The sequence below is a fragment of the Streptomyces sp. NPDC102437 genome (genome assembly GCF_044765565.1).
GTDB lineage: Bacteria > Actinomycetota > Actinomycetes > Streptomycetales > Streptomycetaceae > Streptomyces.
Genome location: NZ_JBIWKI010000011.1, coordinates 1 through 56,162, shown reverse-complemented (window position 1 = coordinate 56,162; position 56,162 = coordinate 1). Strand labels below are relative to the sequence as shown.

The 56,162-nt window shown below is 71.7% G+C and carries 53 protein-coding genes and 1 pseudogene (1 of these 54 running past the window's edge); 26 read left to right on the top strand and 28 right to left on the bottom strand.

Going from position 1 to position 56,162, the window contains the following annotated elements; all coding sequences use genetic code 11:
* Positions 1-425, bottom strand: the 5' portion of a protein-coding gene (locus tag ACIRJP_RS16150) for an MFS transporter (protein ID WP_404173593.1). The gene continues 796 nt to the left of window position 1, outside the view; the window shows 425 of its 1,221 coding nt (coding positions 1-425); its start codon is at positions 423-425; its stop codon lies beyond the left edge, outside the window.
* A 143-nt stretch (positions 426-568) separates the two neighbouring features.
* Here ACIRJP_RS16150 and ACIRJP_RS16145 point away from each other — a divergent pair, with 143 nt between their 5' ends.
* Entirely contained in the window at positions 569-1,072 is a 504-nt protein-coding gene (locus tag ACIRJP_RS16145) for a nucleoside deaminase (protein WP_404173590.1), read from the top strand.
* Between the two features lie 82 nt (positions 1,073-1,154).
* Here the strand turns inward: ACIRJP_RS16145 and ACIRJP_RS16140 are convergent, their stop codons facing one another.
* Positions 1,155-1,559: a DUF5997 family protein gene (locus ACIRJP_RS16140; RefSeq protein WP_404173587.1), complete on the bottom strand. Its 405-nt coding sequence runs from the start codon at positions 1,557-1,559 to the stop codon at positions 1,155-1,157.
* A 58-nt stretch (positions 1,560-1,617) separates the two neighbouring features.
* On the opposite strand from ACIRJP_RS16140, the gene ACIRJP_RS16135 reads away from it, so the two are divergent.
* Positions 1,618-2,421 (top strand): LysR family substrate-binding domain-containing protein, encoded by an 804-nt coding sequence (locus tag ACIRJP_RS16135; protein ID WP_404173584.1) that lies wholly within the window; start codon positions 1,618-1,620, stop codon positions 2,419-2,421.
* Between the two features lie 57 nt (positions 2,422-2,478).
* Here ACIRJP_RS16135 and ACIRJP_RS16130 read toward each other — a convergent pair whose 3' ends face one another.
* Entirely contained in the window at positions 2,479-3,807 is a 1,329-nt protein-coding gene (locus ACIRJP_RS16130) for a geranylgeranyl reductase family protein (RefSeq protein WP_404173581.1), read from the bottom strand.
* 222 nt (positions 3,808-4,029) lie between these two features.
* Here ACIRJP_RS16130 and ACIRJP_RS16125 point away from each other — a divergent pair, with 222 nt between their 5' ends.
* Complete coding sequence (locus ACIRJP_RS16125; protein WP_404173578.1) at positions 4,030-4,158, top strand: hypothetical protein; 129 nt, start codon at positions 4,030-4,032, stop codon at positions 4,156-4,158.
* A 17-nt stretch (positions 4,159-4,175) separates the two neighbouring features.
* Here the strand turns inward: ACIRJP_RS16125 and ACIRJP_RS16120 are convergent, their stop codons facing one another.
* From ACIRJP_RS16120 to ACIRJP_RS16105, 4 genes are all read right to left on the bottom strand, one after another.
* Positions 4,176-4,811, bottom strand: coding sequence for a response regulator (locus ACIRJP_RS16120; protein ID WP_383723775.1), 636 nt, complete (start codon positions 4,809-4,811; stop codon positions 4,176-4,178).
* Complete coding sequence (locus tag ACIRJP_RS16115) at positions 4,811-5,974, bottom strand: sensor histidine kinase (RefSeq protein WP_404174052.1); 1,164 nt, start codon at positions 5,972-5,974, stop codon at positions 4,811-4,813. Before ACIRJP_RS16115 ends, ACIRJP_RS16120 begins: the two co-directional genes overlap by 1 nt.
* A 146-nt stretch (positions 5,975-6,120) precedes the next feature.
* Positions 6,121-6,783 (bottom strand): DedA family protein, encoded by a 663-nt coding sequence (locus ACIRJP_RS16110; RefSeq protein ID WP_404173575.1) that lies wholly within the window; start codon positions 6,781-6,783, stop codon positions 6,121-6,123.
* A gap of 204 nt (positions 6,784-6,987) precedes the next feature.
* A complete protein-coding gene (locus ACIRJP_RS16105; protein WP_404173572.1) occupies positions 6,988-7,944 on the bottom strand; it encodes a DUF3048 domain-containing protein in 957 nt (318 codons plus the stop codon).
* 614 nt (positions 7,945-8,558) lie between these two features.
* Here ACIRJP_RS16105 and ACIRJP_RS16100 point away from each other — a divergent pair.
* The gene (locus ACIRJP_RS16100; protein WP_404173569.1) at positions 8,559-10,004 is read left to right on the top strand and encodes a helix-turn-helix domain-containing protein; all 1,446 of its coding nucleotides are present in this window, start codon (positions 8,559-8,561) and stop codon (positions 10,002-10,004) included.
* 61 nt (positions 10,005-10,065) lie between these two features.
* Here ACIRJP_RS16100 and ACIRJP_RS16095 read toward each other — a convergent pair whose 3' ends face one another.
* From ACIRJP_RS16095 to ACIRJP_RS16080, 4 genes are all read right to left on the bottom strand, one after another.
* Positions 10,066-13,548, bottom strand: coding sequence for a M28 family peptidase (locus tag ACIRJP_RS16095; RefSeq protein WP_404174049.1), 3,483 nt, complete (start codon positions 13,546-13,548; stop codon positions 10,066-10,068).
* 268 nt (positions 13,549-13,816) lie between these two features.
* A complete protein-coding gene (locus ACIRJP_RS16090) occupies positions 13,817-14,356 on the bottom strand; it encodes a hypothetical protein (RefSeq protein ID WP_404173566.1) in 540 nt (179 codons plus the stop codon).
* A 129-nt stretch (positions 14,357-14,485) separates the two neighbouring features.
* Positions 14,486-15,727 (bottom strand): protein kinase, encoded by a 1,242-nt coding sequence (locus ACIRJP_RS16085; protein ID WP_404173563.1) that lies wholly within the window; start codon positions 15,725-15,727, stop codon positions 14,486-14,488.
* A 233-nt stretch (positions 15,728-15,960) separates the two neighbouring features.
* On the bottom strand, positions 15,961-16,446 hold the full coding sequence (locus tag ACIRJP_RS16080) for an Lrp/AsnC family transcriptional regulator (RefSeq protein ID WP_404173560.1): 486 nt from the start codon (positions 16,444-16,446) through the stop codon (positions 15,961-15,963).
* A 225-nt stretch (positions 16,447-16,671) separates the two neighbouring features.
* Here ACIRJP_RS16080 and ACIRJP_RS16075 point away from each other — a divergent pair, with 225 nt between their 5' ends.
* From ACIRJP_RS16075 to ACIRJP_RS16045, 7 genes are all read left to right on the top strand, one after another.
* Positions 16,672-17,649, top strand: a complete 978-nt coding sequence (locus ACIRJP_RS16075; RefSeq protein WP_404173557.1) for an alpha/beta hydrolase — start codon at positions 16,672-16,674, stop codon at positions 17,647-17,649.
* On the top strand, positions 17,642-18,808 hold the full coding sequence (locus ACIRJP_RS16070) for an acyltransferase family protein (protein WP_404173554.1): 1,167 nt from the start codon (positions 17,642-17,644) through the stop codon (positions 18,806-18,808). The genes ACIRJP_RS16075 and ACIRJP_RS16070 overlap by 8 nt, the downstream gene beginning before the upstream one ends.
* Positions 18,809-18,833: 25 nt before the next feature.
* Positions 18,834-20,195, top strand: coding sequence for a sensor histidine kinase (locus ACIRJP_RS16065; RefSeq protein ID WP_404174046.1), 1,362 nt, complete (start codon positions 18,834-18,836; stop codon positions 20,193-20,195).
* Entirely contained in the window at positions 20,192-20,863 is a 672-nt protein-coding gene (locus ACIRJP_RS16060) for a response regulator transcription factor (RefSeq protein WP_360929309.1), read from the top strand. The genes ACIRJP_RS16065 and ACIRJP_RS16060 overlap by 4 nt, the downstream gene beginning before the upstream one ends.
* Before the next feature lie 255 nt (positions 20,864-21,118).
* Positions 21,119-22,273, top strand: coding sequence for a glycosyltransferase family 4 protein (locus ACIRJP_RS16055; RefSeq protein WP_404173551.1), 1,155 nt, complete (start codon positions 21,119-21,121; stop codon positions 22,271-22,273).
* Between the two features lie 238 nt (positions 22,274-22,511).
* Entirely contained in the window at positions 22,512-24,017 is a 1,506-nt protein-coding gene (locus ACIRJP_RS16050) for an FUSC family protein (RefSeq protein ID WP_404173548.1), read from the top strand.
* 150 nt (positions 24,018-24,167) lie between these two features.
* A complete protein-coding gene (locus tag ACIRJP_RS16045) occupies positions 24,168-25,253 on the top strand; it encodes a lactonase family protein (protein WP_404173545.1) in 1,086 nt (361 codons plus the stop codon).
* Between the two features lie 98 nt (positions 25,254-25,351).
* On the opposite strand, the gene ACIRJP_RS16040 is transcribed toward ACIRJP_RS16045, so the two are convergent.
* Positions 25,352-26,275, bottom strand: a complete 924-nt coding sequence (locus ACIRJP_RS16040; RefSeq protein WP_404173542.1) for a sirohydrochlorin chelatase — start codon at positions 26,273-26,275, stop codon at positions 25,352-25,354.
* 119 nt (positions 26,276-26,394) lie between these two features.
* Positions 26,395-27,471 (bottom strand): N-acetylglucosamine kinase, encoded by a 1,077-nt coding sequence (locus ACIRJP_RS16035; RefSeq protein ID WP_404173539.1) that lies wholly within the window; start codon positions 27,469-27,471, stop codon positions 26,395-26,397.
* Positions 27,472-27,613: 142 nt separating this feature from the next.
* On the opposite strand from ACIRJP_RS16035, the gene ACIRJP_RS16030 reads away from it, so the two are divergent.
* Positions 27,614-28,291 (top strand): uracil-DNA glycosylase, encoded by a 678-nt coding sequence (locus ACIRJP_RS16030; protein ID WP_404173536.1) that lies wholly within the window; start codon positions 27,614-27,616, stop codon positions 28,289-28,291.
* 84 nt (positions 28,292-28,375) lie between these two features.
* Here the strand turns inward: ACIRJP_RS16030 and ACIRJP_RS16025 are convergent, their stop codons facing one another.
* Both ACIRJP_RS16025 and ACIRJP_RS16020 read right to left on the bottom strand, forming a co-directional pair.
* Entirely contained in the window at positions 28,376-31,231 is a 2,856-nt protein-coding gene (locus ACIRJP_RS16025; protein ID WP_404173533.1) for a hypothetical protein, read from the bottom strand.
* Between the two features lie 195 nt (positions 31,232-31,426).
* A complete protein-coding gene (locus ACIRJP_RS16020; RefSeq protein WP_404173530.1) occupies positions 31,427-32,515 on the bottom strand; it encodes a WD40/YVTN/BNR-like repeat-containing protein in 1,089 nt (362 codons plus the stop codon).
* Between the two features lie 217 nt (positions 32,516-32,732).
* Here ACIRJP_RS16020 and ACIRJP_RS16015 point away from each other — a divergent pair, with 217 nt between their 5' ends.
* On the top strand, positions 32,733-33,449 hold the full coding sequence (locus ACIRJP_RS16015; RefSeq protein ID WP_404173527.1) for a cupin domain-containing protein: 717 nt from the start codon (positions 32,733-32,735) through the stop codon (positions 33,447-33,449).
* Here the strand turns inward: ACIRJP_RS16015 and ACIRJP_RS16010 are convergent.
* The gene (locus ACIRJP_RS16010; protein ID WP_404173524.1) at positions 33,437-33,973 is read right to left on the bottom strand and encodes a GNAT family N-acetyltransferase; all 537 of its coding nucleotides are present in this window, start codon (positions 33,971-33,973) and stop codon (positions 33,437-33,439) included. The two genes, ACIRJP_RS16015 and ACIRJP_RS16010, sit on opposite strands and share 13 nt — an antisense overlap.
* Before the next feature lie 186 nt (positions 33,974-34,159).
* On the opposite strand from ACIRJP_RS16010, the gene ACIRJP_RS16005 reads away from it, so the two are divergent.
* The 3 genes from ACIRJP_RS16005 (at position 34,160) to ACIRJP_RS15995 (ending at position 36,330) form a co-directional block, all read left to right on the top strand.
* Positions 34,160-34,549 carry a hypothetical protein gene (locus ACIRJP_RS16005; protein WP_404173521.1) on the top strand — a complete coding sequence of 130 codons (390 nt, stop codon included), beginning with the start codon at positions 34,160-34,162 and terminating at the stop codon, positions 34,547-34,549.
* A gap of 72 nt (positions 34,550-34,621) precedes the next feature.
* A complete protein-coding gene (locus ACIRJP_RS16000) occupies positions 34,622-35,719 on the top strand; it encodes an NADH:flavin oxidoreductase/NADH oxidase (RefSeq protein WP_404173518.1) in 1,098 nt (365 codons plus the stop codon).
* Between the two features lie 230 nt (positions 35,720-35,949).
* Complete coding sequence (locus ACIRJP_RS15995; protein WP_404173515.1) at positions 35,950-36,330, top strand: ArsR/SmtB family transcription factor; 381 nt, start codon at positions 35,950-35,952, stop codon at positions 36,328-36,330.
* A gap of 52 nt (positions 36,331-36,382) precedes the next feature.
* Here the strand turns inward: ACIRJP_RS15995 and ACIRJP_RS15990 are convergent, their stop codons facing one another.
* The gene (locus ACIRJP_RS15990) at positions 36,383-37,789 is read right to left on the bottom strand and encodes an FAD-dependent oxidoreductase (RefSeq protein ID WP_404173512.1); all 1,407 of its coding nucleotides are present in this window, start codon (positions 37,787-37,789) and stop codon (positions 36,383-36,385) included.
* A 77-nt stretch (positions 37,790-37,866) separates the two neighbouring features.
* Positions 37,867-38,514, bottom strand: coding sequence for a DUF305 domain-containing protein (locus ACIRJP_RS15985; protein WP_404173509.1), 648 nt, complete (start codon positions 38,512-38,514; stop codon positions 37,867-37,869).
* A 198-nt stretch (positions 38,515-38,712) separates the two neighbouring features.
* Here ACIRJP_RS15985 and ACIRJP_RS15980 point away from each other — a divergent pair, with 198 nt between their 5' ends.
* Entirely contained in the window at positions 38,713-40,203 is a 1,491-nt protein-coding gene (locus tag ACIRJP_RS15980) for an LVIVD repeat-containing protein (RefSeq protein ID WP_404173506.1), read from the top strand.
* 404 nt (positions 40,204-40,607) lie between these two features.
* On the opposite strand, the gene ACIRJP_RS15975 is transcribed toward ACIRJP_RS15980, so the two are convergent.
* The 7 genes from ACIRJP_RS15975 to ACIRJP_RS15945 all read right to left on the bottom strand — a co-directional run bounded on the left by ACIRJP_RS15975 (position 40,608) and on the right by ACIRJP_RS15945 (position 46,285).
* Complete coding sequence (locus tag ACIRJP_RS15975) at positions 40,608-40,784, bottom strand: hypothetical protein (protein WP_404173503.1); 177 nt, start codon at positions 40,782-40,784, stop codon at positions 40,608-40,610.
* Positions 40,785-40,853: 69 nt separating this feature from the next.
* Positions 40,854-41,555, bottom strand: a complete 702-nt coding sequence (locus ACIRJP_RS15970; RefSeq protein ID WP_404173500.1) for an HAD family hydrolase — start codon at positions 41,553-41,555, stop codon at positions 40,854-40,856.
* Between the two features lie 89 nt (positions 41,556-41,644).
* Positions 41,645-42,343, bottom strand: coding sequence for a phosphatase PAP2 family protein (locus ACIRJP_RS15965; protein ID WP_404173497.1), 699 nt, complete (start codon positions 42,341-42,343; stop codon positions 41,645-41,647).
* Positions 42,344-42,376: 33 nt separating this feature from the next.
* A complete protein-coding gene (locus tag ACIRJP_RS15960) occupies positions 42,377-43,312 on the bottom strand; it encodes a M56 family metallopeptidase (protein ID WP_404173494.1) in 936 nt (311 codons plus the stop codon).
* Positions 43,313-43,397: 85 nt separating this feature from the next.
* Positions 43,398-43,985, bottom strand: a complete 588-nt coding sequence (locus ACIRJP_RS15955; protein WP_404173491.1) for a DUF5134 domain-containing protein — start codon at positions 43,983-43,985, stop codon at positions 43,398-43,400.
* Positions 43,986-44,147: 162 nt separating this feature from the next.
* On the bottom strand, positions 44,148-44,972 hold the full coding sequence (locus ACIRJP_RS15950; RefSeq protein ID WP_404173488.1) for a phosphoenolpyruvate hydrolase family protein: 825 nt from the start codon (positions 44,970-44,972) through the stop codon (positions 44,148-44,150).
* A 59-nt stretch (positions 44,973-45,031) separates the two neighbouring features.
* Complete coding sequence (locus tag ACIRJP_RS15945) at positions 45,032-46,285, bottom strand: Tm-1-like ATP-binding domain-containing protein (RefSeq protein ID WP_404173485.1); 1,254 nt, start codon at positions 46,283-46,285, stop codon at positions 45,032-45,034.
* A gap of 127 nt (positions 46,286-46,412) precedes the next feature.
* Here ACIRJP_RS15945 and ACIRJP_RS15940 point away from each other — a divergent pair, with 127 nt between their 5' ends.
* On the top strand, positions 46,413-47,825 hold the full coding sequence (locus ACIRJP_RS15940; protein ID WP_404173482.1) for a PLP-dependent aminotransferase family protein: 1,413 nt from the start codon (positions 46,413-46,415) through the stop codon (positions 47,823-47,825).
* 16 nt (positions 47,826-47,841) lie between these two features.
* Here ACIRJP_RS15940 and ACIRJP_RS15935 read toward each other — a convergent pair whose 3' ends face one another.
* Positions 47,842-48,228, bottom strand: a complete 387-nt coding sequence (locus tag ACIRJP_RS15935; RefSeq protein ID WP_404173479.1) for a VOC family protein — start codon at positions 48,226-48,228, stop codon at positions 47,842-47,844.
* Between the two features lie 77 nt (positions 48,229-48,305).
* On the opposite strand from ACIRJP_RS15935, the gene ACIRJP_RS15930 reads away from it, so the two are divergent.
* A complete protein-coding gene (locus ACIRJP_RS15930; protein ID WP_404173476.1) occupies positions 48,306-48,857 on the top strand; it encodes a GNAT family N-acetyltransferase in 552 nt (183 codons plus the stop codon).
* Between the two features lie 12 nt (positions 48,858-48,869).
* Here the strand turns inward: ACIRJP_RS15930 and ACIRJP_RS15925 are convergent, their stop codons facing one another.
* Entirely contained in the window at positions 48,870-49,520 is a 651-nt protein-coding gene (locus ACIRJP_RS15925; RefSeq protein WP_404173473.1) for a glycerophosphodiester phosphodiesterase, read from the bottom strand.
* Between the two features lie 318 nt (positions 49,521-49,838).
* Between ACIRJP_RS15925 and ACIRJP_RS15920 the strand changes: the two genes are divergently transcribed.
* The 4 genes from ACIRJP_RS15920 to ACIRJP_RS15905 all read left to right on the top strand — a co-directional run bounded on the left by ACIRJP_RS15920 (position 49,839) and on the right by ACIRJP_RS15905 (position 53,777).
* Positions 49,839-51,236: a DUF6421 family protein gene (locus ACIRJP_RS15920; RefSeq protein WP_404173470.1), complete on the top strand. Its 1,398-nt coding sequence runs from the start codon at positions 49,839-49,841 to the stop codon at positions 51,234-51,236.
* A 26-nt stretch (positions 51,237-51,262) separates the two neighbouring features.
* Positions 51,263-52,030 (top strand): SDR family NAD(P)-dependent oxidoreductase, encoded by a 768-nt coding sequence (locus tag ACIRJP_RS15915; RefSeq protein ID WP_404173467.1) that lies wholly within the window; start codon positions 51,263-51,265, stop codon positions 52,028-52,030.
* Positions 52,009-53,088 carry a low specificity L-threonine aldolase gene (locus ACIRJP_RS15910; RefSeq protein WP_266735054.1) on the top strand — a complete coding sequence of 360 codons (1,080 nt, stop codon included), beginning with the start codon at positions 52,009-52,011 and terminating at the stop codon, positions 53,086-53,088. Before ACIRJP_RS15915 ends, ACIRJP_RS15910 begins: the two co-directional genes overlap by 22 nt.
* Before the next feature lie 86 nt (positions 53,089-53,174).
* Positions 53,175-53,777 carry a transglutaminase domain-containing protein gene (locus ACIRJP_RS15905; protein WP_404173464.1) on the top strand — a complete coding sequence of 201 codons (603 nt, stop codon included), beginning with the start codon at positions 53,175-53,177 and terminating at the stop codon, positions 53,775-53,777.
* Positions 53,778-53,907: 130 nt separating this feature from the next.
* Here ACIRJP_RS15905 and ACIRJP_RS15900 read toward each other — a convergent pair whose 3' ends face one another.
* Positions 53,908-54,630, bottom strand: coding sequence for a lysophospholipid acyltransferase family protein (locus ACIRJP_RS15900; protein ID WP_351253534.1), 723 nt, complete (start codon positions 54,628-54,630; stop codon positions 53,908-53,910).
* A 218-nt stretch (positions 54,631-54,848) separates the two neighbouring features.
* Here ACIRJP_RS15900 and ACIRJP_RS15895 point away from each other — a divergent pair, with 218 nt between their 5' ends.
* From ACIRJP_RS15895 to ACIRJP_RS15885, 3 genes and pseudogenes are all read left to right on the top strand, one after another.
* The gene (locus ACIRJP_RS15895; protein ID WP_404173461.1) at positions 54,849-55,175 is read left to right on the top strand and encodes a TlpA family protein disulfide reductase; all 327 of its coding nucleotides are present in this window, start codon (positions 54,849-54,851) and stop codon (positions 55,173-55,175) included.
* 196 nt (positions 55,176-55,371) lie between these two features.
* Positions 55,372-55,878, top strand: coding sequence for a flavin reductase family protein (locus tag ACIRJP_RS15890; RefSeq protein WP_388663727.1), 507 nt, complete (start codon positions 55,372-55,374; stop codon positions 55,876-55,878).
* 203 nt (positions 55,879-56,081) lie between these two features.
* Positions 56,082-56,162, top strand: a pseudogene (locus ACIRJP_RS15885) (electron transfer flavoprotein subunit beta); the annotation flags it as partial.

Sequence of the window (56,162 nt, the reverse complement as noted above, 5' to 3'; positions counted from 1 at the left end):
TGCCCGCGCCGCGTGGGCTCGACGAGTTCGGCGACGGCACCGGCGCCGCAGACCGTGAGCACCCCGAACCCGAGTCCGCGCACCGCGGCGAGCGCGAGCACCACGCCGAGCTGCGCGGTCAGCAGGTTCAGGAGCGCGGGAACGCCGAGCAGGACCATCCCGCAGACCAGGGTGGTGCGCCAGCCGACGCGGCGTATCGCCGTCGGGACCAGGGTCTGGGCGAGCACGGTGCAGAGCATCAGGACCGCGTTGACCGAACCGGCGCCGGCGGCATCGGCCCCGCCGTGCACGGCCCAGAGCGGCGCGGTGGGCAGCAGCACCGCGAACCCCGAGAATCCCGTCGCCGTCATGAGCAGCAGCGCGGGCATGCCCGGTGCGTTCCAGACCGTTTCCCGGGTGGCGCTTTCCGCCGGAGCGTTCCTCACTGGCTCGTGCCTCCGTGGCGCCGTCGACGGACCGGCTGCCGCGGCCGGGCCGGCGTGCGAAGGAGGGCGCCAACAGGGCCGCCCACGTGACGTAAATGGTATACCGAATACCGCTCGACTGTTAGCCTGGTGCCCTGAGCACAGTGAACGATCCGCGGTCTGTCACAGCGGAGGACCGCGAGTTCCTCCGTCGTTGCGTCGATCTCGCGCGTGAGGCCCTCACGGCCGGTGACGAGCCGTTCGGCTCGCTCCTCGTGGACGAGCACGGCACAGTTCGGTTCGAGGACCGCAACCGGGTCCGGGGCGGCGACGCGACCCGCCACCCGGAGTTCGAGATCGCGCGCTGGGCGGCCGAGAACCTGTCGCCGCAGGAGCGGAGCGCCAGCGTCGTCTACACGTCCGGCGAGCACTGCCCGATGTGCAGCGCGGCCCACACCTGGGTCGGCCTCGGCCGCATCGTGTACGCGTCGGGCTGCGACCAACTCGTGGAGTGGCGCCGGAGTTGGGGCTTTGACGCGGGGCCGGTCGCGGCCCTTCCCATCAACGCCGTCGCGCCGGGCATCCCGGTGGCGGGCCCCGATCCGTCGCTCGCCGACGAGCTCCGTCGCCCTGCCGCCCGGATGCTGGGCGTGGCCACCGACGGCTGAGGGTCTTCCCGGGTTCTCCCGCCTGCCCCTTCCCGGGGCAGGCGGCTTCGCCCGGGGCGGGGCCGCTCAGGGCTACCGGCCCTCAGGAACGCTGGTCGTCGGACCGGTCCGCGCGGGCCGCGTTCTTCTCCTTGATCCGCACCGCCTCCTTGCGGACCTCCGCCTGGGTGGCGCGTTCCTGCTGGAGCCAGTCGGGGGCTTGCTGCTTCAGCGCTTCGATCTGCTCCGTCGTGAGAGCTTCGGTGATTCCGCCACGGGCGAGACCCGAGATCGAGACACCCAGCTTCGCGGCGACCACCGGCCGGGGGTGCGGGCCGTTGCGTCGCAGCTCCTGCAGCCACTCGGGCGGATCGGCCTGCAGTGCGTTCAGCTCGGTGCGCGAGACGACACCCTCCTGGAACGCGGTGGGGGTGGCCTCTAGGTACACACCCAGCTTCTTTGCCGCGGTCGCGGGCTTCATCGTCTGGGCGGTCTTGTGCGACGTCATACGGACAAGGGTATCGAGCATGTGCGCTACCTCTGACCAGGGCCGGTAACCTGGCGGAGTGACAAGCTCGGAAGAAACCCCTTCGTTCCGGCTCGCGTATGTCCCGGGGGTGACACCCGGAAAGTGGGTGCGGATCTGGAACGAGCGGCTGCCCGACGTCCCGCTGACCCTCGTGGGGGTGTCGGCCGCCGAGGCGTCCGACGCGCTGCGGGGGCGTGAGGCCGACGTCGGCCTCGTACGGCTGCCGATCGACCGGACGGCTCTCAGCGCCATCCCCCTCTATACCGAGACGACCGTGGTCGTGGTCCCGAAGGACCATGTCATGGCGACCGTCGACGAGGTCTCGGCCGCGGAGCTGGCCGACGACATCGTGCTGCACCCCCTCGACGACACCCTCGACTGGGAGGACCGCCCCGGGCGGCCCGCCAACGAGCGTCCCGCCACCACGGCGGACGCCGTCGAGCTGGTGGCCGCGGGTGTGGGGCTGCTCGTCGTACCGCAGTCGCTCGCCCGCCTCCACCACCGCAAGGACCTCACGTACCGGCCGGTGACCGACGCACCCGAATCGCGCGTCGCGCTGTCGTGGCTGGAGGACGAGACCACCGATCTGGTGGAGGAGTTCATCGGGATCGTCCGAGGTCGGACCGTCAACAGCACACGGGGCCGCCCCAAGCCGCAGGCCCAGGCGAAGGCGAAGGCGAAGGCGAAGGACAAGCGCACCGACAAGGGCGGCGCCGGGCGGAAGCCCGCGGCAGGCAAGTCGGGTGCCAGGACGGTCGGGAAATCGGGCGGCAAGACCACGCGGAGCGGCTCCGCCGCCCCCAAGGCCGCCAAACGCGGCAAACCCCGTCGCCGCCCCTGAGGCGTGGACGCACGTGCGGCGCACCGGGGCCTCCCGGTGCGCCGCACGGTCCGGCTCTCAGCGCCTGCGCCGCACCTTCGGTTCCGGTACGAGGCGCACGACGCCGTTGAGCAGATGGTCGACCAGGTCGTGCGAGGGCTTGTCGGTGAGGTTGGTGAGCAGCCGCGCCAGGGTGTTGAGCAGGAACGGCGACCCCATGACGTAACGGTTGAGGACCGGCTGGAATCCGGAGCGGCTGAAGATCAGATCGGCGGCCGTGTTGCCCAGGCGGTAGTAGCGCCCCCAGCGGCGGTTCATCTCGACCGGGTAGCCGTGCAGCACCTGCTCGCGCCTGGGTCCCCGGGGCATCGCGAGGGCCAGTGTGGCGGTCTCGGCGGCGACCTCACCGGCTTCCATGGCCTGGCCGATCCCCTCGCCGTTCCAGGGGCTGATCATGCCTCCGGAGTCGCCGACGAGCAGGAGCCCGCGGGTGTAGAGGGGATGGCGGTTGAAGCCCAGCGGAAGGGCGGCGCTGCGGACGGGGCCCTCCGCGTTCTCCTCGTGCAGCCCCCATGCCTCGGGGGTACGGGCCAGCCACTCGTCCAGTGTGGCGCGCAGGTCCGCCTTTCCGTGCCGGCGGTGCGGCAGCGCGCCGAGGCCGACGTTGACGCGGCCGTCGCCCATCGGGAAGATCCAGCCGTACCCGGGCAGGTAGTGATCGCTCCCGGGGAACCGGAGGTCGGCCCACAGCTCCAGGTACTCCTCCGCGGAGCGCTCGGGGCTGCGGTAGTAGCGGCGGGCGGCCGTCGCGATCTGCCGGTTCCTGTCCCGCTGGAGCCCCATGGCGAGGGCGAGGCGGGCGGAGGCGCCGTCGGCGGCGATCACGACCTGCGCGTGGAAGGCCAGGGGCTCCTTCTCCTCGGTGACGGCGGTGACACCGGTGATGCGCCCCGCCCGGTCGGTCAGCGGCTCGGTGACCTTCACACCGCTGCGCAGCCGTGCTCCGGCGGCGACGGCGTGCCGGGCGAGGATGTCGTCGAAGTCGTGCCGGCTGCGTGAGAGACCGAAGTCCGGATAGCGGCCGAGCGCGGGCCAGTCGATGTGGACCTGATGCTCCCCGGCCACCCAGCGCATCCCGCGCGAACGGGTCCACCCCGGAGCCTTGATGTCGACGCCCATCCTGATGAGCTGATGCACCGCACGCGGCGTCAGACCGTCCCCGCACACCTTCTCCCGGGGGAAACGGGACTTCTCCAGCAGCAGGACATCGACGCCCGCTCTGGCGAGGTGGAAGGCGGCAGCGGATCCCGCGGGCCCCGCTCCCACCACGATCACCTGGGCTTCCTCGTCCGAGCCGTGGTCGGACCGGGCGTCCGACCCGGACCGGTCTGGCGTCGTTTCCCGCATCGGGAACCCCTTCCTGAAGCCGGTGCCGTACCGGGGACGGCAGCCGTCCGCTTCATCATCGATCAAGGACGGCCGGTGTGTGACCCGGTCCGGAAATCCAGCACATTCCGCTGAGAACCTCAAGATGCGAAGTGTCTGAAACCATGACAAATCGGCCAGGGCGGCTCCATCCCGCTGTGCAACGTCTTCACCAACACCTATCCGCGCGTCGAGATCGTCCTGATGGGCGTGGAGGAACCGCAGTGCCTCATCCACGCCCCCAACGGGAGCGTCGACCCCACCGAGATCCAGCACATGGCCCATGTCGAGGCCCTCTTCCTGAGCCGGTACGCCGCCGCGCGGCGCAACTGAGCGGCCGGAGGGCCCCGCTACGACTCCAGATAGCGCAGGACCGCCAGCACCCGTCTGCTGTAGCCGGTGGCGCGCGGCAGACCGAGCTTCTCGAAGACCGAGTTGAGGTTCTTCTCGACCGAACTCAGCGAAATGTGCAGCTGCTGCGCGATGGCCGCGTTGCTGCGGCCCTGTGCCAGCTCCTGCAGAACGGTGCGCTCCCGGGGCGTCAGCCCGGCCAACGGGTCGACGTGTGTGGTCCGCACCACCAACTGCCGTACGACCTCCGCGTCGATGGACGCCCCGCCCGCGTGGATCCGTTCCAGCGACTCCAGGAACTCGTCGACCTGCGCGACCCGGTCCTTGAGCAGATAGCCGACCCGCTCGGCGTTCTGGGACAGCAGCCGCACCGCGTAGTTGCGCTCCACGTGCTGGGAGAGCACCAGCACACCGACCAGGGGCCACCGCTCACGGATCTCCAGCGCGGCCCGCAGCCCCTCGTCGGTGTGGGTCGGCGGCATCCGGATGTCGACGACGACGAGGTCCGGCGGGTCCGCCTCGACCGCCCGGACGAGGGAGTCACCGTCCCCCACCGAGGCGAGGACCTCGTGCCCCTCCTCCGCCAGCAGCAGGGCCAGGCCCTCCCGCAGCAGGGTCGAGTCCTCGGCGAGCATTACGCGCACGGCAACTCCGCGGTGATCGTGGTGGGGCCCCCGCAGGGGCTGTCGATGTGCAGCCGGCCGTCCAGCGCGTCCACCCGGCTGCGCAGCCCGGACAGCCCGCCGCCCAGCGGATCCGCGCCGCCGCTGCCGTTGTCCTGGACCGACACCGAGACCCGGTCCCCATCGCCCCGTACGCTCACCCGGATGCGGGTCGCCCGCGCGTGCTTGGCCGCGTTGGTCACCGCCTCGCAGACCACGAAGTAGGCGGCGGTCTCCACCGGCGGGGGCAACGGCAGCGGCAGCGAGAACTCCATGTGCAGAGGAATGCCGCAGCGTTGGGCCACCCCGCCGAGAGCCTCTTCGAGCCCCAGGTCGTCGAGGGCCGAAGGGTAGACCCGCCAGGCCACTTCGCGCAGTTCCGTGAGGACCTCCTGGGAGGCCTGGTGGGCCTGCTGGAGCAGCAACTCCGCCTGTTCGGGGCGTCGGTTGCGGCGGGCCCGGCCCAGCAGCATGGCCAGTGCGACGAGCCGCTGCTGCACACCGTCGTGCAGATCGCGCTCGATCCGCCTGCGTTCCGCGTCGACCGCCCGGAGCACCCCGGCCCGGCTGGCGGCCAGTTCGGAGATGCGCCGCTCCAGCAACTCCCGCTCCGAGGGCCCGAAATGATCGCGCGCCAACCGGGAGTCGAGCGCGTTCAGCGAGAAGATCCCCTGCAGATCCAGGAAGAGCAGCACCCCGCCGAGGAGCGCCTGGGCCGCCAGCCCCTGCCAGTCGGCGGGGTCGCGGACCACCCCCGCGGCCAGCAACCCGGCCAGCACGGCCCCGTAGCCCAGCAGTGCAAGCACCCCGGCGAACAGCGTCCCCGCGCCGGTGCGGGCGGCCAGATAGCGAAGAACATCCCGGTCGGAGGCGTGGTGTGCGGGGAACACGTCGCCGAAGAAGACACTGCGGCGGATCCGTTCCAGCCCGGTGAGCCCACGCGCCCCGGCACTCAGCAGGGCCAGCGCACGCGGTCGGGTACGGGGCCACAGCACGAACGGCAGCGACAACCCGCCCGGCACGGCGAAGTACAGCAGCCCGAACAGGGCGGTGCAGCAGCCGAGCAGAGCACCCGAGGCCCTGCGGGGCCAGGGGTACGCGTGAGCCACCGGCGCGCCCACCCCGTCGTGCCGCAGACCGGACAGCTCCGGCAGCCGGCCGGTCGTACCGTCCGCGAAGTCCCCCTGCACGGTTGCCGAGGCTAGCCGTACGGAGGGAACACGGCAAGATCCTTCCGGTCGGGCCGGAGCCACCGACGGCGTACGGGACCGCGGCGCCGGGCTCATGAGACCCGGCGGTGCTGTGCCCGGCCACCGGACCGCAGGCGTACGGTCACGTACCCGGCGACGGCCACCAGGACCAGGACGAGAACGGCCTTGGACAGGACCCCGACGTAGGTCTCCACCAGATCCCAGCGGTCGCCGAGCCAGTAACCGGCCATCACGAGCACCGAGTTCCACACCAGGCTGCCCACGGCGGTCAGAGTCACGAAGAGCGGCAGCGGCATCCGCTCCACACCGGCCGGCACGGAGATGAGACTACGGAAGACCGGCACCAAGCGGCCCAGCAGGACGGCCTTGGTGCCGTGCCTGGCGAACCACTGCTCCGTACGCTCCAGATCGGAACCCCGCACCAGCGGAAGCCTCGCCCAGACCGCGTGCACGCGGTCGCGGCCGAAGAGCATCCCGATCCAGTACAGAGCGACCGCACCCACCACCGAACCCAGTGTGGTCCAAAAGAGTGCGGAGGCCGGAGTGATGACACCCTGCCCCGCCGCGAACCCGGTCAGCGGGAGAATGACCTCGCTGGGCAGCGGCGGAAAGAGATTCTCCAGGGCGATGGCAAGTCCGGCCCCCGGGCCTCCCATGGTGTCGACGAGACCGGCCGCCCAGCCGGCGACACCCCCCGCGGGTTCCTTGGCGAGACCGAGAATGACGAGATCCATGAACTGACTCCTGGCCGTTGTGATGAGGCGCGCGAAGTCCGCCGCGCCCCACCGGCAACGCTAGGAACCGGCGACCGGCGCCGGTACGAGGAAATCCACCCGGCTGGATGCTGTACTCCGCACCCGCCACCCTGCGGTTTTCCGTAACCCCGGCGCCGCGCCGACGGGTTGGCCGACCGGAAGTGCCGACGCTCCGGGCGGCCGTCATTTCTGTGCGAAGACGATCCAGACCTGGCCCCGTGCGAACGTCATGCGCTCGCCGTCCCGGGTGGTGAAGGCGGTCGTGGAACCGGCCGCCGGACGCGACCAACGGACGTCGTACTCCTTGCCGTCACGCAGCACCACGGCGGAGCCGGAGCCCACGGTCTCGGTGTACGGGGACGTGCTGCCCCACCGGTCCTGATACAGCGAGGGGCGCACGGTCACGTACTGCACCACCACATCGGCGGCGCCGAGCCCGGAGCCTTCCGACGTACGGGCAGGGGCGCCGTCCATCGAAACGAGCCACTGGCGCTGTTCGGCCGACCAGGTGAACGTGAAGCGCGCCGCCGGGTAGCGCACCGTGCGATCGGCGACCGGACTGCCACCCGGTGGGGCCGCGGCGAAGCGCAGCCCGATGTCCTCGGCCGCGTTCACGCCGGTGGTGGCGTGTGGGGTCCGGCCGGGGCGCAGATAGAGGTTGTGCGGCGCAGCGCGGTCGCTGCCGCGGAAGTACGCGTCCGGGGCCTTCTCGGGAGGCAGCGGATCCAGCGGGGCCGCCGCGATGACCGGGAGGAGCTTGGTCTGGGCCCCGGAGAAGGCGAGCGTGGGCCGGTCGAACTGGCGGAGCAGCTCCAGATCCGTCTCCCGGGCGCTGCGCACCGGGCCGACCACGGGCGGCAGCCGGGAGGAGTAGGCGGCGAGTATGCGGCTGAGACCGGCCTCGACCTGCTCCACATAGACGATGTCCGCCTTGTCGAGCCCGGTCTGCGGGCGGGCGGGGCCGACGTTGTCGATCTTCACGGCGAGTACGTGGGCGCGTGATCCGGCGGGCGTGGGCGGCTGGGGGCTGCCCGATGACGAATTCGTTCCCCCGCCCTGGCAGCCCGCCAGGGCGGCGGTGAGCAGTGCCAGCGCTAGCGCTGATGCCGCGCCCGGCCTCCGCGTCCTGAACAAGTGCATGGCGGCCGCCCTTCCGAGTCGGCCGACGCGACGCCTCCGGCCGCGACCGCGCACCGCGACGGCTCTCTGCCCATCATCACGCAGAAGGGCGCCTCAGGGGTTCCCACGGGGCAGGGCGGACGGCGCCCTCGGCCGGCTCACGGCGAGGCGTCGGGCCCCGTGCTCAGTACGGCAACGGGCGGCCCGAGGGGGTCCTCAGATCGAGGGGCGGCGGACGGGACGGCAGCTGCGGTCGTCGGACGATCCTGATGCGGCCCATTGCCACCACCCCCAGTCGGTCTCCCGTCATATGCCCGGCGCGTGAGTCGTTCATGCGGCCCCCGCGTGAATCTTCCGGTCACGGGGTCCGAACAGTTCCCAGCACTGGTGGACGCGCCCTGTCCCGGCACCCACGGGGACGGTTCGGGCCGGGGCTGCCCGGAACCGCCCGGCGGGCCGAGCCCGGGTGGCCGGAAGGACCCTCCTGACCGGCCTTCCGGGCAAGGGAGTTGCGCGGCGGCGCCGTCTTCCCGCCGCACCGGGGACAGCGCACCCACGCGCTCGCTATCCTTCCCCGCTATGAGCCATGAGCATGGCACGGGTGGCGCATCCGGCGGGGCTCCGCGGAGTTCCGGGTGACCGAGGGCATGGGCCCCGCACCGGATGCCCGGAGCGCGGAGGCATGGCGGGCCTTCGGCACCCGGCTGCGCCAGTGGCGCAGGCGCGCCGGGCTCACCCAGGCCCAGGTGGGGGCCCGCGTCGGATACGACCACACCGCCATCAGCAAACTGGAGCACGGCACCCGCAGGACACCGCTGCCGCTGGCCCGCAGGCTGGACGAACTGATGACGGCGGGCGGTGCCCTGCTCGCCGCCTGCGAGGCGGCCGAGGCCGAGGGAGCGGGCGGTACGGGCGAGGAGGGCGCGGCGGCGCGCCCCGCACCGGCCCCCGCACGGCAGGGGCCGCTGCCGGGGGAGCCCGCGGGAGGCGCCCTGCTCGCGATGCTGCCACCGGACACCGCCCTGCCCGCCAGGCTGCCCAGCTACGGGCTGATGTGCCCGGTGCACGGCCGGGACGGCTGCACCGTCCCGGTGCTCGCCGACGTCGTCGCCCTGCACTCGGCCTTCTGCTCCCTCGGCCCGGCCGCCGCGTCGCGCCCGGCGCTGGACATCGACACGGTGCACGCCCTGACGGCGCTGCTCGCCGTCTGCCTGCGGGCCGACGAGGAGCGCGCCTGGTCCGGAGCGGCCGTCGTCGTCGAGCGCACACTGCACGCGATGCTCCGCTGGATGGCCCTGCCTTCCGCGCCCTACCAACGTCAACTCGCCCCGCTGGCAGCGGAGTACGCGCAGTCCGCCGGCTGTCTGCGGCTGCAGTGGGGCCGCAACGCGACCGCGATGGCCTGGCTCGACCGCTCGCTGGTCTGGGCCCAGCGGGCCGGTCACGTCGGGACGGAGGTGGCCGCGCTCAGCGACATGAGCACACTGGCCCGGCTGGAGGGCGACGGCCCCTCCGCCCTCGCCTACGGAGGCGCGATCCGGCAGGTCGCCGCCGGCCGGTACTGGGCGGGCGCCATGAGCGATCTGTACCTGGCGCGCGGCCACGCGGTACGGGGCGACGCCCGCCAGACCCTTGGTCACATCGACCGTGCCTGGTCGCAGCTGGACCGGGTCGGCGAGCAGGACGAGACGGAGGCGCCCTGGCTGTCCGTCGCCTCGGTGCGCCTGCGGGTGGAGTCCGGCGCCGCCGGGGCGCTTCGGGACCTGGCGGCGGCGACCGGGGACCGCCGGCTGGCCCTGCGCGCGGTGGGCGCGGCCCGCACCGCGCTCGGTCTGCTCCCGCCGGGGATGCACTCGGCGCGGATGCTGTTCCTGGTCCGGATGGCGGACGCGCATGCCTGTGCCCAGGACCCGCAGGCGGCGATCGCCATCGCCGGACCGGTCCTGGACACCACCGAGGTCACCGCCTCGACACTGCTCGGACAGGAACTGCGCGGTCTGCACAGCCGGTTGGCGGCCCGGCACGACAACCGCCCGGAGACCGACGACTTCACCCGCAGGCTGGCGGCCGTCGTCCGCTGACACGCCGGGGGCGGGGCGTGTGTGCGCACGCCCCGCCCCCGATGCCGCTCCGGCAATAGGGTCAGCCGGCGTTCAGCGTCACGTCGTCGACGACGAAGCTGGTCTGCAGATAGGCGTCCTCCTTGCTGGTGAATCCGAGCGTGACCGTCTGGCCGGCGAACTCGCCGACGTCGAAGGTCTTCTGGGCGTAGGAGCCCGTGGCGTCCACGTTGGAGTACGTCGCGAGCGTCTTGGTCCCCAGCTTCACGGTGAACGTGTCGTACGCGGTCGGGTCACCCGCCGACTCGTCCGTGTCGGTGCTCAGATAGAAGGACAGCTTGTACGTCGAGCAGCCCGCCGGGACTGTCAGCGACTGCGAGACCGTGTCCGAGTGGGTGGATCCCCAGCCACCGAGCCAGGCCGTGTACGAGCCCGAGTGGGCCGGCTCCTCCGACGTCCGGTTGTTGATCACACCGTCCGTCTGGGTCCACGGGGTGACGCCGTCCTCGAAGCCGCCGTTGGCGACGACCTGCCGGGCCTGGCAGGCGGAGCCGCCACCGACGACGAGCGAGTACGTGGTGGTGTGGGTGGCCGTGCCGGTGCCGGTCACCGTGAGGGTGTACGTGCCCGCCGCGGCCTGGGCCCCGGCCGAGACGGTCATCGTCGATGAGGAGCCCGACTGCACGGACGCCGGGGCGAACGAGACGGTGACGCCGCTCGGCGCGCCGGAGGCCGTCAGTTTCACGGTCTGGGCGGAGCCGGCGGTCGTCGCGGTGGACACGGCGGCGGTGACCGAGCCGCCCGGCTGGACATTGCCGGAGACCGGCTTCACCGAGACGGAGAAGTCGTCGGCGGGCGCGGTGGTGCCGACGGATGTCTTCCAGATGGTGTAGGCGACCCCGTCGGCGCTGCGGTCGAGCGCCGTCGCGTTGATGTTGGCCGTGGTGTCGCAGGACGAGTGGTAGCAGGAGTCGTAGGAACGGCCCGCCGTGCCGCCCCACTTGGCGGCCTGCGTAGACGTCTTGGTGTCGCTGGCGCCGGTCGCGTAGCCCGACGTGGGGATGCCGCCCTGCTGGAAGGAGTAGTCGTCGGACCGGCCCTGGCCCTCGACGTTCTCCTCCGGTGCGAGGTTCAGCGAGTCCCAGTACTCCTTCATCGGCGCCGAGGCGGCCGAGTTGACGTTGTTGATGAAGTAGCCGCCGTTGGTCGAGGCCACCATGTCGAAGTTGTAGTACGCCTTGATGGCGCCGCGCTCGGCGGAGCTGAGCTGGCCGACGTAGTACTCGGAGCCCTGCAAACCCTGCTCCTCGCCGTTCCACCAGGCGAAGCGGACGTGCTTCGTCATGGCCGGGTTGCGCTGGGCCAGCGTGAGGGCGTTCTCCAGCAGGGTGGCGGAGCCCGAACCGTTGTCGTTGATGCCGGGGCCGGCCGAGACGCCGTCCAGGTGCGCACCGAACATGATCGTCTGGTCGGACGGCCCGCCCGGCCAGTCGGCGATCAGGTTGTTGCCGCGGTAGGTGCAGCTGGTGCAGGTCTGCTCGCTGACGGTGTAGCCGGCCGCCTGCAGCTTGCTCTTCACATAGGCGAGGGAGGCCGTGTAACCGGCGCTGCCGGCCCGGCGGTTGCCGCCGTTCTGGGTGGCGATGGTGTTCAGCTGGGTGAGGTGCGCCTGCACGTTGGCGACGCTGATGTCCGGTGCGCTGCCGCCCGGATTGCCGCCTCCGTTGTCGACGGTCAGGTTGTACTGGGCGGTGTGGCTCTGGGTGCCGTCACCCTTCACCGTGAAGGTGTACGTGCCTGGCGCGGCGTTGGAGGATGCCGACACGGTCATCGTCGAGTTCGCGCCGGCCTGCACCGACGAGGGGCTGAAGGTCGCGGTGACACCGCTCGGCAGACCGCTCGCGGTCAGAGCGACCGTCTGCGCGCTGCCGGAGCTGACCGTGGTCCGCACCGTGGCCGTCACCGAACTGCCCGGCTTCACCGAGCCCGCCCCCGGGTCCAGGGACATCGTGAAGTCGTTGTTGCCGCTGGGCGTACAGGTCGGGTCGCCGCTCTGCGCGGGCACGCTGATGGCGTCCCAGGCGGCCTTGGTCCGGCCGAAGAGCACACAGCTCTGGTCGAGGTTCTTCGCCGCGGTCAAAGTGGCCGTGCGGTAGCGCTTGTAGGTCATCCCGCTGGTCTTCAGCAGCATGCCGCCGTAGAAGACCTTGCCGGCGCTCTGGATGCCGACACCGGTGACCGACGAGCTGTTGCAGGTGGGGCTGGACGGCTTCCCGCCGCCCGGGTTCGAGCCCTCGGCCAGCAGGTAGAACCAGTGGTTGAGCGGACCGGCCGCGGCGTGCTCCTCGGTGTTGGGTATCGAGGAGCTGTAGCAGTTCGGGTCGCCGATCTGCCCCGGGTTGTACATGATCCGGATCGGCCCGTCGCCGACCAGGTCGATCTTCTCGCCGACGGTGTAGTCGGGGTTGTCGTACGGAGCCGGCTCATTGGTGTACGCCTCGGTCAGGGCGCCCATGATGTCGCCGGTGGCCTCACCGAGACCGGACTCGTTGTTGGCGCCACCGGGCGTGAACTGGTCGATGCCGTGGCCGAACTCATGGCCCACCACGTCCATCGCGCCGATCCACTGATTGGCGTTGTTGTGGCCGATGGAGACCGAGGAGCCGTCCCAGTAGGCGTTGACGTCGTTCAGCCCGACCTCGACCGGCCAGCTGCCTCCGTTGCCGTTGTGCCCGTTGCGGCCCAGCCAGTCCTTGAGCATGTTCCACTCGTGCTGCGCCGCCCACATGACGTCGACGCAGCCGGTCTCCTTGCTGGAGGCGTTGCCGGTGCCCCAGGAGTCGCTCGACTTGGTGAAGACACTGCCCGTGCTGTAGTCGGCGCAGCTCAGGCCGGGCCGGTTGGGGTCGCGCAGCGAGTAGCTGCCGCCCGAGGCGGTGGTGTCGATGGCAAGCGGCGACGGTCCGTTCCACTGGCTGTTGCCGGTGCCCGCCTTGACGTCGTCGTAGCTGTCGATGACCTTGCCGGTGCCCGCGTCGACGAAGACATGCAGCCGGCTTGGGGCCTTGGCGGTGCGTCCGGTGAGCACCGTCTCCCAGGCCAGCCGGGAGGACTTGTCCGTGGCACGGACCACGAGCCGGTGCGGTTCCACCCGCTTCACCGTGCGGAGCTTCTTGCGGGCGGTGGTCTCGGCAGCCTCGGCGGAAACGGTCGGCGTGGTCGGCACGTTGATCCGCCGGGACACGGCTGACTGGGTGCCGCGTACCCGGCCCTCGGAGTCGGCCACCACGACGGCGTCGCCGCCGACGACGGGCAGGCCGCGGTAGGTGCGCTGGTAGGCGACGGAGTACATGCCCTTGACCCACGGGGTCACCATCTGGCGCTCGTACCGCTCCTCGGGCCCCTTGGCCAGGGTGTCGAGACCACTGGCTGCCGCCCGGTCGGCCGCCGACACGGCGGCCGAGAGCGCGGAGGGGGCTGGCGGGGCCGGGTCGGCGGACGCCGGCTGCCCGCCGGTGACGACCAGCGTTGCGGCGAGGACGGCCAGAATCGTCCCGGCCGTCATCGGTCTGAGTTTCATCGAGGCTCCTTGACTTGAGGGGGGCCTCGACCACGGGCAGCCGCGTACGTCGACGTACCTGCCCGGGCCGTCGCCGGGCGCCCGCGTCCGTGGTGTCCGTGATCGAGCGACCGAACACTCACACGTCGTCATGCACTCGTCAACGAACTGCGAAGGGTGCGGGGAGACTTGGCAAGTTTGGTCAAGCCGCGCTGGTGGGATCGCACAACGGTTCCGGCACGCAGGGCGGTTGCTCCGGTCCGGCGCGCAGCGGTCAGTCCAGACCGGAGACCGTGAACACCGCTCGCGCGTGCCTGCGGTCGATACGGTCGGCCAACTGCCGCAGTGCAGTGACCCCGCACCGCAGCGTCCCGCGCTCCACGCAGCCGCGGACGTCCTCGTCCAGCCGGTGCCACAGCGCCGGGTTCGCGAGGAACACCTCCGGGTCGACCTCCACCCGGCAGCCGTCGGCGTCCCGGAGCACCAGGCGCTGGGCGACGCCGTCCGACCAACGCGCCGAAACCAGCCGGTCGGTGCGTACGGTCCGCTCGTGGAACAGGCGCCTGGAAGAGAGCCACCCGGCACCCGCGCGGACCCGCGGGGGCACCAGGACCGCCCACAGCAGCCCGGAGAGGCCCGTCCACAACAGGGCGCGCGGCCAGGTGAGATCGCGGGCCGCCGCGTCGACGGCCAGGAGCAGACCGAGGAGCGCGACGGCGCAGTGGACCGCGAAGCGCAGGTCCGCGGCCCAGCCGTGGTCGTGGGCGGTCATGCCGGGAGGAGACGGCCGCCGCAGGCCGATGTGGCGTCGCATGGCAGCGACGCTACGGGGCCGGCCGGCCCGGCGGACTCGCGTTGACGCACCGCTGATGTCGGGGCGCGGGGCCCTGACGGTTGCTTGACGCGGCGGCCGCGGAGCGCCGGCGGACACCCGGCGACGGAGTCAGTCCTGCTCGTCGCCCTCGTCGCCCTCGTCGTCCCCGGCCGGATCCTGCGGTGCGGACGAGGGTGCGGACGAATCGGGCCCGGTGGTCGCGGTCGAGCCGGTGTCAGGGGTGTCGGCCGTGCCGGAATCCGGGGAGAACAGCACCATCCCCACATACACGGCCGCGATGAAGGCGACCGTGCCGGCGATGGCACTGGCCACCCTGGGCCGGCGCCTGATCGCCTCCCGGGTGCCCGTGCTCCGACGGACGGGCGCGGTCCGGTCCGCCGGGCGCCGTCTGCGGCCACCGGACTGCGGCAGCCGGTACGTCGCCGAACCGTCGCCCTGCTGGGCGGAGCCGGCTGTCGGGGTGGAGCCGAACGCGGGAGCCGCCGGCATGTGCGGCCGGCCGGTCCCGGCCGGCGAGGCGGCGGGGATGTGCGGGACACCGCGCGGCGCGGGGGGAGGGGCCGGCGCGTACATCGGCAGCGGCTCCGGCTGTCCCCGCCAGGCATCGCTCTGGAACCACTCGGCGACCTGCTGGGCGCTGGGCCGGTCCTCCGGCTGCTTCGCGAGCAGCCCCAGCAGATAGGAGTCGAAGGCCGGGGACAGCTCGACACCCCGCTGTCTGAGCGGTACGGGCGCGGTATCGACATGCTGATAGAGCGTGGCGGTCGCCGTGTCCGAGCGGAACGGCGGATCTCCCAGCAGGAGTTGGTAGATCACGCAGCCGAGGGAGTACATGTCGGATGCCGCACCGGCCGTACGGCCCAGGGCGCGCTCCGGGGCGAGATAGAGGCTGGTGCCGACGATCTGTCCCGTGGTGGTCAGCGCGGCGGACGGGTCGTCGACGAACTGGGCGATGCCGAAGTCGCCGATCTTGACGGACCCTTCGGCGTCCAGCATGAGGTTCCCGGGCTTGATGTCGCGGTGCACGATGCCCTGGCGGTGGGCGGCGGCGAGCCCCGCGGCGGCCTGCCCGGCGATCCGGGCGACCTGTTCGGCACCGAGCCGCTCCTCGGCATTGAGGAGATCGCCCAGGCTCCTGCCCTCGACGAGCTCCATCACGAGGTAGAAGCGGTCCTCCCAGGCTCCGAAGTCGAACACCGCCACCAGATGAGGGTGGCTCAGCCGGGCCGCGGTCTGCGCCTCCAGCCGGAACCGGGCGGTGGCCGACTCGTCGGCGTGGTCGCCGAGGAGCAACTTCACGGCGACGGCTCTGCCGAGGACTTCGTCCGAGGCACGCCACACCTCCCCCATGCCGCCACGGCCGATGGGGGAAACCAACCGGTACCGACCAGCTACCAGCACTGTGCACCAATCTCGAATTGTGGGCCGCTTCTGCTGCCACGGCGACGACCCGACGGGGTCGGGACGAGGTGGGGGGCGCGCGGCAAGATCAGGATATCGGGCCGCCGGACCCGGCGTTCCAGCGGAGCGGCCCCGTCCGCGGCTCCAGCACCGAAACCGGTGTCCGCCCCGCGCCCCGGTGATCAGTTCCGGCCGCCGCCCGCCGTACGGCCGACCGATTCGACCAGCGGCAGCAGCCGGTGCGGCACCCGTTCCCGCAACGCCACCTCGGTACGTGTCCTGACCACCCCTGGCAACTGGATCAGCCGCTGGATCACGTCCTCCAGGTGTCCGTTGTCCCGGGCCACCACCCGCGCCAGCAGATCCCCGCCGCCCGTCGTCGAGAACGCCTCGACGATCTCCGGCACCGCGGCGAGTGCCTCGCCGACCTCGTCGAGGTGCCCCTGGGTGACTTCGAGATGGACGAAGGCCAGCACCGGGTGGCCAAGGGCGGCGGGGGAGAGGACCGGTCCGGTGCCGGTGATCACGCCGTCCCGCTCCAGCCGGTCGAGACGGGCCTGGAGAGTGCCCCGGGCGATGGAGAGGATGCGCGCGTACTCACGGACGCTGGTACGGGGCTGCTCGATGAGCAGCCGAAGGATACGGGTGTCGAGAGCATCCACCGCCATGGTCCGCCGGCCTCCACCTGGTATGACGATCAGGGCTGCGACTGTACCAATGGCACAGCCGGGCCTTGCCGGAGCGCCCCGGTCCGCAGCCGGCCGCCCGTCATACCCGTAGTCCCTGAGAGCTACGCAAGAGGTTCACACCCCGGTGGGACGCCGACTACGGGCCCCTGTTCATAGCTTCTGTACCCGAGCACACAGTCGCCAGGTACGGGAGGAACAACCGCCATGCCGTCCCATCCGAGCAGGTCCCGCCTGCGCCGCGGCCTGCTCGCCGCACTGGTGGCCGCCTCGGTGGCCCTGCCGCTCTCGGGCGCGGCGGGCCCGACGGCCGTACCGGCACCCGCCCCGGCCGTCCTCGCCCCACTGACCAGCGCCGCACCCGAGGCCCTCGCCGGGCGGTACGGCGCGACGCGGGCCGACATCGGGGCGGCCGAGCGGGCGGCGGCCCGCCACGGCGACCGTAAACGGGCCGCCGCGCTGCACGAGATGGCCGATCCCGCCCGCCGCTTCCTCGCCTTCGACGGCCGGGACGGCGGCCGCTCCGTCGAGGTGTTCGGCGATCTGTCCCACGCGGAACGCATCGCCGTGCTGGTCCCCGGCGCGGGCATCGGCATCGACCACTACTGGCGGCTGCGCAACGGTGCGCGTGCCCTGCGCGAGGAGCTGGGCGGGCGCTCGGCAGTGGTCGCCTGGCTCGGGTACCGGACGCCGGCGACGGTGAGCCCGGCCTCGCTCACCTCGGAACGTGCCATCGAGGCCGCACCCGAACTGGTGCGATTCATTCAGGAGTTGACGCATCTGAAGCCCGCGGCCCGGACCACCCTGCTCTGTCACTCCTACGCTTCCGTCGTCTGCGCGCGGGCCGCGCACCGACTGCGGGTCGCCGGCATCGTCCTGTACGGCAGTCCGGGTACCGGCTTCCCTAACGCCGCCACCCTGCACACCACGGCCATCGTCTGGGCCGGCCGCAGCAGCGGCGACTGGATCGCCGACGTGCCGCACACCGAGCTCCGACTGCCCTTCGGGGACATCGGATTCGGTACGGACCCGGTCGCGCCCGGGTTCGGTGCCGAGACCTTCGAGGCGGGCTCCAGCGGCCACAGCGACTACCTGAAGGCCGGCTCCGTACCGCTGAGGAACATCGCCCGGATCGTGGCCGGAGCGGCCGGATCCGCAGACCCCACGGGAGAGCGCCATGCGTGACTTCGCACGGCGGATCGAGTCCGCCACCCCCGCCGACCGCGACCGGGCGGTCGACGCCCTGCGCGCCATCGCCATCCTCGGCGTGGTCCTCGGCCACTGGCTGGTGACCGCACTGGTCGTCGACAGCGGCACCGTGCACGGAGCGAGCCCGCTGCGGTACCTGCCCGGACTCACCCCGGTCTCCTGGCTGTTCCAGACCCTCGCGGTCTTCTTCCTGGTCGGCGGACTGGTCGGTGCGAGAAGCCATGCCGCCGCCCGCGCCCGGGGCGAGAGCTACGGCCGGTGGCTCCGTGCGCGGCTGAGCCGGCTGCTGCGTCCGATGGCCGTGGTGCCGGTCGTATGGTCCGTGGCGGCGTGCGCGATGCTCTTCGCCGGGGTGGACCAGGACACCGTGCGCGCACTGTGCAAGCTGGTGTGGTCCCCGCTCTGGTTCATCGCGGTCTTCGCGGCGCTGACGGCGATGACCCCGCTGGTGGCGAGGCTCCATCCGCTGTGGCCGTTCGCCGTCGTACTGGTCGTCGACCTCTACCGCTTCGGCCTGGACGCGCCCGGCGGATTCGCCTCGGTCAACGTGGCGGCCGGCTGGCTCGTGCCGTACTGCCTGGGCGCGGCCTGGGCCCGCGGCGAACTGTGCGGTCGCCGCACCGGCTGGACGCTGCTGCTCGGCGGAGCCGCGGCGACCGCGGCTCTGGTCCTGTGGGCCGGATACCCCGCGGCCATGGTCGGGGTCCCCGGCGTGGCCGTCTCCAACCTCGCCCCGCCGACCCTCGCCGTGGTCACCTTCGGCCTCGCGCAGTGCGGGGCGGCGCTGCTGCTGCTCGGCCCGCTGCGCCGGGCGCTGCGACGCCCCGTGCTCTGGGCGGTGGTGGCGACGGTGAACCTCTCGGCGATGACGGTGTTTCTGTGGCACCAGACGGCGATGATCGCGGTCACCGCGACCGGCCTGTGGGCGGGCGGAACGATGCCGGGTCTGCACACCCTGCCCGACGGACCGGGCTGGGTAATCGCCCGGCTGGCCTGGCTGCCGGCGTTCGCCGCGGCGCTGCTGATCTGCTGGCTGGCGTTCCGCGGATACGAACGGCCGCGGCCGACGCGGACGAAGAACCTGGTCGTCCGCGAAGGGCGCCCCGCCGGATCGATGGCGGCACGACGTGTCTAAGGTGCGAACTGTGAACCAGGGGGACATGGTGAAGCGTTCGGCGCGGGTGTTGCGGGCACTGCCCCGTACCCTGCGCGAGGACCTTGCGACCACGGCGGTCGACCCGAACGGGCAGCCGGGGAAACCGCGTTGGCTGGAGTGGCGGCCGGTGATCATGGTGCCGCTGGTGATGATCGCGGTGGGGGTGCTCATCGCGGGCAGCAACCAGTACGCCTTCGACTTCGGGATGGGCGTTCAGCTCGGTGTCCTGCTCGCCGGGGTCCAGTCTGCGGCGATCGTCGTCGCCCTGTACCGTCCGCTCCAGGCATGGTGGGCATCGATGCTCGCCATGGTGCTGGTCACCCCGTTCGCCGCGAACGTCGGCTTCGGGACGCGGATACCGTGGGACGGAGCGTTCCCCTGGAGCGGGGCCGGGATCGCGATGCAGGCAGGGGTGCTGTTCCTGCTCGCGCTGCGGCTGCGCCCCCGGATCGCCGCCGAGACCCTGACGATCACCGTGCTGGCGGGGCTGCTCTGCGGAGCGAGGACCCCTTGGCGCAACGCCAACGACATCCGCATCGCCATCGGCGTCCTCGTCATCACAGTGGTGCTGGGCATCGCGCTGCGCAGCCTCGCGGTGGCCCGTACCCGGCTGGTCGAACAGGAGGAGCTCACCGCCGAGGAGCGCGCCAGACGGACCCTGCTGGAGGAGCGCAATCGCATCGCACGCGAGCTGCACGACGTGGTCGCCCACCACATGTCGGTCATCTCCATCCAGGCACAGGTCGTCCCGCACCTGGTCGAGAACCCGTCCGACGAGCTGCGGGAGAACGTAGAGGGCATCCGCAGGAACGCGGTCGACGCGCTCACCGAACTGCGCCGGGTCCTCGGCGTACTGCGCTCCGAGGACCCCCTGCCGCAGGCCGCGCGGCACGCCCCCCAGCCCACGCTGGAACGGCTGGACGAACTGATCGGCAACGCGCGCAAAGCCGGGGTCGAGATCGCCGCCGAGACCACCGGGGAGCCGCGTCCGCTGTCGCCGGGTGTCGAGCTGTCGGCGTTCCGCATCGTGCAGGAGGCGCTCAGCAACGCGATGCGGCACGCACCGGGGGCCCGGGTGCGGGTGGAGATCCGCCACCGGAGCTCCGGGGTCACGGTGCGCATCACCAACACCGCGCCGGTCCGCCCCGCCCCGCCGACCACGGGCGCGGGCCACGGCCTGCTCGGCATGCGCGAGCGCGCCGCGATGCTGGGCGGAGAACTCGCCACCGGCTCCACCCCCGACGGCGGCTACGAGGTCACTGCGATACTGCCCGCCCGGCCCGTCGCAGGGCCCATCGACCGCACCGATCCCGCAGACCCCGCAGACCCCGTAGATCCCACCGACCCTGCCGAGGACACCCGATGACGGCCATCCGCGTACTGATCGCCGACGACCAGATGATGGTCCGGCAGGGTTTCACGGTGCTGTTGAACGCCGAACCCGGCATCGAGGTCGTCGGCCAGGCGGTGGACGGAGCGGACGCCGTGGAGAAGGTGGCCGAACTGGCCCCGGACGTCGTCCTGATGGATATCCGCATGCCCCGGCTCGGCGGCATCGAGGCGACCCGCATCATCACCGGGGCCGACGGCGCCACCGTCAAGGTCCTCGTCCTGACCACCTTCGATCTCGACGAGTACGTCTACGAGGCGCTGCGCGCGGGCGCGTCCGGGTTCCTCCTGAAGGACGCGTCGGCCGACGAACTGGCCCATGCGGTAAGGGTGGTGGCGGAGGGCGAGGCCCTGCTCGCCCCGAACATCACCAAGCGGCTGATCGCCGAGTTCGCCCGGGTGAGCGCCGGTCCACGAGCCCCGCTCAGGGATCGCACCGGCGAACTGACGGAGCGTGAGACCGAGGTCCTGGCCCTGATCGCACAGGGCCTTTCCAACACCGAGATCGCCGCACGCCTCGTGGTCGCCGAACAGACCGTGAAATCCCATGTGGGCCGGATCCTTTCCAAGCTGGGTCTGCGCGACCGCACCCAGGCGGCGGTCCACGCCTACGAAACGGGCCTGGTACGCCCGTCCGGCTACTAGCCGCTTCCACAACACGACCCGCTTACCACCTGCACAACACAACGCAACGCACCCGGCGCGGCGTCCGTGCCCGTCGCTCGCTCCGGCATGCCCGGAGAACGGCGGGAACGCCACGAGACAGGGGCTTACGACCCGGGACCACCGAGCGGCCGAGGGCTGCCCGGCGAGTCGTCACGCCCCGCGAACCACGGCATCGAGCCGTTTCCGCGCACGGTCCGACCGATTCCGTATCCGACCGGAGGAACCGAAAAGTCCATGGGTACCACCCTCGTCATCACCAACGACTTCCCGCCGCGGCAGGGCGGCATCGAGACCTTCGTGCACGCGATGGCCACCCGGGTGCCGGACGACGACGTGGTCGTCTACACCTCGCACGAGCCCGGGGACACCGCCTATGACGCGAGCCTCCCGTTCCCCGTCGTGCGGGATTCCAGCCGCACCCTGCTGCCGACCGGCCGGGTCAGCCGCAGGGCCGTCGAGATCGCAAGGGCCCACGGCTGCGACCGGGTCTGGTTCGGCGCCGCCGCCCCGCTGGCCCTGATGGCGCCGGCCCTGCGGCGCGGCGGCGTACGGCGCATGGTGGCGACCACCCACGGCCACGAGATCTGGTGGGCGAGGACACCGGGTGCGCGCGCTCTGATGCGCCGGATAGGCGACGGCGTCGACGTGGTCACGTATCTGGGCCAGTACACCCGCGCCCGGATCGAGCCCGCGCTCGGCCCTCGGGCCCGCATGAGCCGGCTGGTTCCCGGGGTCGACGCCGGGGTGTACCGGCCCCGCGCCGGTGCCGGACCCGACCCGCGTACCGAACTCGCCCTGCACGGCAGGCGCGTCATCCTCTGTGTGGCCAGGCTCGTTCCCCGCAAGGGTCAGGACACGCTCATCCGGGCCCTGCCGCTGATCCGGAGCAAGGTGCCCGACGCCGAGCTGGTGGTGGTCGGCCGGGGGCCCGACGAGGCCCGGCTGCGCAAACTGGCGGCGCGGTACGGCGGGGGAGCGGTCCACTTCGCGGGCGGCGTCGCGCACACCGACACCCCGCCGTACTACGCCGCGGCGGACGTCTTCGCGATGCCGTGCCGTACCCGGCGGGCCGGTCTGGAGGCGGAGGGGCTCGGCATCGTGTTCCTGGAGGCGGCGGCGAGCGGTCTGCCGGTGGTCGTCGGCGATTCGGGCGGCGCTCCGGACACCGTTCTCGACGGCAGGACCGGCCGGGTCGTGGACGGCACCGACCCCGCGGCCGTCGCCGAGGCGCTGACCGGGATACTCCTGGACCCGGACCGGGAGACGATGGGCGCGGCGGGTCGTGAATGGGTCAGGGAGTCCTGGTCGTGGGACGCATCGGCCCGCCACCTGACGGACCTCCTCACGCCCGTCGAGGAGATGACGGCGCCCCTGCCGGGCGAGGAGTAGAGAGCCGCGCGGGGGCGGTGCGGTCAATCGGCCGGGGTTCGGCACGCCGCCGGTCCGTTGGCTTACTGATGGTGTACCGCCCCTGGCGATTGATGTGCCAATGGCTCAGTGGAACCCGCTCGGGTTGAGCCATGGGCCGCAGGGATGTTGTGATGTACCCGTCGATGGCGCTGCGGATCTCCGCGGCGCCTTTTTCATGCCGGTGTGCAGGGCCGGTGCACGGAAGCAGGAGCGTTTGGTGCTGAAGAGGATGTTCGTCGCCCCGGACCCGGGCCGGCAGCGGCTGCGCAGCAGCGTCCGGGCCGTCCTCGGCATCGGGCTCGCCGTCGCGGTGTGCGGTCTGGCCGGTCACTCCCTGGTCGCGGCCGTCACCGGCGGCCTCGCCGCGCTGCTGGCCCTGTTCACGGTGCTGGACACCACGGTGCGGGCGCAGGCGATCACCACCGCCCTGCTGCCGGTCGCAGGCTTCCCCGTGCTCGCCCTCGCCGCGGGACTGCACGACCACCCGGTGGCCCGCGACGTGGCGTTCCTCGCGGTCATCGGCACGGGTGTGTACGCCCGGCGATGGGGGCCGCGCGGCCACTCGCTCGGAGTGTTCGCATTCATGGCCTTCTTCACCACGCAGTTCCTCCACACCCTGCCCGGACAGCTGCCCGAGCTGTACTCCGCGGTCGCCCTCTCCCTGCTCGTCTCGTCGGCCGTCCGCTTCGTGTTCTGGTGCTACGAGCGGCGGCAGCCGGTCCCCTTCGTGCCCGCCCCGGTGACCGGCACCGGACTGGGCCGGGCGACCACCCGCCAGGCGGTCCAGGCGACCGCGGGCGCGGCCTTCGCGCTGATGGCGGGGCTCGTCCTCTCCGAGCAGCGCTGGTACTGGGCGGTGGGCGCCACCTGGTGGGTCTTCGTGAACACTGCCTCGCGGGGCGAGACGCTCGTGCGTGGCTTCCGCAGGATCCTGGGCACACTGGTCGGCGTACCCATCGGCCTGGCGGTCGTCGTCCCGCTGCACGGAGCGCCCGGGCCCACCGCGCTCGTCGTCGCGGCCGGTGTCTTCGGGATCTTCTACACCGCCGCGGTCTCCTACACCTGGATGGTGCTCTCGGTGACGGTGATGGCCGGTGCGCTCTACGGACTCCTGGGCGTGCTGGACCCCGCCCTGCTCGTGCTGCGCCTGACGGAGACCGGCGCGGGCGCGCTCGGCGCGATGCTCGCGGTGCTGATGGTGCTGCCGGTCACCACGCACGCCACCACCGACGCCTGGATCCAGCGGGCCCTGCGCTGTGTGCACGCCTGCACCGCGGAGGCCGCCGCACGGCTCTCGGGATCCCCGACCGCCGATCCCGCGCCCCGGATCGCCGAGCTGGAGGCGCTGCTCGGCCGGGTACGGATGTCCCTGGCCCCGCTGGTCCACCCGCTCAGCCCGCTGCGCGCCCGCAAGGCCCGCGCACGTCAGGTGCTCGCCCTGCTGGACGCCTGCGCACGTGAGGTGCGCGGACTGGCCTCCGTCGCGGCGGACCCGGAGGCATCCCACGACGCCCGCCTCGCCGCCGCCTGCTGGCGGGTCGAGGCATCCGTGGAGGCCCTGACCGCCCCGGATCCGCAGCACCGGGCCGGCGTACCGGGCGTCCCGCCGCACGCGGCCGCGGCCGGGCCCGCGCTCGTCCATCTGCACGGCCTGGAGCGGGCACTGGCCGAACTCGCCGCACCACTGCACAGCGACCCGCGCGCGCCGCTGATCGGCGTGTGACCGGTGTGCGGAACGGCTTCGGACGCGTCCCTCCGGGCGGCCCGGGCAGCCGAGGCGCTGGTCTGGACCTGATGGCTGACTGCTACCGTCGCCCGGGAGGATCACGACGGCACGGGCCGCCGTGGTCGGTCGGCTGAGAGGGGCAGTGCGGTGACTGACAGTGCGGCGGGCAGCGGCGACGGCGCGGTGCGGGCGTTCATCGGGTCGTTCACCTCGGCGGGCGGACGGGGAATCACCGTCGCCGCCGTGGACCGGGAGACCGGGGCGCTGACCGTCCTCGGCGCCACGGATGCGGTCCCCGACCCCTCCTACCTCGCCCTGGGCCATGGGCCGGGGCCGGGCGGCGGCGCCCTCTACGCGGTCAGCGAGACCGAGCCCGGTGCGGCAGCCGCTCTGGACATCACCGGAGATGTACCGAAGCCGATCGGTGCGCTCCGCCCGGTGGACGGCGACGCACCGACCCATCTCGCGCTCGCGGGCGGTCATCTGCTCACCGCCAACTACGGCTCCGGCAGCGTGAGCGTCCTGCCCGTGACGCCGGACGGATCCCTCAGCCCGGCCACTGCCGTCTTCCAGCACGAGGGCAGTGGCCCCGACGCCGACCGGCAGCGCGGCCCGCACGCCCACCAGGTGCTGCCCGACCCCTCGGGCAACTGGGTGCTCGGCGTGGACCTCGGGACCGACTCCATACGGATCTGCGCGCTCGACATGACGACCGGGTCGCTGCGGCTGCACGGCGAGACGGCCCTGCGGCCGGGCACCGGACCGCGCCACCTGGCCTTCCACCCCGCCGGCGGTCACGCCTACGTCCTGAACGAACTCGAACCGACCGTCACCGCATGCCGGTGGAACGCGGTCGCGGGCGTCCTGGAGCCGGTGGGGGAGACCTCCGTGCTGCCCGCGCCGTCGGCGGAGGGCGGCGAACCGGCGACGTACCCCTCCGAGTTGGTCGTCTCGCACGACGGACGGTTCCTCTGGACCGCCAACCGGGGCCACGACAGCATCTCGGTCCTGGCGCTCGACGCGACCGGCGAGCAGCCGACCCTGGTCGCGACCGTGGACTGCGGCGGGCACTGGCCGCGCGACCTCGCACTCGACCCCACCGGCCGCCGGCTGTACGCGGCCAACGAGCGGTCCGGCGACGTCAGCTGGTTCGACATCGACCCGGAGACCGGCATCCCGCGTCGCGCCGGCTCACTGGCAGCCCCCGCCGCGTCCTGCGTGATCTTCGCCTGACCCGCGCCGCGCACAGCATGAACGCCGGACGGGCCCGGTTCTCCGGGCCCGTCCGGCGTTCATGCACCGACCGGCTGCCGGGCGCACCCGGCACGGGGTCAGTGCGCCTGGGCACCCTGCGGCGCGACGGGCGTGATGCCGAGCGTCGTCATGTACATCGAAAGCACGAGCTTGCCGATCGCCGGGTACGCGCCGAGCGGCTCGGCCGTCGCGCAGTCCGCCTCCTTCGCGGCGGCGTCCAGCAGCCCCTCGGCCACCTCCGGGCCCACCAGGTACGGGGCCAGCGCCAGCTGCGCCGAGCCGGAGCTCGTGAGCTGCTCGGCGATCGACGCGACCGAACCCTCGACGTCGAGCGCCGCCGCCATCACCGGAACCGCGAGCCGGGCGGCCAGCAGCATGCCGGTGATCCCGGCGGCCTGCACGGCCTCGTCGCCACCCACGGTGGCCAGCACGATGCCGTCTGCGGCGGTGGCGACCGTGAAGAGCCTGGCACGGTCGGCACGGGCCAGACCGGCCTCGGAGAGCCGCACGTGCAGCGCCTCGGCGAGCAGCGGGTGCGGGCCGAGCACATCGGTCAGCTCGACCTGCGTACCGCTGTCCATCACGGCCTGTCGTATCCGTCGGATCAGGGCGCTGTCCGGCCCCGCGAGCAGCGGTACGACGACCGCGGACGGCCCCTCGGGCGCGGCGACCTCACGGCCTGCGGCCTGCGCCTGCTCGTAGCGCGCGACACGCTCGGCGGCGCAGTGGGTGAGTACGGCGGAGAGCGTCGGGTACTCGTCGTCGTCGCCGTCGAGGTAGCCGATCCGGGCGTTGAGGCCGGGCAGCTCGGAACGGGCGATGCTGATCACCTCCTCGGCCAGGCTGCGCGTGGCCGAGGAGGGGGTACCGGGGACGGCGAGAACGAGCGCCGCAGCGCCCTCGGGTGCGACCACGGGCTCCGGGCGGCGGTGCCGTCCGGACTGGCGAGGTCGCGGCATTCGTACAGGCAGGCCGGAAGCGGGCCCAGTGGGGGTGCTCATGGCGCCGCATGCTACTGGTTTTGGGTGCGGCTCTGTTCGGGGAGGGTCCGGACAGGCGTTATCTGTCCCCTTTTATCCGATGGGCGGCTTACTGGTTGACTGTCCTGCTCTGTCGCCACCTATTCGGGCTTGTGCCCCGGCCCCTCACCAGGCACCCACAGGAGCGTCGGGTGGCGGGGCAGCCGCAGATTCCCGGTCGCCAACGCCTGGGCGATGGACAGCGCGCCGGTCAGTGGATCACCCGAACCGGGGACCGCCCGTGCCTGCGGAAGCTGTCGGGTCAGCTCCTCGCGCAGCGGTACGAGCAGCGGATCGCCCATCCGGAACAAGCCGCCCGTCAGCGCCACTTCGCACGGTTCGCCGTCGGCCCCCGCCTCCGGGCACACCGCCGCGGCCGCCTCCGCGACATGCGCCGCGGCCTCGCGCAGAATGCCCGCGGCGACCGGATCGTGCCTGGCGCAAGCGGCGACCTCGGGCGCGAAGGAGGCCAGCACGGCAGGCCGGTCGGTACGTGGATAGAGCAGCCCGGGAAGCTCCGGGGCCGGCCCGAACACCGCCTCCAGCCTGGACAGCAGAGCGGCGGATCCGCCGCGCCGGCCGTCATGAGCACGCATGGCCGCGTCGAGCCCGGCCCGGCCGATCCAAGCCCCGCCGCCGCTGTCGCCCAGCAGATGCCCCCAGCCGTCGGCCCGGCGCCAGCTCGTCAGGTCCGTGCCCAGCGCGATCATGCCCGTGCCGGCCGCTACGACCGCCCCCGGGCGCTGGCCGACCGCCCCCGCGTACGCGGTCACGGCATCGGCGGCCAGTGCCAGCCGCCGCACCCCGAGCGCGCCCTCCAGCGCCGAGGGCAGCTCCGCGCGCAACTGCCCGCCGAGCGTCGCCATGCCGGCGGCACCGATCGCCACCGCCTCGATCCCGGCGGCGTCCTCGCCGCCGCGCCGCTCCAGCAGCCGGCGGGCGGCGGGCAGCAGTTGTTCCAGCAGATGGGCGGCGTCGATTCCGGCCGCTCCGGTGCGCACCGGAGCGGCGCAGGCCGTCGTCGCCAAGGGGGCGGACAGGCCGACGGCGCCCAGGGCCACGCGCAGTCCCGAACCGCCCGAGTCCACGCCGAGCACGTACGGACCCGGTGCGCACTTCGCCTCGCCCGGACTCACACCGGTGCCGGTGCTTTCCGGCGATCGCCGCGGTGAGCTCATGGGCCGACTCCAGGAGAGGAAGACGAATGACGGCGGCAGCCTATCCCCCGTACCGCGAGAACGGGCCGGGGAGTGCGAGTTCGGAGGCCAGGACCGGCTTCGGGCCGGGAGCGGAGCGTTTACGCCGGTAGAGTGACGTTCCGTGGCACCACGACCGTTGAATGAAGTAGTCGAGCCCGGCTGGGCCGAGGCACTCGCCCCTGTGGCCGGACGCATCGCCGCGATGGGCGATTTCCTGCGTGCGGAGGTGGCGGCGGGACGCACCTATCTGCCCGCCGGAGCGAACGTTCTGCGCGCGTTCCAGCAGCCCTTCGACGAGGTACGCGTCCTGATCGTCGGTCAGGACCCCTACCCGACACCCGGGATGGCGGTGGGTCTGAGCTTCTCCGTGGCCCCCGAAGTTCCCCAGGTGCCCGGCAGCCTGGAGAACATCTTCCGGGAGATGCACACGGACCTGGGACTTCCGCGCCCGTCGAACGGCGACCTGACGCCCTGGACGCGACAGGGCGTACTGCTGCTGAACAGGGCACTCACCACGGCGCCCCGCAAACCGGGCGCGCACCGCGGCAAGGGCTGGGAGGAAGTGACCGAACAGGCCATCCGGGCCCTGGCCGCACGCGGCAAGCCTCTGGTGTCCGTGCTGTGGGGGCGCGACGCCCGCAACCTGCGGCCGTTCCTCGACGGCTACCCGGCGATCGAGTCCGCGCACCCCTCGCCCATGTCGGCGGACCGCGGCTTCTTCGGCTCGCGCCCGTTCAGCCGCACCAATGAACTCCTGCTGCGCCAGGGGGCCCAGGCCGTCGACTGGCAACTGCCGTAGGCCCTGTCGGCCCCGGAGCGGTACCGGCTCCTTCGCGGAGCCGGTACCACGCCGCCTTCCGGTTCATGCGCCGGTCGGTACGGTTCAGGGCGCGTCGCGCACCGTGCCGGTGAACACCGGCCCTTCCTGCGGCTCCCAGGAATCGCCGTAGGTCATCAGCTGCATCCGCAGTGATTCCTCGGGCTCCTCCAGTGCGTTGCGGACCGTGGGCACGGTCACCTCGGCACTCGGCTTCCCGGCGGGGACCACGGCCAGGAGGAACGCCGGCTCCGCCACCTCGGACAGCGGCCGGGCCGGATCGGGCGACTTGCCGAACGTGTCCCGCAGCCACGGTCCGTCGACGTCCGGGGTGGACAGTTCCGTACCCCGGCCGACCGGCTGGATCGCGAATCCGGCGGAGTCGACGTCGACATCGGCGACCGCGGAGAGCGAGATCTTCCAGCGCAGGCTCTGCCCCTCGGTGACCTGGTCCGCGACCGGCTTCACCTCGATCGTGGGCATCGGATCGTCGTTCCGTACGGTCACACCCCCGAGGTGGGAACCCACGACCGCACCCCGGACCGCCTTGACGAACACGCTGTGCGTGATGTCGTAGCCGAAGCGGGTGTTGCCCCGCACCTCGACCGGCACATCGATGTCATGGCTGCCCGGACGCACCGTCACCGTCCGGTGGGTGGGCTCGTCCTTGCCGGGCTCGGTGAGGAACAGCCGGACCTGTCCGCTGCCGCGTCCGGAGACGGTGACCGGAACGTGGTAGGTGCGGACCCCGAAGTCGCCTTCCTCGACCCTCAGATGGCCGATGTCCACGCGCGGCAGTGAGGCCGCCCGGACCGCGGGTGTGCCGGGGCGCCAGCCCCAGGCATCGACCAGCCAGGCCTTCCCCGAACCGCTTCCCGGGGTCAGCTCCAGGCTCTTCACATGCTTCAGGTCCACCTTGCTCCGCACGGCGGCGGAGAGCGGCACACGGATCTCGCGTCCCCAGTAGGAGGCCGTCCGGTCACTGCCCGGCAGCCCGTCGATCCTCGCGCGGCCGAGCGTCGCCCGTCGGCCCGAGGTGTCGGTGAGCGCGATGTCCAGCCGGGTGCCGGTGGTGTCGGGCGGCACGATCACCCGGAGCGCCAGCGACTCGGCGCCGGCCACGGAGACCGGACGCGCGGGACGGATCCGCACCGCACCGCCCGGCTTCGACCAGCGCATCGCGACCGCGTAGCGGCCGGGCTCCCTGGCGGTCTCCCACATGGCGAAGTGCGGGGATACGGCGGTCCCCTCGGGCGGCAGACAGGCACGGCCCGGATCGGGATCCACCTGCGCGCACACCCGGCCGCCCGTCACGGCCGTCGAGGTGTCCGGCAGGAACGCGGGCGTGCGACTCCCGCCGACCGCGTGGGTGAGCACACGCGCCTGACCCGCGGAGGGCGCGCGCCGGTCCGAACCGTCCAGCAGGGGGCGTACGCGGTCGTCGCCCGCGACGAACAGCCGGGCTGCGGCGGCGATGTACGTGGCTCCGGCGGCCTGCTGCGAAGTGGCGGTGAGCCGGGCCTTCTTGCCCGGCGTGCACACCGGGTCCGGTGTGTCGCCGTCCCAGAAGTCGTCGTCGGCGGGCGCTTGCGCCTGCCCCGGCGTCCACTCGCTGTTGAAGAAGTTGTGGTTGGCGCCGACCATGTAGACCGCGCTGTGCAGTGCGGCACCGCGGCTGACGCCCCGGGTGCCGTCGACGTAGATCTGGCCCTGGAGGTCGGACACGTCGCCGTCGCAGCCCGGCAGGATGGTCATGGACGGCACATCGGGAACCGGGTTCTGCCCGAAGACGGTCGGGCCGATCAGGACGGTGCCGCGAATGCGCCAGCGCACCGGGCCGCGGTAGCCGTCCTGGTCCGAGGGCGGCCGGGAGAGGCTGTCGAGCGCGGCCCGGTTGACGCCTTCGCCGCCCCGGGAGTGGCCCACGAGCAGCACCCGGGACATGTCGGCCGGGGGTGCGGCACGCACGGCCGCGGGCGCTGCGGACCGGTGGGCGGCCCAGTCAGCCCAGCGGGCGAGGTGCAGCCGCACCAGGGACGAGCGCGCCTGGGCGCCGCCGTCGTCGGCGCTGTCGTCCTGCCCGTTTATCCCGTTGGCCGAGACGGACACCGTGACGTAGCCCTGGGAGGCCAGGAGCTTCTGGTCGCGCAGATAGCCCCGATGGCTCGGTACCGGCCGCGTGCCCGCCTCGCAGGGCCAGGAGATGCCCTGGTCGTCCTTGGTGCCGAAGCATGTGTAGTGACGGCCGTGCAGGAACAGAGCGAGCGGTCGGCGCCCCGGCGCGCCGACCGGTGACACCACCGCGGCTCGCATCTCCACGGGGGCGCTGAACCCCGGCAACCGCACCGACTTCAGGGCGTACTCACCGCTGACGGTCCGGTACTTGCCCGGTACGCCGGGATCGACGGGGTTCGCGGGAGCGGGAGTGGGCGCCGGAGCCGTCGGCCGCGCCGCTTCGGTGGTCCGCCGGGCGTCCGGGGCCCGTCGGGCTCCCGAGCTGTCGAGACGCCGTCCGCCCGCCAGTGCCTTGAGGCCGGTCGCCGGTCCGATGCGCGCACCTTCGAGCTTCAGCCGGAACGTACGCCGGTCCTGCGCGGCGACCGGCCGGCCCAGGAGCTCGTCCCCGGAGTAGAACTCGACCCGGGCATCGCCCATGGGCACCGGGTGGGGCGAGGTCCAGACGAGCCGTTGCCCGGCTCCCGTACCGGTGATCCGCCAGCCCGAGGGGAGCCGGCCGTCCGGCCCTCCGCGCGACACAGTGGGGACAGCAGATGTGGCGGACCCGCCAGATATGACGGATATGGATTCGGCGGAAAGCCGGGTGTGGGCCGGTTGTGGCGACGCGCGCGCCAACTCCGGCCATCCCACGGTCAGAGTGAGTACCGCCAGTGCGGCGGTCGCCGTGCGCGGGACACGGATCAAGGTGGTTCCTCCTGGTCATCGGCGCTCGCGAACTCCCCAGGGATCCCTGGGGCCCCCGCTCCCGGAGGACGGAGAGCGAAGCCCAGGGGTTGCCTCAGGCCGCGTCCCATGACGCGGAACTGCTGTTTCGAGGAGTCGAGTTGAACCGATGGCCGTGAGTAACCGCCCAAGCGGCGGCACGCTGCCGGTGGTCGGTCAGGCGTCGATCACCGCCGCCCGCACGCACAGGACGTCCGGCAGATGCGAGGCGAGCTGCTGCCAGCTGTCCCCGTCGTCCGCGCTCGCGTACAACTCGCCGTTGCGATTGCCGAAATAGACGCCGGCCGGGTCGGCGTCGTCCGTGCAGAGCGCGTCGCGCAGCACCGTGCCGTAGTGCGTCTCCTCGGGCAGGCCCGTCGACAGCGGCTCCCAGGTGCTGCCCGCGTCGGTGGTACGGAACACCCGGCAGCGGTGTTCGGCGGGCACCCGGTCGGCGTCGGCGTTGATCGGGAAGATGTAGGCCGTGTCCGCGCGGTGCGGGTGTGCGGACACGGCGAAGCCGAAGTCCGAGGGCAGTGTCTGCCCGATGTCGGTCCAGTGGTCCCCGGAGTCGTCGCTCCGGAAAACTCCCCAGTGGTTCTGGAGATAGAGCCGGTCGGGATCGACCGCGTCCCTCGCCACCTTGTGGACGCACTGACCGAACTCCGGGTCCGGGTCGGGCAGGAAGACCGCGGACACCCCCTTGTTCGACGGAGCCCAGCTCGCACCGCCGTCCTTGGTGCGGAACACCCCGGCCGTGGAGACCGCGACGGTCACGGCCCTGGCGTCCCTCGGGTCCGTCAGGATGGTGTGCAGTCCCTCGCCGCCCCCGCCGGGCACCCACTGAGAACGCGTCGGGTGCTGCCACAGCGGGCGGATCAGCTCGAACGACATCCCGCCGTCCTCCGAACGGAACAGCGCGGCGGGCTCGGTCCCCGCGTACACGACATCGGGCGCCTCGGGGCCCGCGGGATGCAATTGCCAGACCCGCTCCAGCGATGCCCCGGTGAACCGGGGGAACTTCACCGCCGGCTGCTGTGGCTCGACCCAGGTCCTGCCCAGATCATCGGAATGGAAGACCGAGGGACCCCAGTGCGCGCTGTCACCGCCGACCAGGAGGCGTGGGACCCGCCTGCGGGTGTCGATGGCGATCGCATAGACCGCCTGGGCCTTGAAATGCGGACCGTCGAACTCCCACGGGCCGCCGCGCCTGCGGCCGATGAAGAGTCCCTTGCGGGTGCCCACGGTGAGCAGTACGTCGGTCATGGCCGAACCTCCCGAAACGTCGTTGTGTCGGATATCGGCAAGTCTGCACCCGACCACTGACAGAGGGTCGCAGGGCAGCCCTGACACCCGGGCCCTGTTGCTTCCGTGACCGTCGTGGGTACGGTGCATGCAGATGTGGAAAGCGCTTGCAGAGCGCATGTCGAGCGTGTGCCGAACGCTTGCCGTGCGCTTGCCGAGCCGAGACCGAGGAGCAGCTGTGCCGACCTTCGAAGGGTTGCCCGGCGCCGTCGCCGTGTCCCACCTGCGGGTGTACGACTGGCCCACCGCGGACGGCCTGCGCGGCGGGACGCCCCATCTCCACCTCACCTGCTCCGAGGGGTACGTGGTGGTCGGCGGCACGGGCTCGGTGCAGACCCTCACCGCGTCGGGGTTCCGGCAGACACCGCTGGCGCCGGGCGCGCTGGTGTGGTTCACGCCGGGCACGATCCACCGGCTCGTCAACGAGGCCGGGCTGCGCATCGTCGTCCTCATGGAGAACAGCGGGCTGCCGGAGGCGGGCGATGCCGTACTCACCCTGCCCCCTGACCGCCTGGCGGACCCCGATGTCTACCGGGCGTCGGTCGCCCTGCCGGTCGGCGGCCAGGAAGCGGATCAGGAGCGGGCCGCCCGTGCTCGCCGCGATCTCGCCGTGGAGGGCTTTCTCGCCCTGCGCCGGGCCACCGAAGCGGGCGACCCCGAGCCGCTCGCCGCATTTCACCGGGCCGCGGCAGCGCTCGTAAGCCCGAGGGCCGAGGACTGGCGCGGGCGCTGGCAGCGGGGAGCCGCCGCCGCTTCCGAGGTGACCGGCGCCCAGCTCGACGCCGTGGCGCGCGGTGACGGCGGCTACCTCGCCGACGCGTGTGTGCACGCCGAACAGCCCTCCGCTTACGGAAAGTTCGGCCTGTGCGGCCGTCTGGACGTCTACCGGGGCTGACCGGCCCCGGTGGCGTGGGAGGCGGCCGAGCGGGTCAGGACCCGGGTCGTGCTGCCGTCCTCCTCCACGGTGTCCCGGACGTGCCGGAAACCGATCCGGCCCAGCAGTGTCAGTGACGCGGTGTTGTCGGCGGCCACCGTGGCATGTACCTCGGTGAGCCCGAGCGCGTCGAATCCGTACCCGGTCAGTGCCTGTGCGATCTCCGTGCCGAACCCCTGCCCCCAGGCGGTGGCGGCCAGTGCGTAGACGATCTCGTGGCCGCCCACGTCCGCCGAAGGCTTGATCTCCGCATGGCCGACGAACCGCCCCTCGTGCCGGACCGCCCAGACATCGAACAGCTCCTGTGCGTAGACCTTGCTGAAGATCCGCCCGAACAGGGCGCGGTCCTCCGTCTCGCTCTGGGGTCCTTCCCCCATCCAGCGGGATACCCGGGCGTCCTGGAAGAGGGCGACGAAGTCCTCCTCGTCGTCCGGCGTGTACGGCGCCAGGCGCAGGCGTGCGGTGTGCAGGGCGGGTGTCGTCATGGCCGGTGACGCTACGCAGTCTCCCGGGCGGTCCGCAACGCAATAGTCGCAGGCCGGCGCGCGCCCTGACCGGCCGGATGCGGGGTTCGGGAACCGGCCGGACACGGGATTCGAGATCCGGCCGGACGTAAGGAAAGAATTCGGTCCGAGGAAAGAATTCGGTCGGGCGAGAGGAAGCGTGGAGCGATGACGAGCGGGATCGAGGACGCCGAGGGGCGTGCGGCAGGCCTGGCGGTGAACCCCGTCGGAGCGCGGGTCGGGATCAGGGTCGAGGCGCCCTCGGGGGAGCTGTCGCTGAGCTGCACCCCCGCCCGGGCCCGGGAGCTGGCGGAGGCGCTCGTCCTCGCGGCGCACGAGGCCGACAGCGCGCGGTCGGCGGAGCCCGTCACCGTCAAGGCGCGCGAACTGCGTCGGGGGGACGTGCGGGACGGCGACCGGGCCATGACGGTGGACGACGTCAGGGTCGACGGTGCCACCGTCCACGTCACCTGGAAGTCCGGTGCCGGGCGCAGCTGGACCCAGGGCTATGACGCGGACGCCCACATCACGCTCCGAGTAGTACGAGAGTCATCGTAATTTGACGGGCGTCGTAGTACGGGATGTATCGTACTAGCGATTCTTCCGTACCCCGTCGAAACGGAGTCCGACGTGAGTGCCCTTTTCGAGCCCTACACCCTTCGGTCGCTGGTCATCCCCAACCGGATCTGGATGGCACCCATGTGCCAGTACAGCGCCGCACCGGACGGGCCCGACCAGGGCGTCGCGACCGACTGGCACTTCGCCCATCTCGCGGCGCGAGCCATCGGCGGCACCGGGCTCATCATCACCGAGGCGACGGCCGTCAGCCCCGAGGGCCGGATCAGCCCCGCCGACCTCGGCATCTGGAACGACACCCAGGTTGCCGCCTTCCGCCGGATCACGGCGTTCATCAAGGGGCAGGGTTCCGTCGCCGGCATCCAGCTCGCGCATGCCGGGCGTAAGGCGTCCACGGCGGCCCCCTGGCTGGGCGGCGGGCCGGTCGGGCCGGAGGCGCACGGCTGGACGCCCGTCGCCCCCAGCCCGCTGCCGTTCGACGAAGGCCACCCCGTGCCGCACGAGCTGACCGTGGACGAGATCCGGGGCATCGTCGACCAGTTCCGCGAGGCCGCTCGACGCGCTCTCGATGCCGGGTTCGAGGTCGCCGAGGTGCACGGCGCCCACGGATACCTCATCGGGCAGTTCCTCTCCCCGCACAGCAACCGGCGCACCGACGAGTACGGCGGCAGCTTCGAGAACCGCACTCGCCTCGCCCTGGAGATCGTCGACGCGGTGCGCGAGGTCTGGCCGCAGGAGCTGCCCGTCCTCTTCCGGATCTCCGCGACGGACTGGCTCACGGAGAACGACGAGGACGACCGCGAGGGCTGGACGGTCGACGAGACCGTGCGGCTGGCCGCGCGGCTCCAGGCCCACGGGGTCGACCTGCTGGACGTCTCCAGCGGCGGGAATGCCCCGCGCGCCCGCATCGCGACCGGGCCGGGGTACCAGGTCCCCTTCGCCGAGCGGGTCAGGGCCGAGACCTCGCTGCCGGTGGCGGCGGTGGGCCTGATCACCGAGCCTCAGCAGGCCGAGAAGATCATCACCGAGGGGCGGGCCGACGCCGTGCTCCTCGGGCGCGAACTGCTGCGCAGCCCGTCATGGGCCCAGGAAGCGGCCCGCGAACTGGGCGGCGAACTCCGCCAGCCGGAGCAGTACCTCCGCGCCGTCTGAGGCCCCGCACCGCCCCGGCCGGCCCCCGCACGCTGTGAAGCGTCAAGGGGTCCGGGGTCGGTCGGCGGGGAGGATGAAGGGCCGGTGCTCGCGGTGACATTGCCCGGGCACGGCAGATGCGTGAAGAGGTGCGGCGGCCCTGTCCGGTGCGTGTAGAACTACGACGAATCTCGTATTATGAAGGGCCCGACCAAGAAGAAATCCGAGCAACCCCAGGAAGTGGAGCCGACGTGACCGCCGCCAGCGCCCCTGCCACGAGTACCGCCGAGGCGGGCGGTCGCGTGCTCGACCACCCCGCGCGCGACGAGATCCGCATCGAGGGGGTGCTCCACGCGCTCTCCGACCCGATGCGACTGCGCATCGTCCGTGAGCTGGCCGCCGCCGACGCCGAACTCACCTGCTCCTGTTTCGAGCTGCCGGTCTCCAAGTCCACCTCCACGCACCACTTCCGGGTGCTGCGCGAGAGCGGAATCGTCCAGCAGATCTACCGGGGCACGGCCAAGATGAACGGGCTGCGGCGAGACGACCTGGACGCGCTGTTCCCCGGGCTCCTCGACAGCGTCCTCGACGCGGCGAACCAGCAGCTCCGGCGCGTCGGCGAGGGCCGCTAGGCCCTTTCGTCTCGATCAGGCCGGATCAGGCGCGGTGTCAGGGCACGCAGCCTCAGCCCCCGTCCCGCGTGGCGTTCAGCAGCCCCGCCCAGTCCGGGATCTTCACCCGCTCCCGGCCCAGTGACCGGCCGAGCGCCGCCTCCGCCCGCTCGATGGACAGCCAGCCGTCCCACTCCACCGGACGCAGCCCCCACGCCCGCAGCGCGGCCACCGGATCGGGTACCGCCGGGTGCCCGGTGAGCAGCGGGGCGTCGTCGAGCAGCGACGCCACCGTCTCCTTGGCACACGAGCGGTTCGAGCCGATCACCCCGGTCGGCCCCCGTTTGATCCACCCGGCGACGTACTCCCCGGGTGAGGGAACCCCGTCCCGCAGCACCCGCCCCGCCAGATGCGGCACCGTCCCGCGTACCGGGTCGAAAGGCAGTCCGGGCAGTGGGATCCCCCGGTAGCCGACCGCCCGCAGGACGAGCTGGGCGTCGATGTCTTCGTACGTACCGGCGTCGCGTACACCCCCGCTGCCGTCCGGCACGGTCCGGGCGAACCGGACCCCGGCCACCCGGCCGTCCCGCTCCAGCAGTTCGACGGGGCGGAGGAAGAACCGCAGGCGGATGTTGCGCGGCGGATGCCCGCCGGGGCCCGCGCCCTCGCTGCCGGCCGCGGCCCAGTCGCGCAGGACCTCGACATTGCGCCGGGCCGCCGCCGTCGGGAGCGGTGCGTTCGGCGGTGAGGACTGGGCGGGGGCCTGCTGGGCGGACGGATTCGCGTACGCCGGATCGAGGGCGAGCTCCGTCTCGTCCACCAGGACCCGGGCGTGTGGCAGGCTGCTCAGCTCGCGCAGCTCCTTGGTGGTGAACCTGGCCTGTGACGGTCCGCGTCTGCCCGCCATGTGGATCTCGCGCACCCGGCTGCCCGCCAGTGCGCCGAGCGCACCGTGCGGCACGTCGGTCGGGTGCAGCTCCTGTGCGCTCCGCGCGAGAATCCGCGCCACGTCCACCGCCACGTTGCCGACCCCGATCACCACGGCCGAACGCGCCCGTAGCGGGAAGCCGTCGGCCGCCGCGTCAGGGTGTGCGCTGTACCAGGAGACGAACTCGGTGGCGGAGAAACTGCCGGGCAGATCCTCGCCGGGGACGGCGAGCGAACGGTCGGTCGCGGCCCCGACGCAGTAGACCACCGCGTCGTAGAGCTTGCCGAGCCGCTCGGGCGGAATCCCGCCCCCGCCCACCTCGACGTTCCCGAGGAAGGTGATCCGCTCGTGCTCCAGAACGGTCCGCAGACTGTTCTGCAGCGACTTGATCTTCTCGTGGTCCGGCGCGACGCCGTAACGCACCAGGCCGTACGGGCAGGGGAGCCGGTCCAGCACATGGACCCGGACATCGGGAACCCGGTCCTGCGCGACCAGGGCCTGAGCGGTGTAGACCCCGCTGGGACCGGAGCCGACGACGGCGACACGGAGCACGGCGCACCTCTTCCCGGAGGATGCCTCCAGCATGGCACCGGTGGGCGGAGCGGGGGAGAGGCGCGCCGGGGCCGTCGTCAGGACGACATCGTGCGCATCCGGTCGATCTCCACCGTCTGCTGTGCGACCACGTCGCCGGCCATCTCCTCGATCTGCACGTTGTTCCCCTCCGCGAGCACCTCGGTCGCCATCGTGATCGCCCCTTGGTGGTGGGTGATCATCAACTTCAGGAAGAGCTTGTCGAAGGCCGCGCCGTCCGCCGCGCGCAACTTCTTCAGCTGCGCCTCGGTCGCCATCCCGGGCATCGCCGAGTGGTCGTGGGCGGATTCGCGCTTCGCTCCGCCGTTGTGCGTGAGCCACCCCTCCATGGCGCCTATCTCCGGCTTCTGGCCGGCGGTTATGCGCTCGGCGAGCCGCTTGACCGAGGAGGAGCCGGAACGCGAGGGGGCGAGTCGGGTCATCTCCAGGGCCTGGGCGTGGTGTTGGATCATCATCTGCGCATAGCGGTAGTCGGCGGAGTTGGGGCGGTCGTCCCCGGCGGCCTTCGCGGCTTCCTCGGCGGAGAGCGTCCTTGCGGGCTCCCCCGGCTTTCCGGGGGCCACCACCGAAGGACCTCCGCCCGCCCGGGCCTTGGTGCGGTTCTCGACGCCCCCCGCATCGCACCCGGCGAGGGCGAGAACGGCCGAAACGGCAACTGCGACAAGAGCGGAGCTACGTACACACATGGTCTGACGGCGGATCAACAAGTGGGACCTCCATGGCCATATGGGGTGGTTGCCGACCGTCCTAACACGCTTCCGCACGGCAGCGATCAGAAACTTTCATTACGTCTCTGTTGCCATCTGTTGGGATCACCATGACAAGGACGATACTGCCGAGGTCCGTGAACCGTTCAACTACGTTCGGATCCATGGGAGGACGCAGTGATTTCGTTGCACACGAGCCCGGTGCGGCGCAGACGGCTGGGCGTGGCGACGGCAGCCGCCGGCCTGCTGGCCACGTTGCTGATGGCCGGACCCGCGGCCGCGACGCCCGACCCCGGGGACCGGGGTGAGGCCCGGACGGGCGTCTTGGCCGCCCAGCAGGCCGAGGCCAAGGCTGCGATCGAGAGCGGCGAAGTGCCAGGCGTGGACGAGATCGTCCACAGCTCCAACATCACTCATCTGGCCAACGTCCCGAAGGACGCGCTCAAGGGCCTCAACACGGACCTGGCTTTCCAGGGGAAGTACGCCTTCGCCGGAAACTACGACGGTTTCCGGATCTTCGACATCAGCAACCCCAGCGCCCCGAGGACGGTCTCGCAGGTTCTCTGCCCCGGCTCGCAGAACGACATATCGGTCTCGGGAAACCTGCTCTTCCTGTCCACCGACTCCTCGCGCAGCGACAACTCCTGTGCCAGCACCACCCAGCCCGCCACGGAGAAGTCCTCCTGGGAGGGCATGAAGGTCTTCGACATCAGCGACAAGCGCAACCCGAAGTACGTCGCCGCCGTCGAGACCGCGTGCGGATCGCACACCCACACGCTGGTTCCCGAGCGCAAGAACGTGTACGTGTATGTCTCCTCGTACTCGCCGAGCGCGACGTTCCCCGACTGCCAGCCGCCGCACGACGGGATCTCCGTCATCAAGGTGCCGCGCAACGCGCCCGAGAAGGCGGCGGTCGTGAACTTCCCGGTGCTCTTCCCGGACGGCGGCAACCCGGGTGCCCCGGACAACCCGGGCGTCTCCAAGACCACCGGCTGCCACGACATCACCGTGCTGCCCTCGAAGGACCTGGCCGCGGGTGCCTGCATGGGCGACGGGCTGCTGTTCTCCATCAAGGACCCGGAGAACCCGAAGATCATCGACCGGGTGCAGGACAATGTGAACTTCGCGTTCTGGCACTCGGCGACGTTCAACCAGACGACGGACAAGGTCGTGTTCACCGATGAGCTCGGCGGCGGTGGCGCGGCCACCTGCAACGAGGAGATCGGCCCGAAGCGCGGCGCCAACGGCATCTACGACATCGTGGGCAAGGGCGACCACCGCAAGCTGGTCTTCCGCAGCTACTTCAAGATCGACCGCCCGCAGGCCGACACCGAGGTCTGCGTCGCCCACAACGGCTCGATCATCCCGGTCAAGGGCCGCGACCTGATGGTCCAGGCCTGGTACCAGGGTGGGGTGTCGGTCTGGGACTTCACCGACTCGTCGAAGCCGAAGGAGATCGGCTACTTCGAGCGCGGCCCGGTCAGCACCGACGCCGTCACCACGGCCGGCCCGTGGTCGGCGTACTACTACAACGGCTACATCTACTCCAACGACATCGCCAAGGGCTTCGACATCCTGAAGCTCGACGACCGGCGGACCGACCCGGCGAAGCGGGTGCGGCTGGACGAGCTCAACGTGCAGACCCAGCCGGACTACTTCGACCGCTGACCGACCGGATCCACTGCCTGACCGGAACCTCCACCCGGCCGGATCCATCACCGGACCGGATCCACTGCACGACTGGGTCCACTGCACGACTGGGTCCATCACCCGACCGGAACCTCCACCCGGCCGGATCCACCGCGAAACAAGGTGTCCCGCAGGGCGGATCCACCGCCCTGCGGGACAGCGCGGTTCGGGGCGGCGCCCTGCGGGGGCAATGCGGCGCGGGACGGCGCGGTGCCAGGGACTGTCCGGCGGATCATGGCCGGGGTCGCGGCGCCTGGCACGGCACCTCGCGGCGTTGCCGAAACGTCCGAACAGCTCCGCTATCAAGACGCTCCGGCGCCTTGCGATGCACCGCACCGGACGTCGCGCCCTGTCCGACCCTGATCCGCCGGACAGTCCCCAGGCTAGGCGGCGGACCTGCCGCCGCCCGTCGCAGCGGCCCACTCCACCAGCAGGCGCTGGTACTGCTCCTCGTCCTCGGGGGACAGGCAGCCGCCCGAGCGCTGCCACAGCTCACGGATCTCTTTGTTCACCACGGCGGCGGTGCGCGGGGAGTCGGAGGAGCACGGAGAACGGGACATACATACAGGCTAAGGCCCCGATGTGACAATCAGACCCATTGGGCGTCAGGGACATCTCTCACATGTCTGTCAGGCAACGCCCGGCACCAGTCCGAGCGTCCGCAGTCCGTCGGGCCGCTCCGCCACCGGCAGATGGTGCACAAACCGCACGTCACAACCCAGTGCGGCGGCCCCGCCGTCCGCGTTCCGGTCGTCGCCGACCATCACCACATCCGCCGGATCCAGCCCGAGATTTGTGCAGGCGGTGTGGAAGATCCGTGAGTCCGGCTTCTGGATGCCGAGCTCGCACGACAGCACATACGTGTCGATCAGGGGGTCCAGACCGTGCGCCCGGAAGACCGGCCGCAGGTCCCAGCCGATGTTGCTGACCACACCGATCCGGATTCCGCTGTCGTGCAGCGCGCCGAGCACCTCCGCCGCGTCCGGATACGGCTCCCAGGCGGCCGGTGTCCGATGCCGCTCGTACAGCGCGTCGTACAGGCCGGGATCCGGCAGGGCCACCTGCCGGGCCAGTCCGGTGTACGCCTCCCGGTGGAGTTCCGCGCACTCGTCACGGGTGGCGTACGCGGCGGCGAGCCGGGCGGGTACGTGCCGGGGAGGCGGGCCGCCCGGCAGTGCCCCGGCGGCCTCCAGCTCGCCCACGCACCGTTCGAAGTCGGCCTCGCTCACCGTCACCCCCTGCTCGGCGAGGACCGCGCGCAGCCAGGACCGGACGGACTCGATACGGAAGAGAGTCCCGGAGAAGTCGAAGAGCACACCCTTGATCTGCATGGCTGCGATCCTCCCCGGCACGGGGGCGGCTCGACAAGGCGGGTCACCCGGTGCCGTGGGAGGGCGGGACGCGACCGCTCGGGGCCGGCTCAGGGACGGCCGGGCGCCGGGGGCCCGCCGCGCCGCTCGTACCGGGCGAATCCGGCGATCGCGAAGGCCACGAGGGAGACCCCCAGCAGCCAGCCGGCCAGTACGTCGCTCAGCCAGTGCACACCCAGGTAGAGGCGGGTCAGACCCACCCCGACGACCGATACGCACGCCACGACCAGCGCCGTCCGCCACAACCGGGGCCCGAGGCCGTACCGGCGCAGCAGCCACAGCAGCAGGCCGCAGCTCACCGTCGCCGTCATCGCGTGACCGGACGGGAACGCCGCATAATGCGCCGAATCCACCGGGTCCGGCCACTGCGGCCGCTCCCGGCCGACCGCGGACTTCAGCCCCTGCTGCACCAGAGTGCCCAGCACGCTCGTCGCCGCGACCCACACCGCGAGCAGCCGCTCCCCGCGCCACCACAGCGCCACCACCGCCACCGTGATCAGGGCGCGCATGGTCCACGGATCCCAGACCCAGTCGGTCAGGATCCGGTTGACGTGGACCAGGCCGGGTTCGGCCACCGCCCTGCGGTGCAGGGCGTCCGCGACGGTACGGTCCAGCGTCATCAGCGGCGACCAGCGCACGGCGACGAGGATCAGTACGACCAGCGCGAGAAGCGCGCAGACCGCACCCGCTTTGAACGGTGTGACACGGGAACGCGTACGGTCGGGCGGGGGGAGCTGCGTGGACGGCATGGGGTGATCTTCGCGGAAGGCCGGCGGCCCTGGCTATCGCAGCGCGCTGAGTCCTGGAATGAAGGCCACCAGAAGCGGGACCACCGGCACCAGCGCGGCCGCCGCGGTCAGCCGGAGCCGACGGCCCGCGGTGAGCCGGTCGGCCGGGGTCAGCAACCGGTTCACCCGCAGCGGCAACTGCGCGTCCGCAGCCGGGCAGGGGCCGAACACGCCCCGGTCCTCGTTGAGTTCCACCAGTGCCAGGGCGATCGTCAGCCGTCCGAAGCGCTTCGATGCCACGTCGTCCGCGGCCAGTTCGACCAGCCTGTGCATCTCGTCGCGGAACGCCGCGAACACCGGCACCTGCGGGAACCCGGTCGCCAGCGCGCCGGAGCAGTGCAGCAGCCAGTCGTGCCGTGCGTTGGCGTGCCCCTGCTCATGGGCCAGCACCGCATCCAGCTGACGGCCTTTCAGGCGCCTGAGTGCCGTGGTGGTGATGACCAGTTGAGGTGCGGAGCCCGGCAGCCACCAGGCGTCCGGGCGCTCGCCCTCCAGCACTACGAGACGTCCGCTGCCGGGTTTTTCGCCCGGCATCAGCGGGGCACGCACCAGGAGTTCGGCGCGCCGCTGCCTGCGACGCACCTGGGCCCGGTGGATCTCCCGGGTCAGCATCACCGCCGACCACAGCCCGCCGAGCGCCAGCAGCACGGCCATGGCGGCGGACCACCGGCCGTGCCCACCCAACGCGTAGGCCTCCACCACCGCGTGCGGCGCCGGCGCGAACACATGCCCGCGCACCGCCTGCCAGGCGGCGGCCGCGCTGAACGTCATGGAAAGCGCGAAGGAGAGCAGCACCCCGGCCACCACGCACTGCCACACCCACAGCGCCACGACGGGCTCGCGCTCCGGCCACCGGGCCCTGGCCATCAGCCGCGGGGTCAGGACGGCGGCCAGTGCACCGAGCAGCAGCAGTGCGAGGGAGACCAACATGACGTCAGCCTATGGGGGCGCGGTACCCACGGGTATGGCTGTGCGCGGCAAGTGACGCAGACCACGGTTTGACCGGCCGGCTGTCTCACAGAGCGAGCAGCATCGCGAACATGGCCATCCCCATCGTCAGCCGGCAGGCGAGCGCCAGCTCGGGCCGCGCGATCCAGAAGCCGTCGTCCGGGCCACCGCCGCCGCCCACCGGGACGGCGGCGGCCACGGGTATCAGCCGGGCCCCCGACCGCAGCACGTACACCGCGTAGTAGGCGAGCAGCAGCCCGGTCAGCACCGGGACGCCCCCGGCCGCCGCGACCCCGTGTCCCAGGTGTCCGCCGTGCGCCGCAGCGCCGCCGCCCGGTGCCATCGTCAGGGCCATGTAGACCATCGCCGAGGACCCTACGAGATGGTGCAGATGGTGTCCGCTGCGCCGCGAGAACCACAGCGCGCGCAACGAGGCGGCCCCGAACAGCGCCGCGTACACCGCCCATGCCCACGCGGGGGGTGTCACGACGGCCGCCGGCACCGCCATGGCGGCCATGCCGAACCCCATCAGCGCCTCCGCGCGCGCGGTCCTGCGCCCCTCCCCGGTCTCGCCGCGGGTGCGCAGCAGGCAGTACGCACCCGTCGTCGCGCACAACGCCATCAGCAGCCAGCCCGACATCGCCGATCCGTGCACAGCGCACCTCCCCCTGGCAGTACGACGCGGTCCCCTTGGTCGATGCCCGGACAAGGACCGTCGTACGCGGCGCATTGAAGTACAGGGGGAGCGCGCGGCAGGAGCGTTTTTCCCGCCGCGCGCTGCGTTTTTCGTCCTCCCGTCAGCCGATCAGCCCTCCCGTCAGCCGAGAGTGAGCGACTTGAAGGCACGTGCCTGCTCGGTGATGGCCCGCTCCGTGGGCAGCCGTTCCATGGAAGAGGCGCCGAAGAATCCGGCGATCCCTGTGGTGTGCTCCAGGACGTAACGGGCGTCCTCCGGTTCGGCGATCGGGCCGCCGTGGCAGAGCACGACGATGTCTGGATTGACGCGCTTCGCGGCGTCGTGCATCTCCTGCACGGCGGTGGCGGCCTGATCGAGTGTGAGCGCGGTCGAGGCGCCGATGGACCCCTTGGTGGTCAGCCCGACGTGCGGTACGAGGACATCGGCGCCCGCCCGCGCCATTCCGGCGGCCTGATCGGGGTCGAACACGTAGGGCGCGGTGAGCAGATCGCGTTCGTGGGCCTGGCGGATCATGTCGATCTCCAGACCGAAGCCCATGCCGGTCTCCTCCAGGTTCTCGCGGAACCTGCCGTCGTAGAGCCCGACGGTGGGGAAGTTCTGCACGCCGGTGAAGCCGATGCCCTTCAACTGGTCGAGGAAGTTGCCCATGATCCGGAACGGGTCGGTGCCGCACACCCCGGCGAGCACGGGAACGTCCCGCACCACGGGCAGGACCTCGCCCGCCATGTCGAGCACGATGGCGTTGGCGTCGCCGTACGGCAGCAGGCCCGCCAGCGAGCCCCGCCCGGCCATCCGGTACCGGCCGGAGTTGTAGATGATCAGCAGGTCGACGCCGCCGGCCTCCGCGCACTTGGCGGACAGGCCGGTGCCTGCGCCCGCGCCTATGACGGCCTTGCCTGCTGCGACCTGCTCGGTCAGGCGCGACAGGGCTTGGTTGCGGTTCACGGATGGACTCCTGATTCGGTCGGTGGTTTTCTCGCCGCTGAGACGTGCGGATGCGAGGCTCAGACGTTCGGGTGCGAACGTTCCCGGGTGCTGATCAGCTGGTGGAGGTGGTCGGCGGCGGCGACGCCGAACGACGTGTCGTTGAGATGCGCGCCGATCTCGCGCAGATCGACGGCGCTGCCCCGCAGGGCGGCGCGCAGGGCGGCCAGCCCGGCCGCGTCGGCCTCCGGATCGTGGAACGGCCCGCCCTTGGCGTCCACGGCGGAGATGCCTCCCAGCGGCCAGAGGACCGCGGTCGGGCCTTGCGCCGAGGCCAGCTTCTGCCCCATGGAGGCGCCGAGTCCGGTCATCTCCTCGGCCGTGGTGCGCATCAGTGTGACGGTGGGGTTGTGCACGAGCAGCCGGCGATCCGCGAAGCGTTCCGGAACGGTGTCGGCGGGGCCGAAGTTGACCATGTCCAGCGCGCCGGGCGCGACCACCTGAGGCACGCCGGCCCGGCCCGCCGCGGTGAGCCGGTCGGGGCCGGCGCTCAGCACGCCGCCGACCAGTTCGTCCGCGAGCTCGGTGGTGGTCAGGTCCAGGACACCCGCGAGGAACCCGCCCGAGGCGAGCTTCTCCAGTGCCCGGCCGCCCGCACCGGTGGCGTGGAAGACCAGGACCTCGTAGCCCAGCTCGTCCAGCCGCCGGCGGGCGGCGTCGACCGCGGGCGTGGTGACGCCGAACATGCTGGCGCCGATCAGCGGGGGCCCCTGGGGCCGCGACTCGTTCAGGCTCTGCTCGTGGTGGATGGCCATGCCGGCCGCCGCCGCCACCGCGTTGCCCATGATCTGCGAGGACACCGAGTTGATGCCCGCCACGTCGACGACGCTGTACATCATGGTGATGTCGCTGCTGCCCACGTACGGCGACACGTCCCCGCCGGCCATGGTGGACACCAGCACCTTCGGGACGCCGATGGGCAGCGCCTGCATGGCGCGCGCGGCGATGAACGACCCGCCGCTCCCGCCCACCGCCAGCACCGCGTGCAGCTGCCCCTCGCGGTGCAGATCACCGACGATCCGCTCGACCCCCTCGGCCATGGCGGACACCGCCGCACCGCGGTCCCCGTCGGCGCGCAGCGCCTCCAGACCGTGCCCGGCGCGGCGCGCGACGGCCGCCGCGTCGACGTCACCCGTGACCGTGCCCGCCGGCGACGGCATCACCCCGGCATCGACGAGGACCACGTCGCAGCCCGCTTCGCGGAGCCGCGCCGCGAGCCACTCGTACTCCGCCCCCTTGGTGTCCAACGTCCCGACGAGCACCACGGTCGCCATGTTCCTGCTCCTTTGCAACGGCGTCCTCCCGATCATGTGCGAGCCGTCGGAGGGCGGCAAAGACCACTTGGGCGCAATTGGCCTGCGGTGGGCGACGACCAGTGCACGGACCGCAGATGATGGGGGGATGGACCGCATTCCTCCCACCCGGCTGTCCCGTCTGCTCACCGGGTGGTCCAAGGACGGCACGGGCGCGATGCCGCGACTGCTGGCCGAGGCGCTGCGCGAGCTGGCGCAGCGCGGCGACGTGGCACCGGGCACGGTGCTGCCCTCCCAGCGCGCCCTGGCTGCGGCGCTGGGCGTCAGCCGCTCCACGGTGACGGCCGCATACGGGCTGCTGGAGGCCGAGGGGTGGCTGGAGAGCCGGCAGGGCAGTGGCTCCCGGCTGCGGGGTTCCGGCGCGGTGGGCGAGCCGGCGACCGAGGGGCGGCTGGCCAGCTTCGGGACCAGGGACGGCGGCATCGACCTGTCCAGCGGGGCGCTGGACGGCCTGCCCGCGGTCGCGGCGGCCGTCGGTGACCTGTCGGCCGGTGACCTCACCGCCGCGCTGGCCGGCGACGGGTACCTCCCGTACGGGCTGCCCGAACTCCGCGAGGGGATCGCCGAGTACCACCGCTCGGCGGGCCTGCCGACCTCTGCGGAACAGATCCTGGTGACCGCCGGGTCCCAGCAGGCCGTCTGGCTGATCACCCAGGGCCTGGTCGAACCCGGTGACACCGTGATCGTGGAGGACCCCACCTACCGCGGCGCGCTCGAAGCGCTGCGCGGCCGGGGCGCCCGGCTCGTCCCGCTGCCCGCGGGCGGGGCGCACGGCGCCCGCGCGCTGGCCCGGCTGGCCGGCCACGTCCGGCCCCGCCTCGTCTATCTGCAACCGTCCGTCCACAACCCCACCGGACGCGGCATGGACGAGCCCACCCGCCGCGCCTGGGCCGCCGTACTGGCCGAACAGGGCCTGTACATGGTGGAGGACAACGCCTACGCCGAACTGTCCCTGCTCCACGACGCCGCGCCCGGCTCCCTCGCCGGCCTGCTGCCGCCCGCCGCCACGGCCACCGTGGGCACCCTGTCCAAGCTCTTCTGGGGCGGCCTCCGGCTGGGCTGGATCAGGGCCTCCACCACCGTGATCCGGCGCCTGGCCGACATCAAGAGGTCCGTCGATCTGTCGTGCCCGGTGGTGGATCAGATGCTGGCCGTGAAGCTGCTGGGGCAACTGCCCGAGGCCCGCGCCCGGCGCCGCTCCCGGCTGCGTGAACGTCTGGCGGAGACCGAACGGCTGCTGCGAGAGCAGCGGACCGGCTGGCGGTGGGAGCGCCCCGCCGGTGGTTCCGCCCTCTGGGTGGAGATCCCGGGCGCCGATGCCGAAGCCACCGCCCAGCTGGCCCGCCGAGCGGGCGTACTGATCGTGCCCGGTCCGGCCTTCTCCGCCGTGGACGGCTTCCGCCACCACGTGCGACTTCCCTTCGCCGACGACGACGGTGGCCTTGCGAAGGCCCTGCCCGTGCTCGTCGACTGCGCGCGGCGCAGCCGCGCCCCGCACTGACGGCGCCACCACCGGCTCAGGGGCGATACCGCAGTGGATGGTCCACCGGGACCTCCACCAGCACGATCCGGTGCCCGTCCGGATCGCGGATCCACATCTCGATCAGTCCCCACGGCTCGCGAACCGGCTCCCGCAGCACTTCGACGCCGCGGGCCGACAACTCCTGGTGCGCCGCCCGCACGTCCGCGACCTGCATCCACAGCCGGAGGCCGGGCACCGGCGGCTCGGCGGCGCGTCCGGACACCTCCAGGAAGCCGCCGCCGAGGAAGTAGACCGTGCCCCGCTCGGGGCCGGTGCCGAACTCCCGGTAGACGGGCAGCCCGAGGGACTGGCCGTAGAAGACGCGGGACCGTTCGGGATCGGCCGGGCGCAACAGGATCCGGCTGCTCAGCACATGAACCATGCGCCCGAATCTAGTTCGGGCCCGCCGGGTTACGCTGCTCCGGCACGGCCACAGCACAGAAACGGAGAGTCACGCCCATGGACACCGCCCCCGCCCAGGACCCGGGACAGCTGACCTTCCGTGACGCCGCCGACGCCGATGTGCCCGCGCTGGTGACGCTGATCGAGTCGGCGTACCGCGGGGACTCCAGCCGGTCGGGCTGGACCACCGAGGCAGACATCCTGCAGGGGCAGCGGACGGATCCGGACGGTGTGCGTCAGGTCCTCGAAGCGCCCGGCAGCCGGCTGCTCGTGGTGGAGCGCGACGGTGGGCTCGTCGCCTGCTGCCAGCTCGAACGCCGCGGCGATGCCGCCTACTTCGGGATGTTCGCGGTCCGTCCCGGATTGCAGGGGGCGGGGCTCGGCAAGGTGATCATCGCCGAGGCCGAGCGTACCGTCCGGGAGAGCTGGGGCGTGAGCGAGATGCACATGACCGTGATCTCGGTGCGCGAGGAGCTGATCGCCTGGTACGAGCGGCGCGGCTACCGCCGTACGGGAGAGCTCAGCCCGTTCCCGTACGGCGACGAGCGCTTCGGTATTCCGCAGCGTGACGACCTCGCCTTCGAGCTGCTGGTCAAGGACCTCGTCTGACCGGGACCGCGATCAGGCGGTGAAGCGGCCGGCGCGGCGGATCTCCGGGTAGTCGGTGGTCGCCCCGTCCAGCCGCAGGGCGCGGGCCAGCCGCAGATGGTCCTGGGTGTTCACCACCCAGCCGATGACCTTCAGCCCCTCGGCGTGCGCCCGTTCGGTCACCTCCAGGGTGAGGCGGCGGATGTTCAGCGCCAGCGTCGCCGCCCCCACCGCCTTCGCACGGTCCACCACATCGCCCTGCCAGCGGCTGGCGATGAGCACGGTCCGTACCCCCGGCACAAGCCGGGCGATCTCGGCCACCGCCTCGTCGTGGAACGAGGACACCTCGACCCGGTCGACGAGATCGCGTCGCAGCATCACCTCGGCCAGCGCGCGGGCGGCCGCCGCGTCCTTGATCTCGGCCTGCACGGGGGACCGCACGGCGTCGAGCACCTCCTCGAAGACCGGAACCCGCTCGCCCTGTCCGGCATCGAGTTCCCGCAGTTCGGACAGGGTCTTCTCGTTGATCGGCCCGGTGCCGTCGGTCGTACGGTCCACATCGGCGTCGTGCATGACGGCCAGCGCGCCGTCCTTGCTCAGATGAAGATCCAGCTCGATCACGTCCATTCCGGCCCGTTCCGCGTGGACGAACGAGCGCACGGTGTTCTCGGGCTCGACACCCATCACTCCGCGATGTCCGATGGTGAGAAAAGACAAGGCAACCCGCTTCCGTCGACGGCGTCTCCCCCGTGCGGTTCCTACCCACGAGACACTGCGGCATACGGCGAACCGGCAGCCCCGACCCCACTGGCGGAGCGGTGAAGGGGCAGACACCCGCAATGCGCGCGCAGCCGACGGAAGTAGCCGCCGAGCACGTTCTGCACAGGAAGAATCGCGGTGTTCATGGGGGGTGGCAGGATAATTTTCTGGGCCCCACTTGTCTCAAGGAACCGCACATGGATACGGTTGCCCAACGCGAGGTTCTCCTGTGGAGGAAGTGTTATGACGGAAATTCTTGTGCAGGACGCTGCTGCGGGCGGCATAGCCACGGATCAGAGGGTGGTCGATCATCCCGCCTGGCCCGCACTCAAGAATGCCGTGGAGGAGATCCGCCCCTGGCAGTCGAAGGACGGTTCCATCGACTTCGAGGCCGAGGGCGCGCCGTCCCCCGAGGCCGCACGGTCGACGCTGGACCGTGTGATCGCCGCGGTCGAGGAGCTCTCCCCGCTGCTGCCGCACGACGCCGCGTACCACCGCGCCCTCGCCGCGGACCTGCGCCGCTGGGCCGCGGACGGCTTCGGCGTACCGGATTTCCTGGACTCGCTGCTCGCCTTCCAGCCGGCCAAGGACCGCGCCGACGGTCTGCAGCACCTGGCCGTCTTCGCGATGTACACGCAGAACGGCAACCCGGACCGCAACCTCGAAGCGGTCGTGCTGCGGATGGTGTGGCCCGAGTGGCTGGCCGAGCTCGAAGCCACCCGCTACGACAACCCGCTGTTCTGCGGCATCACCTTCGAGGACTTCACCTCGGGCTACGACACCAACTCCGCCGTGCTCTTCCCGGAGACCATCGCCGTGCGCGAGGCCCCCGAGCGCTTCAGCTGGGGCGGCATCTTCTGTGACCGCGAGGCGGCCCGCTTCCGCCGGGTCACCGAGGCATCGGTCGAGCTGCTCGGCGTCGAGCTGCCCGACGACATCCGGGAGATGGTCTCCGACCAGCAGCGCTGCGAGCAGGCGTTCGTCCTGTGGGACATGGTCCACGACCGCACCCACAGCCACGGCGACCTGCCCTTCGACCCCTTCATGATCAAGCAGCGCCAGCCGTTCTGGATGTACGGCCTGGAGGAGCTGCGCTGCGACCTCACCGCCTTCAAGGAGGCCGTGAAGCTGGAGGCCGAGGGCAACGCGCACGGCCGTGACGTCCAGTACGCCGTCCTCTTCGACCGGATGTTCCGCTTCCCCGTCACCGGCGAGCGCGTCCGCAACTACGACGGTCTCGGCGGCCAGTTGCTCTTCGCGTACCTCCACAAGCACGACGTCGTCCGCTGGACCGACAACACGCTGAAGATCGACTGGGACCGCGCCCCGCAGATCACCAACCAGCTCTGCGCCGAGATCGAGAAGCTCTACCGCGACGGCATCGACCGCCCCAAGCTGGTCCACTGGTTCGCCGCGTACGACCTGGTCTCGACCTACCTCGCCCCGCACCCGGGCTCCCGCTGGGCCAAGGGCCCGGACGCGCTGGACCTGTCGCAGCCGCCCCGTAAGCTCGTCGACGATGTGCTTCCTGACGAGTTTCCCCTGAGCATGTTCTATGAGGCGCTCTCCAAGAAGCTGAAGAACGTGATCGCCTCGACCAAGGGGATCACCGCTGCGGATGCCGAGCGGGCAGCCGCGTGAGCGCCGGGTCTGAGGAGGCGGTGGCCATGAACGGAAACGGCAAGGGCAACGGGAGCGGTGCTCTCGAAGGCGCCGTGGTCGCGGTGGCCGGGGCCGCGGGCCCGGCCGGGCGGGCCACACTGATGAGGCTGGCCGAGGCCGGTGCGACGGTCGTCGCCTCCGATGCGGACGCCGCCCGCCTGGCCGAGGCGGTCGACGCCGCGCGCTACGCCCACGGCGGCGCCACCGTCACCGGTGACACGGTCGATCTGCTGGACCTCGGTGCCGCCCGCGAATGGGCGGACAAGACCGAGAAGGAATTCGGCCGGATCGACGGCCTGGTCCACCTCGTCGGCGGCTGGCGCGGCGGCGCGAGCTTCGCCGAGACCGACCTCGCCGACTGGAACCTGCTGGAGAAGCTACTGATCCGCACGGTCCAGCACACCTCGCTCGCCTTCCAGGAGGGCCTCCAGCGCAGCGACCGGGGCCGCTACGTGCTGATCAGCGCGGCCGGGGCGTCCAAGCCCACCGCGGGAAACGCCGCCTACGCCGCGTCGAAGGCGGCGGCCGAGGCATGGACGCTCGCGCTCGCGGACGCGTTCCGCAAGGCGGGGGGCGAGGAAGGGCCCAGGACCGCGGCTGCGATCCTGGTCGTCAAGGCACTGGTGCACGACGCGATGCGCGCCGAGCGCCCCAATGCGAAGTTCGCGGGCTTCACGGACGTCAAGGAGCTGGCAGATGCCATCGCCGGCGTCTGGGACCGGCCCGCCCCGGAAGTGAACGGAAAGCGCCTGTGGCTGACCCCACAACCGTAAGGACCGACGCGCGGCGCCACCACGACCCGCAGATCCGCGGTTTCGCCAGCGACAACTACGCGGGCACCCACCCGGAGATCCTCGCAGCGCTCGCCCTCGCCAACGGCGGTCACCAGATCGCCTACGGCGAGGACGAGTACACCGAGCACCTCCAGCGTGTCATGCACAGCCACTTCGGCCCCACCGCCGAAGCCTTCCCGGTCTTCAACGGCACCGGCGCCAACGTCGTCTCCCTCCAGGCGATGACCGACCGCTGGGGCGCGGTGATCTGCGCCGAGTCCGCCCACATCAACGTGGACGAGGGCGGCGCCCCGGAGCGGGTGGGCGGCCTCAAGCTGCTCACCGTGCCCACCCCGGACGGCAAGCTCACCCCCGAGCTCATCGACCGGCAGGCATACGGCTGGGACGACGAGCACCGTGCCATGCCGCAGGTCGTCTCGATCGCCCAGAACACCGAGCTGGGCACGGTCTACACACCCGACGAGATCCGCGCCATCTGCGACCACGCCCACGGGCACGGCATGAAGGTCCATCTGGACGGGGCCCGGATAGCCAACGCCGCGGCGTCGCTGGACGTGCCGATGCGTACGTTCACCAACACCGTCGGCGTCGATGTGCTGTCCTTCGGCGGTACGAAGAACGGGGCGATCTTCGGTGAGGCCGTGGTCGTCCTGAATCCGGACGCCGTCCGTGCCATGAAGCACCTGCGCAAGCTGTCCATGCAGCTCGCGTCGAAGATGCGCTTCGTCTCCGTACAACTGGAGGCGCTGCTCGCCGGGGACCTCTGGCTGCGCAACGCCCGGCACGCCAACGCGATGGCCCAGCGGCTCGCCGAGGGTGTGCGGACGGTGGATGGTGTGGAGATCCTCCACCCCGTCCAGGCCAACGCCGTCTTCGCCCGGCTGCCCCACGAGGTGAGCGAGCGGCTGCAGAAGCGCTTCCGCTTCTACTTCTGGGACGAGGCCGCCGGCGATGTCCGCTGGATGTGCGCCTTCGACACGAGGGAGGACGACGTCGACGCGTTCGTCCTCGCCCTGAAGGAAGAGATGGCGAAGTAGTCAGAACTCGATAATTGCCGAATAGGTATGCGGTCGATCGGAAAGTCATTGACTCCCGGTCGGCCGCACATCTACGCTCGGCGCCCATGGAACTGGTCCAGCAGGTCCCTGAACTCTCCGCCTACCTGGCCGTCGACGAGGCCATCGACCACGAGCATCCGCTGGTGCGGGAGACGGTCGCCGAGCTCCGTGGTGACACCAGCGACGCATACGCATACGCGTCCGCCGCCTATGCCTTTGTACGCGACACCATTGCGCACTCCGCCGATTCCGGCGACATGCGGGTCACCTGGCGTGCCTCCGACGTCCTCGCGACGCGCAACGGCATCTGCCATGCCAAGTCCCACGCCCTGGCCGCCCTCCTGCGCGCGGCGGGCATCCCGACCGCTCTCTGCTACCAGGCCCTCGCCGCCGACGACGACGGGGGGCCCGGTCCCGTGCACGGGCTGATCGCGATCCGGCTGCCCGGCCATGACCGCTGGTACCGCCAGGACGCCCGCGGCAACAAGCCCGGCGTCGACGCGCAGTTCTCGCTCGACGAGGAGCGGCTGGCCTGGCCCGTCCACCCCGAGATCGGCGAGGTGGACTACCCGCTCCTGTACGCGGCCCCGCATCCGGCGGTGCTGCACGGCCTGCGGTCCGCCGAAGACCGCCCGCAGCTGTGGCGCACGCTTCCCACAGCGCTCTGAGCGAACGAAACGACGACGCGCCGGGCCGGCGACGTCGCACACCGAGCCGGACGCACGGCGCTCCGGGCCCAAAGGCGTCACTCCGGGCAGTGGGTCGACGTCCGCTCCCCGGAGTGACGTTTCGGCCGCGTCAGCTCCTTTCCCGCACCTCGGCGGGGGTCGGGGCCGTACCGCCGAGGTGGGCGGGGACCCACCAGGTGTCGCTCGCGTCCTTCGGGCGCACGGGATAAGCGCGCTGGGCCGCCTCCAGGAGCTCCTGGACCCGCTCCCGCAGCCGCCGCGTGATCGCGCCCGCGTACTGGTCGGTGGGTGCCTCCACGGGCTCGCCGACCCGGATCGTCACCGGCACGTGATTGCGCTTGAGATTGCGCGGCCGGCCCTTGGTCCACAGCCGCTGCGTCCCCCACAGCGCCATCGGGATCAGCGGTACGCCGGCCTCCTGGGCCAGCCGGGCGGCACCCGACTTGAAGCTCTTCAGCGTGAACGACTCCGAGATGGTGGCCTCGGGGAAAACACCGACGATCTCGCCGGCGCGCAGCGAGGCGAGCGCGTGCGCATACGCGTCCTCACCCTGCCTGCGGTCGACGGGGATGTGCTTCATGCCGCGCATCAGCGGTCCCGAGATCTTGTGCCGGAAGACCGACTCCTTCGCCATGAAGCGGACCAGCCGCTTCTGCGGCAGGGCCGCGAGCCCGGTGAAGATGAAGTCCAGATAGCTGATGTGGTTGCTCACCAGTACCGCGCCACCGGTCTTCGGGATGTGCTCGGAACCCTGAGTGTCGATCTTCAGGTCAAGCGCCTTGAAAAACGTACGAGCGGCGCCGATGACCGGCCGATAGACGAGTTCTGCCATCTGGGGAAGACCCTTCTTCAGCGCCTGAGGAGGGTTCTCCCGGCGGAAGTTACGCAGCCGTAGGTTTGCGGCATTGCGCCGATCGTGCCCCATGCGCGACGCGGTGGCCAGTCTCCGAGGGCTCGGGGCGCGAGATTCTCGTCACGTGGAACCTCCGGGAATGTCTCGCGGGCCGGTGGCGCTGACCTCTTGCGATGAGCTCTGACAGGAGGCCGAAGGTGGACGGGCAGACGTGTGGAGAGCCGCTGGACGCGGCCCGGCTCGGCGCCGAACTGGGGGAGCGGGCCACCCTCGTGCAGTTCTCCAGCGCGTTCTGTCAGCCCTGCCGGGCCACCCGCCGGACCCTCGCCGAGGTGGCGCGCATGGTGGACGGCGTGGCCCATGTGGAGATCGACGCCGAGGCGCATCTCACCCTCGTACGGGAGCTGGAGATCGGCCGCACGCCGACCGTGCTGGTCCTCGACGCGGCCGGCCGGATCGTCCGACGGGCCGTCGGCCAGCCGCGCACCGTCGACGTGGTCGCCGCTCTGGGGCGGGCGATGTGACGGACAGTGATACATCTCCCACATCGCGGAACGGCCTTGACTGCACCCGCCATGCATCGTCAGTCTGACGCTATGCCGCCGCAATTCCTTCTCTACGGCCGGGTCCACGTGGATCTCGCCCGCAACGCGAGTGCGCGCTGTCCGGGTGCCTGAGCAACCTCGGCCCTGTACGCCACTTCCGCGGAAGGACATGTCCATGACGGCATCGCCCGAGCTCGGCACCACCCGCACGGCCTCTCCCGAACTGCTCCGCTCGGTCTTCCGGCAACACGCCGCCGGCGTGGCAGTGATCACCGCCGCAGGTGACCGTCCGGTCGGCTTCACCGCCACCTCCCTCAACTCCGTGGCCGCCGAGCCACCGCTGATCTCCTTCGGGGTCGGCACCTCGTCCTCCAGCTGGCCGGTCCTGGCCGAGGCCGAGCACATCGGCGTCCACATACTCGGCGAGCACCAGCAGGAGCTGGCCGCCACATTCGCCCGCAGCGGCGCCGACCGCTTCGGCCCGTCCACCTATTGGCGCAGTGGGCCCGAAGGAGTCCCGGTGCTCGACGGCGTACTGGCGTGGCTGGTCTGCCGCGTGGTCGCACGCGTCCCGGCCGGGGACCATCGCATCGTGATCGCACAGGCCGTGGTCGGGGATCCCGCCGGAGGCGGCCGTCCGCTGATCTATCACCAGGGCCGTTTCAACGCGCTGCGGGACTGACTGCGCCCAGGCGCCACACGGGTTGCCGTACGTTGGGCATATCACAGTTCCGAGCGCTTGCTCATGGGTGAGCTGCTGGGTGTACTGGCTAGTAATATTTCCGGTCGAGGTGTCGGTCGCCCCGACCGGAAACCGCCCCATCAGGCGCCTATGCTGCGTGCAACAAGGCAGCCCGGAAATGACGATGCAGTAGGAGAGCCGGCGTGAGCTTGAGGATCGTTGTCTGTGTGAAGTACGTGCCCGACGCCACCGGTGACCGGCATTTCGCCGATGACCTGACGGTG

Bases quoted from the DNA above. Each gene is read 5' to 3' on its own strand.
- ACIRJP_RS15945 (WP_404173485.1), bottom strand. From the start codon at position 46,285: ATGGCGACCGTGGTGCTCGTCGGGACGTTGGACACCAAGGGGGCGGAG.
- ACIRJP_RS16055 (WP_404173551.1), top strand. From the start codon at position 21,119: ATGGGTACCACCCTCGTCATCACCAACGACTTCCCGCCGCGGCAGGGC.
- ACIRJP_RS15900 (WP_351253534.1), bottom strand. From the start codon at position 54,630: ATGGCAGAACTCGTCTATCGGCCGGTCATCGGCGCCGCTCGTACGTTT.
- ACIRJP_RS16070 (WP_404173554.1), top strand. From the start codon at position 17,642: ATGCGTGACTTCGCACGGCGGATCGAGTCCGCCACCCCCGCCGACCGC.
- ACIRJP_RS16105 (WP_404173572.1), bottom strand. From the start codon at position 7,944: ATGCACTTGTTCAGGACGCGGAGGCCGGGCGCGGCATCAGCGCTAGCG.
- ACIRJP_RS16020 (WP_404173530.1), bottom strand. From the start codon at position 32,515: ATGACCGACGTACTGCTCACCGTGGGCACCCGCAAGGGACTCTTCATC.
- ACIRJP_RS16035 (WP_404173539.1), bottom strand. From the start codon at position 27,471: ATGAGCTCACCGCGGCGATCGCCGGAAAGCACCGGCACCGGTGTGAGT.
- ACIRJP_RS16010 (WP_404173524.1), bottom strand. From the start codon at position 33,973: ATGACGACACCCGCCCTGCACACCGCACGCCTGCGCCTGGCGCCGTAC.
- ACIRJP_RS16095 (WP_404174049.1), bottom strand. From the start codon at position 13,548: ATGACGGCCGGGACGATTCTGGCCGTCCTCGCCGCAACGCTGGTCGTC.
- ACIRJP_RS15935 (WP_404173479.1), bottom strand. From the start codon at position 48,228: ATGGTTCATGTGCTGAGCAGCCGGATCCTGTTGCGCCCGGCCGATCCC.
- ACIRJP_RS15970 (WP_404173500.1), bottom strand. From the start codon at position 41,555: ATGCAGATCAAGGGTGTGCTCTTCGACTTCTCCGGGACTCTCTTCCGT.
- ACIRJP_RS15975 (WP_404173503.1), bottom strand. From the start codon at position 40,784: ATGTCCCGTTCTCCGTGCTCCTCCGACTCCCCGCGCACCGCCGCCGTG.
- ACIRJP_RS16005 (WP_404173521.1), top strand. From the start codon at position 34,160: ATGACGAGCGGGATCGAGGACGCCGAGGGGCGTGCGGCAGGCCTGGCG.
- ACIRJP_RS16065 (WP_404174046.1), top strand. From the start codon at position 18,834: ATGGTGAAGCGTTCGGCGCGGGTGTTGCGGGCACTGCCCCGTACCCTG.
- ACIRJP_RS15890 (WP_388663727.1), top strand. From the start codon at position 55,372: ATGACGGCATCGCCCGAGCTCGGCACCACCCGCACGGCCTCTCCCGAA.
- ACIRJP_RS16085 (WP_404173563.1), bottom strand. From the start codon at position 15,727: ATGGGGGAGGTGTGGCGTGCCTCGGACGAAGTCCTCGGCAGAGCCGTC.
- ACIRJP_RS15960 (WP_404173494.1), bottom strand. From the start codon at position 43,312: ATGTTGGTCTCCCTCGCACTGCTGCTGCTCGGTGCACTGGCCGCCGTC.
- ACIRJP_RS15930 (WP_404173476.1), top strand. From the start codon at position 48,306: ATGGACACCGCCCCCGCCCAGGACCCGGGACAGCTGACCTTCCGTGAC.
- ACIRJP_RS15985 (WP_404173509.1), bottom strand. From the start codon at position 38,514: ATGTGTGTACGTAGCTCCGCTCTTGTCGCAGTTGCCGTTTCGGCCGTT.
- ACIRJP_RS16090 (WP_404173566.1), bottom strand. From the start codon at position 14,356: ATGCGACGCCACATCGGCCTGCGGCGGCCGTCTCCTCCCGGCATGACC.
- ACIRJP_RS16040 (WP_404173542.1), bottom strand. From the start codon at position 26,275: ATGAGCACCCCCACTGGGCCCGCTTCCGGCCTGCCTGTACGAATGCCG.
- ACIRJP_RS15920 (WP_404173470.1), top strand. From the start codon at position 49,839: ATGACGGAAATTCTTGTGCAGGACGCTGCTGCGGGCGGCATAGCCACG.
- ACIRJP_RS16110 (WP_404173575.1), bottom strand. From the start codon at position 6,783: ATGGATCTCGTCATTCTCGGTCTCGCCAAGGAACCCGCGGGGGGTGTC.
- ACIRJP_RS16060 (WP_360929309.1), top strand. From the start codon at position 20,192: ATGACGGCCATCCGCGTACTGATCGCCGACGACCAGATGATGGTCCGG.
- ACIRJP_RS15905 (WP_404173464.1), top strand. From the start codon at position 53,175: ATGGAACTGGTCCAGCAGGTCCCTGAACTCTCCGCCTACCTGGCCGTC.
- ACIRJP_RS16125 (WP_404173578.1), top strand. From the start codon at position 4,030: ATGGGCGTGGAGGAACCGCAGTGCCTCATCCACGCCCCCAACGGGAGC.
- ACIRJP_RS15940 (WP_404173482.1), top strand. From the start codon at position 46,413: ATGGACCGCATTCCTCCCACCCGGCTGTCCCGTCTGCTCACCGGGTGG.
- ACIRJP_RS16130 (WP_404173581.1), bottom strand. From the start codon at position 3,807: ATGCGGGAAACGACGCCAGACCGGTCCGGGTCGGACGCCCGGTCCGAC.
- ACIRJP_RS16120 (WP_383723775.1), bottom strand. From the start codon at position 4,811: ATGCTCGCCGAGGACTCGACCCTGCTGCGGGAGGGCCTGGCCCTGCTG.
- ACIRJP_RS15925 (WP_404173473.1), bottom strand. From the start codon at position 49,520: ATGGGTGTCGAGCCCGAGAACACCGTGCGCTCGTTCGTCCACGCGGAA.
- ACIRJP_RS16140 (WP_404173587.1), bottom strand. From the start codon at position 1,559: ATGACGTCGCACAAGACCGCCCAGACGATGAAGCCCGCGACCGCGGCA.
- ACIRJP_RS15965 (WP_404173497.1), bottom strand. From the start codon at position 42,343: ATGCCGTCCACGCAGCTCCCCCCGCCCGACCGTACGCGTTCCCGTGTC.
- ACIRJP_RS15915 (WP_404173467.1), top strand. From the start codon at position 51,263: ATGAACGGAAACGGCAAGGGCAACGGGAGCGGTGCTCTCGAAGGCGCC.
- ACIRJP_RS16075 (WP_404173557.1), top strand. From the start codon at position 16,672: ATGCCGTCCCATCCGAGCAGGTCCCGCCTGCGCCGCGGCCTGCTCGCC.
- ACIRJP_RS16080 (WP_404173560.1), bottom strand. From the start codon at position 16,446: ATGGCGGTGGATGCTCTCGACACCCGTATCCTTCGGCTGCTCATCGAG.